General features: G+C 46.9%; 61 protein-coding genes and 1 riboswitch (1 of these 62 only partly in view). Of the genes, 41 read left to right on the forward strand and 20 right to left on the reverse strand.

Going from position 1 to position 57197, the window contains the following annotated elements:
• From KNO98_RS13130 to KNO98_RS13165, 8 genes are all read left to right on the forward strand, one after another.
• Positions 1-317, forward strand: partial view of a hypothetical protein gene (locus tag KNO98_RS13130; RefSeq protein ID WP_214701271.1) — the 3' portion only. 166 nt of this gene lie to the left of the window's left edge; 317 of the gene's 483 nt are visible here — the last part of the coding sequence; its start codon lies off the left edge, out of view; its stop codon occupies positions 315-317.
• 67 nt (positions 318-384) lie between these two features.
• Positions 385-1359: a DMT family transporter gene (locus KNO98_RS13135; protein WP_214701272.1), complete on the forward strand. Its 975-nt coding sequence runs from the start codon at positions 385-387 to the stop codon at positions 1357-1359.
• 12 nt (positions 1360-1371) lie between these two features.
• The gene (locus KNO98_RS13140) at positions 1372-1797 is read left to right on the forward strand and encodes a DMT family transporter (protein WP_214701273.1); all 426 of its coding nucleotides are present in this window, start codon (positions 1372-1374) and stop codon (positions 1795-1797) included.
• Positions 1798-1809: 12 nt separating this feature from the next.
• Positions 1810-2469, forward strand: coding sequence for a Crp/Fnr family transcriptional regulator (locus tag KNO98_RS13145; RefSeq protein ID WP_214701274.1), 660 nt, complete (start codon positions 1810-1812; stop codon positions 2467-2469).
• A 12-nt stretch (positions 2470-2481) separates the two neighbouring features.
• The gene (locus tag KNO98_RS13150; RefSeq protein WP_214701276.1) at positions 2482-2955 is read left to right on the forward strand and encodes a DMT family transporter; all 474 of its coding nucleotides are present in this window, start codon (positions 2482-2484) and stop codon (positions 2953-2955) included.
• A 316-nt stretch (positions 2956-3271) separates the two neighbouring features.
• On the forward strand, positions 3272-3742 hold the full coding sequence (locus KNO98_RS13155; RefSeq protein WP_214701278.1) for a hypothetical protein: 471 nt from the start codon (positions 3272-3274) through the stop codon (positions 3740-3742).
• A gap of 57 nt (positions 3743-3799) precedes the next feature.
• Positions 3800-4282: a hypothetical protein gene (locus tag KNO98_RS13160; RefSeq protein WP_214701280.1), complete on the forward strand. Its 483-nt coding sequence runs from the start codon at positions 3800-3802 to the stop codon at positions 4280-4282.
• Entirely contained in the window at positions 4282-4746 is a 465-nt protein-coding gene (locus tag KNO98_RS13165; RefSeq protein ID WP_214701282.1) for a hypothetical protein, read from the forward strand. Before KNO98_RS13160 ends, KNO98_RS13165 begins: the two co-directional genes overlap by 1 nt.
• Positions 4747-4866: 120 nt before the next feature.
• Here the strand turns inward: KNO98_RS13165 and KNO98_RS13170 are convergent, their stop codons facing one another.
• From KNO98_RS13170 to KNO98_RS13180, 3 genes are all read right to left on the reverse strand, one after another.
• Entirely contained in the window at positions 4867-5595 is a 729-nt protein-coding gene (locus tag KNO98_RS13170) for an ATP-binding cassette domain-containing protein (RefSeq protein WP_214701284.1), read from the reverse strand.
• 9 nt (positions 5596-5604) lie between these two features.
• Entirely contained in the window at positions 5605-6330 is a 726-nt protein-coding gene (locus KNO98_RS13175; protein ID WP_214701286.1) for a hypothetical protein, read from the reverse strand.
• Between the two features lie 113 nt (positions 6331-6443).
• Positions 6444-7940 carry a phytoene desaturase family protein gene (locus KNO98_RS13180; RefSeq protein WP_214701288.1) on the reverse strand — a complete coding sequence of 499 codons (1497 nt, stop codon included), beginning with the start codon at positions 7938-7940 and terminating at the stop codon, positions 6444-6446.
• A gap of 197 nt (positions 7941-8137) precedes the next feature.
• Between KNO98_RS13180 and KNO98_RS13185 the strand changes: the two genes are divergently transcribed.
• Entirely contained in the window at positions 8138-8521 is a 384-nt protein-coding gene (locus KNO98_RS13185; RefSeq protein WP_214701290.1) for a hypothetical protein, read from the forward strand.
• A gap of 31 nt (positions 8522-8552) precedes the next feature.
• On the opposite strand, the gene KNO98_RS13190 is transcribed toward KNO98_RS13185, so the two are convergent.
• Positions 8553-9161, reverse strand: a complete 609-nt coding sequence (locus KNO98_RS13190; protein ID WP_214701291.1) for a TetR/AcrR family transcriptional regulator — start codon at positions 9159-9161, stop codon at positions 8553-8555.
• 172 nt (positions 9162-9333) lie between these two features.
• Here KNO98_RS13190 and KNO98_RS13195 point away from each other — a divergent pair, with 172 nt between their 5' ends.
• Positions 9334-10062 carry an ABC transporter ATP-binding protein gene (locus KNO98_RS13195; RefSeq protein WP_214701292.1) on the forward strand — a complete coding sequence of 243 codons (729 nt, stop codon included), beginning with the start codon at positions 9334-9336 and terminating at the stop codon, positions 10060-10062.
• On the forward strand, positions 10055-11068 hold the full coding sequence (locus KNO98_RS13200) for an ABC transporter permease (RefSeq protein ID WP_214701293.1): 1014 nt from the start codon (positions 10055-10057) through the stop codon (positions 11066-11068). The genes KNO98_RS13195 and KNO98_RS13200 overlap by 8 nt, the downstream gene beginning before the upstream one ends.
• A gap of 198 nt (positions 11069-11266) precedes the next feature.
• On the opposite strand, the gene KNO98_RS13205 is transcribed toward KNO98_RS13200, so the two are convergent.
• Positions 11267-11893, reverse strand: a complete 627-nt coding sequence (locus KNO98_RS13205) for a glucosaminidase domain-containing protein (protein ID WP_214701294.1) — start codon at positions 11891-11893, stop codon at positions 11267-11269.
• Between the two features lie 145 nt (positions 11894-12038).
• On the opposite strand from KNO98_RS13205, the gene KNO98_RS13210 reads away from it, so the two are divergent.
• Both KNO98_RS13210 and KNO98_RS13215 read left to right on the forward strand, forming a co-directional pair.
• Positions 12039-12677: a plasmid pRiA4b ORF-3 family protein gene (locus KNO98_RS13210; RefSeq protein ID WP_214701295.1), complete on the forward strand. Its 639-nt coding sequence runs from the start codon at positions 12039-12041 to the stop codon at positions 12675-12677.
• Between the two features lie 188 nt (positions 12678-12865).
• The gene (locus tag KNO98_RS13215) at positions 12866-13393 is read left to right on the forward strand and encodes a CRISPR-associated endonuclease Cas3'' (protein ID WP_026824388.1); all 528 of its coding nucleotides are present in this window, start codon (positions 12866-12868) and stop codon (positions 13391-13393) included.
• 220 nt (positions 13394-13613) lie between these two features.
• On the opposite strand, the gene KNO98_RS13220 is transcribed toward KNO98_RS13215, so the two are convergent.
• The gene (locus tag KNO98_RS13220; protein ID WP_214701297.1) at positions 13614-15110 is read right to left on the reverse strand and encodes a DHA2 family efflux MFS transporter permease subunit; all 1497 of its coding nucleotides are present in this window, start codon (positions 15108-15110) and stop codon (positions 13614-13616) included.
• Between the two features lie 164 nt (positions 15111-15274).
• Here KNO98_RS13220 and KNO98_RS13225 point away from each other — a divergent pair, with 164 nt between their 5' ends.
• The 7 genes from KNO98_RS13225 to KNO98_RS13255 all read left to right on the forward strand — a co-directional run bounded on the left by KNO98_RS13225 (position 15275) and on the right by KNO98_RS13255 (position 22412).
• Positions 15275-16147: a TetR/AcrR family transcriptional regulator gene (locus KNO98_RS13225; RefSeq protein WP_214701298.1), complete on the forward strand. Its 873-nt coding sequence runs from the start codon at positions 15275-15277 to the stop codon at positions 16145-16147.
• A 146-nt stretch (positions 16148-16293) separates the two neighbouring features.
• Complete coding sequence (locus tag KNO98_RS13230) at positions 16294-17307, forward strand: LacI family DNA-binding transcriptional regulator (RefSeq protein WP_214701300.1); 1014 nt, start codon at positions 16294-16296, stop codon at positions 17305-17307.
• A 202-nt stretch (positions 17308-17509) separates the two neighbouring features.
• Entirely contained in the window at positions 17510-18811 is a 1302-nt protein-coding gene (locus KNO98_RS13235; protein ID WP_214701302.1) for an ABC transporter substrate-binding protein, read from the forward strand.
• 57 nt (positions 18812-18868) lie between these two features.
• Positions 18869-19771, forward strand: a complete 903-nt coding sequence (locus tag KNO98_RS13240; RefSeq protein ID WP_214701303.1) for a carbohydrate ABC transporter permease — start codon at positions 18869-18871, stop codon at positions 19769-19771.
• A gap of 3 nt (positions 19772-19774) precedes the next feature.
• A complete protein-coding gene (locus KNO98_RS13245; protein WP_200868269.1) occupies positions 19775-20704 on the forward strand; it encodes a carbohydrate ABC transporter permease in 930 nt (309 codons plus the stop codon).
• Positions 20705-20728: 24 nt separating this feature from the next.
• Positions 20729-22081 carry a GH1 family beta-glucosidase gene (locus KNO98_RS13250; RefSeq protein WP_214701304.1) on the forward strand — a complete coding sequence of 451 codons (1353 nt, stop codon included), beginning with the start codon at positions 20729-20731 and terminating at the stop codon, positions 22079-22081.
• A gap of 85 nt (positions 22082-22166) precedes the next feature.
• Complete coding sequence (locus KNO98_RS13255; protein WP_214701305.1) at positions 22167-22412, forward strand: hypothetical protein; 246 nt, start codon at positions 22167-22169, stop codon at positions 22410-22412.
• A 119-nt stretch (positions 22413-22531) separates the two neighbouring features.
• Here KNO98_RS13255 and KNO98_RS13260 read toward each other — a convergent pair whose 3' ends face one another.
• The 7 genes from KNO98_RS13260 to KNO98_RS13290 form a co-directional block, all read right to left on the reverse strand.
• Positions 22532-23110: a hypothetical protein gene (locus KNO98_RS13260; protein ID WP_214701306.1), complete on the reverse strand. Its 579-nt coding sequence runs from the start codon at positions 23108-23110 to the stop codon at positions 22532-22534.
• On the reverse strand, positions 23107-23433 hold the full coding sequence (locus KNO98_RS13265; RefSeq protein ID WP_214701307.1) for a hypothetical protein: 327 nt from the start codon (positions 23431-23433) through the stop codon (positions 23107-23109). Before KNO98_RS13265 ends, KNO98_RS13260 begins: the two co-directional genes overlap by 4 nt.
• Positions 23434-23507: 74 nt before the next feature.
• Positions 23508-24836 (reverse strand): PTS sugar transporter subunit IIC, encoded by a 1329-nt coding sequence (locus tag KNO98_RS13270; protein WP_214701308.1) that lies wholly within the window; start codon positions 24834-24836, stop codon positions 23508-23510.
• Between the two features lie 12 nt (positions 24837-24848).
• The gene (locus KNO98_RS13275; RefSeq protein WP_214701309.1) at positions 24849-26255 is read right to left on the reverse strand and encodes a GH1 family beta-glucosidase; all 1407 of its coding nucleotides are present in this window, start codon (positions 26253-26255) and stop codon (positions 24849-24851) included.
• Between the two features lie 15 nt (positions 26256-26270).
• On the reverse strand, positions 26271-26579 hold the full coding sequence (locus tag KNO98_RS13280) for a PTS sugar transporter subunit IIB (protein WP_015880671.1): 309 nt from the start codon (positions 26577-26579) through the stop codon (positions 26271-26273).
• Positions 26579-26923, reverse strand: coding sequence for a PTS lactose/cellobiose transporter subunit IIA (locus KNO98_RS13285; RefSeq protein WP_214701310.1), 345 nt, complete (start codon positions 26921-26923; stop codon positions 26579-26581). Before KNO98_RS13285 ends, KNO98_RS13280 begins: the two co-directional genes overlap by 1 nt.
• Positions 26924-27075: 152 nt before the next feature.
• Positions 27076-27786, reverse strand: coding sequence for a GntR family transcriptional regulator (locus tag KNO98_RS13290; RefSeq protein ID WP_015880673.1), 711 nt, complete (start codon positions 27784-27786; stop codon positions 27076-27078).
• A gap of 203 nt (positions 27787-27989) precedes the next feature.
• Between KNO98_RS13290 and KNO98_RS13295 the strand changes: the two genes are divergently transcribed.
• The 7 genes from KNO98_RS13295 to KNO98_RS13325 are packed head-to-tail and all read left to right on the forward strand — an operon-like array spanning position 27990 to position 31477.
• Entirely contained in the window at positions 27990-28424 is a 435-nt protein-coding gene (locus tag KNO98_RS13295; protein WP_214701311.1) for a hypothetical protein, read from the forward strand.
• The gene (locus KNO98_RS13300; RefSeq protein WP_214701312.1) at positions 28421-28849 is read left to right on the forward strand and encodes a hypothetical protein; all 429 of its coding nucleotides are present in this window, start codon (positions 28421-28423) and stop codon (positions 28847-28849) included. Before KNO98_RS13295 ends, KNO98_RS13300 begins: the two co-directional genes overlap by 4 nt.
• Complete coding sequence (locus KNO98_RS13305; protein ID WP_214701314.1) at positions 28850-29299, forward strand: hypothetical protein; 450 nt, start codon at positions 28850-28852, stop codon at positions 29297-29299.
• Positions 29283-29753, forward strand: a complete 471-nt coding sequence (locus KNO98_RS13310; protein ID WP_026824372.1) for a hypothetical protein — start codon at positions 29283-29285, stop codon at positions 29751-29753. The genes KNO98_RS13305 and KNO98_RS13310 overlap by 17 nt, the downstream gene beginning before the upstream one ends.
• Complete coding sequence (locus KNO98_RS13315; protein WP_214701315.1) at positions 29732-30250, forward strand: hypothetical protein; 519 nt, start codon at positions 29732-29734, stop codon at positions 30248-30250. Before KNO98_RS13310 ends, KNO98_RS13315 begins: the two co-directional genes overlap by 22 nt.
• On the forward strand, positions 30237-30707 hold the full coding sequence (locus KNO98_RS13320) for a hypothetical protein (protein ID WP_214701316.1): 471 nt from the start codon (positions 30237-30239) through the stop codon (positions 30705-30707). The genes KNO98_RS13315 and KNO98_RS13320 overlap by 14 nt, the downstream gene beginning before the upstream one ends.
• A 26-nt stretch (positions 30708-30733) precedes the next feature.
• Positions 30734-31477, forward strand: coding sequence for an endonuclease/exonuclease/phosphatase family protein (locus KNO98_RS13325; RefSeq protein ID WP_214701317.1), 744 nt, complete (start codon positions 30734-30736; stop codon positions 31475-31477).
• Positions 31478-31508: 31 nt separating this feature from the next.
• Here KNO98_RS13325 and KNO98_RS13330 read toward each other — a convergent pair whose 3' ends face one another.
• Complete coding sequence (locus tag KNO98_RS13330) at positions 31509-31844, reverse strand: hypothetical protein (RefSeq protein ID WP_214701318.1); 336 nt, start codon at positions 31842-31844, stop codon at positions 31509-31511.
• Between the two features lie 411 nt (positions 31845-32255).
• On the opposite strand from KNO98_RS13330, the gene glmS reads away from it, so the two are divergent.
• The 6 genes from glmS to KNO98_RS13360 all read left to right on the forward strand — a co-directional run bounded on the left by glmS (position 32256) and on the right by KNO98_RS13360 (position 39703).
• Entirely contained in the window at positions 32256-34052 is a 1797-nt protein-coding gene (gene glmS / locus KNO98_RS13335) for a glutamine--fructose-6-phosphate transaminase (isomerizing) (protein WP_214701319.1), read from the forward strand.
• Positions 34053-34196: 144 nt separating this feature from the next.
• On the forward strand, positions 34197-34466 hold the full coding sequence (locus KNO98_RS13340) for a PTS sugar transporter subunit IIB (protein WP_214701320.1): 270 nt from the start codon (positions 34197-34199) through the stop codon (positions 34464-34466).
• Complete coding sequence (locus KNO98_RS13345; RefSeq protein ID WP_214701322.1) at positions 34456-36486, forward strand: BglG family transcription antiterminator; 2031 nt, start codon at positions 34456-34458, stop codon at positions 36484-36486. Before KNO98_RS13340 ends, KNO98_RS13345 begins: the two co-directional genes overlap by 11 nt.
• A gap of 167 nt (positions 36487-36653) precedes the next feature.
• Positions 36654-38075 (forward strand): PTS mannitol transporter subunit IIBC, encoded by a 1422-nt coding sequence (locus tag KNO98_RS13350; RefSeq protein ID WP_214701323.1) that lies wholly within the window; start codon positions 36654-36656, stop codon positions 38073-38075.
• A gap of 47 nt (positions 38076-38122) precedes the next feature.
• Complete coding sequence (locus KNO98_RS13355; RefSeq protein WP_214701324.1) at positions 38123-38554, forward strand: PTS mannitol transporter subunit IIA; 432 nt, start codon at positions 38123-38125, stop codon at positions 38552-38554.
• A complete protein-coding gene (locus KNO98_RS13360) occupies positions 38555-39703 on the forward strand; it encodes a mannitol-1-phosphate 5-dehydrogenase (RefSeq protein WP_214701325.1) in 1149 nt (382 codons plus the stop codon). It begins immediately after the preceding gene.
• Between the two features lie 38 nt (positions 39704-39741).
• On the opposite strand, the gene KNO98_RS13365 is transcribed toward KNO98_RS13360, so the two are convergent.
• The gene (locus KNO98_RS13365) at positions 39742-42090 is read right to left on the reverse strand and encodes a bifunctional diguanylate cyclase/phosphodiesterase (RefSeq protein ID WP_214701326.1); all 2349 of its coding nucleotides are present in this window, start codon (positions 42088-42090) and stop codon (positions 39742-39744) included.
• 123 nt (positions 42091-42213) lie between these two features.
• Between KNO98_RS13365 and KNO98_RS13370 the strand changes: the two genes are divergently transcribed.
• On the forward strand, positions 42214-43041 hold the full coding sequence (locus KNO98_RS13370; protein ID WP_214701327.1) for a type II CAAX endopeptidase family protein: 828 nt from the start codon (positions 42214-42216) through the stop codon (positions 43039-43041).
• Between the two features lie 19 nt (positions 43042-43060).
• On the forward strand, positions 43061-43591 hold the full coding sequence (locus KNO98_RS13375) for a GNAT family N-acetyltransferase (protein WP_371742818.1): 531 nt from the start codon (positions 43061-43063) through the stop codon (positions 43589-43591).
• A gap of 21 nt (positions 43592-43612) precedes the next feature.
• On the opposite strand, the gene KNO98_RS13380 is transcribed toward KNO98_RS13375, so the two are convergent.
• The 3 genes from KNO98_RS13380 to KNO98_RS13390 form a co-directional block, all read right to left on the reverse strand.
• Positions 43613-45115, reverse strand: coding sequence for an N-acetylmuramoyl-L-alanine amidase family protein (locus tag KNO98_RS13380; RefSeq protein ID WP_214701330.1), 1503 nt, complete (start codon positions 45113-45115; stop codon positions 43613-43615).
• A 172-nt stretch (positions 45116-45287) separates the two neighbouring features.
• Positions 45288-45488, reverse strand: coding sequence for a hypothetical protein (locus KNO98_RS13385; protein WP_026824359.1), 201 nt, complete (start codon positions 45486-45488; stop codon positions 45288-45290).
• A 66-nt stretch (positions 45489-45554) separates the two neighbouring features.
• The gene (locus tag KNO98_RS13390; RefSeq protein WP_214701332.1) at positions 45555-46238 is read right to left on the reverse strand and encodes a hypothetical protein; all 684 of its coding nucleotides are present in this window, start codon (positions 46236-46238) and stop codon (positions 45555-45557) included.
• A 250-nt stretch (positions 46239-46488) separates the two neighbouring features.
• Between KNO98_RS13390 and KNO98_RS13395 the strand changes: the two genes are divergently transcribed.
• Entirely contained in the window at positions 46489-47751 is a 1263-nt protein-coding gene (locus KNO98_RS13395; protein WP_026824357.1) for a tetratricopeptide repeat protein, read from the forward strand.
• Between the two features lie 54 nt (positions 47752-47805).
• On the opposite strand, the gene KNO98_RS13400 is transcribed toward KNO98_RS13395, so the two are convergent.
• Both KNO98_RS13400 and KNO98_RS13405 read right to left on the reverse strand, forming a co-directional pair.
• Entirely contained in the window at positions 47806-48123 is a 318-nt protein-coding gene (locus KNO98_RS13400; protein WP_214701334.1) for a hypothetical protein, read from the reverse strand.
• 197 nt (positions 48124-48320) lie between these two features.
• Positions 48321-50162, reverse strand: coding sequence for an ATP-binding protein (locus KNO98_RS13405; protein ID WP_214701336.1), 1842 nt, complete (start codon positions 50160-50162; stop codon positions 48321-48323).
• A 249-nt stretch (positions 50163-50411) separates the two neighbouring features.
• Here KNO98_RS13405 and KNO98_RS13410 point away from each other — a divergent pair, with 249 nt between their 5' ends.
• The 5 genes from KNO98_RS13410 to guaA all read left to right on the forward strand — a co-directional run bounded on the left by KNO98_RS13410 (position 50412) and on the right by guaA (position 57080).
• Entirely contained in the window at positions 50412-51017 is a 606-nt protein-coding gene (locus KNO98_RS13410; RefSeq protein WP_214701338.1) for a flavin reductase family protein, read from the forward strand.
• A gap of 173 nt (positions 51018-51190) precedes the next feature.
• A complete protein-coding gene (locus KNO98_RS13415; RefSeq protein ID WP_026824353.1) occupies positions 51191-52141 on the forward strand; it encodes an AAA family ATPase in 951 nt (316 codons plus the stop codon).
• Positions 52138-53208 carry a DUF58 domain-containing protein gene (locus KNO98_RS13420; RefSeq protein ID WP_214701340.1) on the forward strand — a complete coding sequence of 357 codons (1071 nt, stop codon included), beginning with the start codon at positions 52138-52140 and terminating at the stop codon, positions 53206-53208. Before KNO98_RS13415 ends, KNO98_RS13420 begins: the two co-directional genes overlap by 4 nt.
• Complete coding sequence (locus KNO98_RS13425) at positions 53205-55304, forward strand: transglutaminase domain-containing protein (protein WP_214701342.1); 2100 nt, start codon at positions 53205-53207, stop codon at positions 55302-55304. The genes KNO98_RS13420 and KNO98_RS13425 overlap by 4 nt, the downstream gene beginning before the upstream one ends.
• Positions 55305-55345: 41 nt before the next feature.
• A riboswitch (purine riboswitch) is annotated at positions 55346-55446 on the forward strand.
• Positions 55447-55556: 110 nt separating this feature from the next.
• On the forward strand, positions 55557-57080 hold the full coding sequence (gene guaA / locus KNO98_RS13430; RefSeq protein ID WP_251129415.1) for a glutamine-hydrolyzing GMP synthase: 1524 nt from the start codon (positions 55557-55559) through the stop codon (positions 57078-57080).
• The last annotated feature ends 117 nt before the right edge of the window (positions 57081-57197 follow it).

The raw sequence follows: 57197 nt of genomic DNA on the forward strand, positions 1-57197 counted from the left end.
TCTGTTTCGAGTGGCGGAAGACAAAACTGCTCCTGACCTTTAACGAGGATGCGCGTTATCAACGTCTAGTGTATACAGACTTTGGGATCCAGTGGCTCTGCTTCGTGTTAACCATCTGCTTGTTGGCTGCCTATTATGCCGACTCGTTGTCGCCCGTCGTCGCGATTGCTGGGTTGTTTGGGATCGGTGTGATGTCGATTCTGGCACCGTATGTCATCAATCGACACTTGCATACGCTCGATGCGCATCATGTACGTGGGAAAGAATTGCGCGAAGCGCGCGATCGACGCTTCCATGAGTCCAAAACGAACAACTGAGAAGGGTTCGTTTTTTGTTTGAGGACATCGGTCCTTTTCTTCTTCGGCACGGAGGCGTAAGCTGACAATGTATACAGAACTAGAAGAATCGAGGAAGACATTCATGTTAGCTATTTTGATTGGATTGACGATTGGGATTTTATTGCCGATGCAGACGAGTGTCAACTCACGTTTGCGTCAGGTGGTCGGCTCCCCGTTCGTTGCATCCTTTTTATCGTTTACGGTCGGGACGATCTTTTTGTCCCTATTGCTCTTATTGACCGGACAGTCATTCGGATTTGACGGCTCGGTGATTCAGGAAGGTCCGGGTTGGATGTGGATTGGTGGACTGTTAGGTGTTTTATTTCTAACGGGGAATATCTTGTTGTTCCCGAGGCTCGGAAGTGTCCAAACGGTCATCATGCCGATCTTTGGGCAGATTTTGATGGGGTTGTTGATTGACCACTTTGGTTGGTTCAACTCCGTTGAGCATCCAATCACGGCGTTACGCTTGTTCGGGGTCGTGCTCGTTTTACTTGGTGTCATCGGAACGGTCGCTTTATCCGACTGGCTCAAGCGCCGAAGAGGCAAGCTGGTCGTCTCGATGGAAACAGACACGGGGAATCTGAACCTTTGGAGATTGTTCGGGATTTTTACCGGAATGATGAGTGCTACGCAAACGGCCATTAACGGCTATTTGGGAACAGTGCTCGAATCGTCACTGAAAGGAGCATTGGTCTCTTTCGTTGTCGGAACGATGGCGCTCTTGCTCATTCTACTCGTCTCACGCCAACCCGTTCCGCTTGGTCAACTGAAAGGTCAACCGTGGTGGATTTGGCTCGGTGGAATCATTGGGGCGCTCTTCATCGGAGGAAACGTCCTCATCGTACCGATTGTCGGGACAGGGATCGCTGTCATCATCGTCATTGTCGGACTGTTATGCGGTAGCTTGCTTATCGACCGCTTCGGTTGGTTCGGCGCGAAGAAAAATCCGGTCACCGGGGTGCAACTCGTCAGTCTGGTTGTCATGGTCATTGGAATTGTATTGATTCGTTTATCTTAAGGGGGGAGAACGATGCGAGGAGTGCTGTTCGCCATGAGTGGGGGATTCTTTCTCACGTTGCAAAGTGTCGCTAATGCTCGAATTAGTTCGCAAATTGGGACGTGGCAAGCGGCGACGTTGACACAGTTCACTGGATTTATCGTCGCGCTCCTCGTCATGTTGGCGTTACGCGACCGTACGTATATCGAGATGCGGCACGTGAAGCCGCTCTATTTATCGGGTGGGGCGTTCGCGGCACTTATCTTGTTCAGTAATATGACGGCCGTTCATAAACTCGGGGTTACGATGACAATCTCGTTGTTTCTCATCGCGCAGTTGGCGCTCGCACTCGTCATCGACTGGCGCGGCTGGTTCGGGATGGTGCGTCGGAACTTGAACGGGATGCAGTTATTCGGTGTGTTCATGATGATTGCGGGTGTCATGTTATTAAAATGGTAGGAGGAAACGTGCATGGTTGATGCGTATGTGAAGCAATTTGAATTGACTGTCTTACCAGAAGCAGCGCAAAACGAATTGCAGCTCGTCCGATACGAGCCTGGAGACGTCATCTGTACGCAGGGTGATGAAGCGGAACATCTCCGTTTCTTAGTGAAGGGGAAGATTCGCGTCTCCCTTACTTCGGCTACCGGCAAGCGCCTCGTCCTCTCCTTCAAATATCCGCTCGACTTGATCGGGGACATCGAATATATTCAACGGACCCCGTTTTTGAATACGGTCGAGGCCGTCACAGAAGTCGAAATGCTCGTCATTCGATTTGAGGATTTAATGCATCACGCGTATGAAGAAGTCGCCTGGTTATATTATTTGTTAGAAGAAATCACACGAAAATTTGAACGGAAATCACAATCACTTAGCTTCAACTTGTTTTACCCTGTCGAAGTGCGCCTGGCGAGTTATCTGTTATCGATGACGCCAAATGACCAAACACTCGGCTCGACCGTCGACCAATTGACGGATATCGCTGATTTGATTGGTACGAGTTATCGTCATGTGAACCGGACGCTTCGGCGTTTCGTCGAAGCAGGCTTGATCGAACGAAATCGTCGGTTGATCACGCTCGTTGATCGGGAGGGCTTGTTGGAGATTGTCGGGGAGAGTATTTATGAATAGGAGGGGAGAATCATGGCGATTGGAATGATGCTTGCTGTCATCGGTGGGATGCTCGTATGTGTTCAAAACACCTTTAACGCCAACGTCAAGAAGCGTGTCGGCGCATGGGCGACGACGACCCTCGTTCTCGGGCTCGGATTTTTGGCATCGCTACTCATCGGTCTATTCCAAGAAGGTGGTGCCTTGTTCCGAGTAGAGGAGATGGAGGCGTGGTTTTGGTTCAGCGGAATCCTCGGCGTCGGGGTCGTCATGAGTGTGACGCAAGGTGTCGAGCGACTCGGACCGAGTTACGCCATCTCGATTGTCATGGTGTCTCAAATCTTATTCGCCCTCCTCTGGGATACGTTAGGTTGGTTCGGATTGACGGCCGTCCCGTTCACATGGAAGACAGTCGTCGGGATTGTGTTGATCGTCGGTGGGGTACTCGTGTTTCAGTTGAGCGGAAAGGTACAACAAACTCGCAAGTCGATTAACCGTGCGAGTTAAATCTTAAAAAGAAGTTCCACATTATGAACGAATCTTTTTTAATAAAGACACGTATAATTTAGAAGAACAGGATGGAAGGGGTAATCATATGCTACAAGTGATGGACATGGCATGGGCAATCTTGAATCTAGGATTGTTGACAATGATTGGAGTCTTTTTAATCCGACTCCTTCGCCGAGACTTAAATTAATCAGCATCTGACAATCGTCAGGTGTTTTTTCCTTTTTAATGGGAAAACCTCGAAAGTTTGCTTGTAGATTGTTAAGATACAGATATAAAGATAACTGGATGAATTTTACTTTTGGGGGTGTAGTGGATGTTGCGTGAAGAACGAATAGAATACTTGTACGACAAAGCATGGACTAAAAAGGGTCCGCTATTAGTAATCATCATCGGTGTAGTGACAGCGCTTTGGTTATTGTTCAACGATTCAAGGATGAGCCTGTCCCTGTTCATCTTTTGTGCGGCGATGCTCATGCCGCTTCTGGTAGCGACGTGGCATAAAATCCAGTTGTTTTTACAATTCAATGACTCATCCACGTACCAGCGCTTTATTTATCTGAAGGGTATGATTCAATTTATTCTCTTGATTGGTGTCATGTCGATGTTGGCGCTCTATGCACTGAAGTACATATCGCTAGATACGTTAAGCCTCGGCTGTGCGACGCTGATTGCGAGTTGTCTCATTCTCGAGTCATGGGTCGACTGGAATATTCTAAAGGTTGATGACGAGCATGTCGTGGAGAGTTTGTTGGGATTGATGAATCGGGAGAAGCGTAAGGGATGAAACTGATCGAGAATAGGTTTCGTAAATCAAAATAACTACAACACATAGGGGGATTCGATGGTAGACCATGAAGTCAGACTAGAACAGATGTTGAAGGATGATGAGAAACGAAAGAGACAAATGGTGATTCCCTTAGTTGGCGTCATGTTACTCTTCTTTTTATATTTTTGGAAGACAGACATCCTCTTGTTATTACCGATGATAATCGTTGGACAAGTTCCGCTCCTGTATCACGCTTGGCATCGCAAAAAGTTACTCCTTTCATTTAATGAGAACACACGTTACCAACAACTCGTGCGTTCCGAGTTTGCATCTAAATTTACTCAGCCGCTCCTGCTTCTCATACTGATTGCTAGTGTAGAGCTTGAATGGATTACATTACTTACGTTCATCATCGCAGCTTTTATCGGAATCCTAAGCTTGTTGATTTTAAGTGTTCGCTTCGACCGCAAGTTAAAAGAAATCGATCCGTTACACGTGACGGGTGTCGAACTCGGTCATGTCCAGTTGCAACGGAAAAAACGAAAAAGTGAAGCGTGATGAATAAACAAGAGCGTCTCCCAAAAATGGTCGAACAGGATCTCGACGCGCAAGGGGTCAGCGCGATGTTTGGCATAAGCGGCCTGTTTTTATTTCTAGTCGTTTCAGTCATAAAAGGTGTCACGGTGACGACGGTTGCCTTCTCTTTCCTCGTGACCCAACTGCCGATGCTCTATCAAGCGTGGCGACGGATGAAGTTGCTACGTACGTTTAACGAAGACGAGGAATACCAACGCCTCGTTCGTCGAGAATTTCGAATCATCGTCGCCATGTTTGGATCACTTGGTGTATTCACCTTCCTCACGTGGTTCGTGTTGGATTCGATGCAGGAACTACTCGGTGTCGTATTGATTGGCATCATTCCGCTTCTCATCTTGTACGTGTCGATGGACCGTAAACTGCGTGAAGCGGATCCGGAGCATGTGACGAATCGAGAGTTACGACGCGCACATCGTGAACAATAAAAATCAGCCCTGACACACGTCAGAGCTGATTTTTTTTTGAGTTCATGGAAATGAGAATGCCGCAGACGACCATACCGATTGTATAGAATATAAACCGGTGTCGTTCCCAAAACGAGTCATTCATCGTGTCGCCGCCACATCGTCAAACGGCGTGTCGACCATGCGAACGAACGCTTCATCCGGGTCGGTCGTTCCAGATTCTTTAAGCCAGTCTTGGAAGTCCCCTTCATATAAAATGCATCCGCCATGCAGGAAGATGACATGGGCATCGAGTTGAGCCAAGTCGTGTAACTGATGTGTCGAGATGAGACATATCTTGCCCTCGTCGACGAGTCGCTGTAGGCGACGCATGATTTGAATGCGGGACGCCGGATCGACCCCACTCGTCGGCTCGTCAAATAAATAGAGGGAACGCTTGATGGAAGACAATAGCGTCACGAAGAGCCATTTCTTCTCCCCGACCGACATCTTCCCGAGTTTCATCTTCCATAGATGTTCGAACAGTTCTTGTTCTCGGGACGTTGAGAGGTTGTTCACATAAGACTCGAGTTTCTTGAAGTCGGGGCGCTGCGACAGACGTCCGATGAAATAGGCGAAGTCTTTGCCTGTCAATTCGTGATGGTTATACATGAGTTGCGTTAAATAGAGCATATCCGTCGTCGGAACGAGTTCGAGTGATGCTTTGTCGACCGGAAGTGCCCCGGTCATACAATCAAACAGTGTCGTCTTTCCGGCACCGTTTTGTCCGATCAAAACGTTCAGCTTATTCGGCTGTAGTGTGAACGAGACGCCGTCGAGAACAGGACGTGTCGCTTTCGGGTAGCGATAAGTGAGCTGATGTACGTGCATAAGAACCTCCTAGCGTGTGATGAGTGAGACGAGACTGAAGCGTTTCAACGCAATCGCACCGATGATGAAGTAACCGAGTACAGAAAGGAATGTCGCCCACACTCCGAACGAGAGGTCGACTTGAGTCGTCAGGTGCAGCAACCCGAGCGCGAATTCATGGAGCGCATAGAACGGGTTGAGAAAGCTGAACCATTGATCAGGTGAGTTGATTGCCAATAAAAAGAGCGGAAACATCAGAATGTTCGCGAACGTCCCGAGACTCGACACTTTCACCGGCAGTGCCGTGATGGCGACACTGGCAACCGCGAACGGGATACTCCCGATTAATACGAGTAGAGACGTTGCAATCAACTTGAACGAGAAAAAGCCATGAACGAGCGTGACGACCGTTGTGAATAAGAGTAAGCTGATCGAGGCGAATAAGAATTGCGCCAAGATGACGGCGATGACATATGTCAGTTTGTTTCCTGAAATCATCACGTACGTTTTCATCAGTCCGTATTCACGCATGCGAGCGAGTTCGATGCCGACACCGTTCACATATGTAGCAAGAATGATATACACCCAGAAATAAGAGAGCCCTGGGTAGTATTCCGCTGTCGTTGCTTGGTGAATATCTGAAAACGACTGCGTCAAGGCGATTATGAGTGGGATCCCGAGCGTCCAGATGAATGGAACCTTATCGGTGACGACAACTTTGGCATACATAAAGAAATAGCTTGTGATTTGATGCATCCTGTTCCTCCGCTTGTATGTTTGATTGTTTGTATCGTAGCACAATATACGGAAGTTGATTGGAAAAAGTTTCAAAAAATAATCCCTCATAGCGAATGAGGGATAGAAGAAAATCATTTCACTTTGTCGCGTTTCGCAATCTTGTCGCTCACTTGCTGGCCGCTCAACGTGACCATCGGCATGCCACCGCCCGGGTTGACGGTCCCGCCGACGAAATAGAGGTTGTGATAGAGTTCGCTCTGTTTTTTATGCTTGAAGCCACCGTTTCGATTCTTGTCGGCGACCGTTCCGTAAATGGCTCCGCGGTCCGATCCATACGTCCGCTCGATATCGTGAGGCGTCCACACGTCGCGTGTCACGGTATGTTCACGCAGACCATCGAGACCCATTCGTTCCAACTTATCGAGCACACGCTCTTCAAAAGCGGCGTACTCTTCTTCGGTGAACGGCACATCTTGGATATACGGGATGTGTGGCAAGATTTTGATATTCTCATGTCCTGGCGGTGCCTGGGTCGGGTCGGTCTTGTTGACGTTCACGAGGTAAATCGTTGGGTCATCCGGCAATTCATGCTTCTCGAACACCTTATCCATCTGTTCACGTAAGTTTTCAGAGAAGAAGAAGTTATGATGGGCCAGCTGGGGATAGGCTTTCTTCACCCCGAGATGAAGGACAAATCCAGAGCTCGCCGGTTCGTATTTAGAAATGAGTTTGTCGACGTACTGTTCATCCGCGTCGACCATCTTCTGATAGAACGGGATGACTTCCATATTCGAGACGAAATAATCAGCGGAGCGAAGTCGTCCGTCTTCAAGTTCGATGGCGGTCATTTTCTGGTTCACCGTATGGGCACGAACGACGCCCTGACCGGTATGTAGCTTCACACCGATCTCTTCGGCGAGCTTCGTCAAGCCTTCCGCAAGCTTGTGGGTCCCGCCTTCGACATACCAACAGCCTTGGGCGTACTGCATGTAAATCATCATATTCAAGACGGCGGGTGCGTTATACGGAGATGACCCGACATATTTGACGTAATACGACAGCATGTCGCGGAGATGTGGATTGCTGATGCGCTTCTTGATTGCGCTATACATCGTTGACGTCAAATCGAATCCGAACAGGGTCGGGAAGATGCCTGTCTTCAGGACCGCTTCTAAAGGTGATTCGAACCCTTCGGCCAGGTAACCCTTCTCGGTCGTCTTGTAGATGCGGGCTGCATAATTCAATAGTTCACGATATTCTTGTATGTCTATTCGAGAAAGGGAAGGGTTTGCCCGCTGCATCTGTTCGAGGTCATGATAGAGGTCGAGGACGGTATCGTCTGGGAAGAACGAGCGCCATTCGAGCTCAAGTCGTTTGATGGAGACGTAGTCTTCCATCCGTTTCCCGCTTCCGCGGAACAATTTGTCGAAGATGTGGGGCATCGTTAAAATCGAGGGTCCGAGGTCGAAACCGAATCCGTCTTGTTCGAGACGATTCACTTTTCCTCCGATGTGGTCGTTCTTTTCATAAAGGGAAACATCATATCCTTTTTGAGCAAGTGAGATGGCCGCTGACAATCCGCCGAGCCCTCCGCCGATCACGATGACCGACTTGTCCACTGATGGCATATATTCGCCGCCTTTCCAAAGTGTTATTTTCAAAAAACAGAATGAGTGCTATCTCTTCTATTCCCGTTTCTAAATGAAACGAACATGCTTTTACGGTTTTGCCACATCCACAAAGATGTCATCCCTGAACAGACAAAAGTTTTGTATAGTTAGGCTAGAAGCATAGGACGGAGTCTAGATGAAGGTAGGAATGTACGATGATCGTAAAAACAATCACAATTCACTTTGCGAACGGAGATGAAATCACCATCCCGTTTGATGATATCGAATCGTGTCGGATGCATGATATTCAAGACGGGATGCGTATTACGGCGGATGGTCAGTTGATCAAAGAAAAAGTGATGCATGGACTCGATCTTAGGTTAAAGGACTCAGCAAACCAACTGAAATGGGATGGTCCAGATAGACCGTTTGACCGTATCCTAGGTATGTCGGATTTACAACATCTCGCCTTCGAGTTTGAAGGGATGCGAGGCAAGTCATACCGCATTGCGTGGCATGATCTAGAAGCAGTACAAAATGCTTACCAGACGACAACTGAAGAACATGGGAACGTGCACGTGCATGTTCGCGTCTCATAAACAAAGCCTCTCGCAAAAATAGCGAGAGGCTTCATTCGTGTGACTTCACACCGCCGGCGACGAGCGGTCCTTCAAACGTGATCGTATAGATGATGCGGGCGATATCTTCCGCTGTCTCTTCTGCGGACGGATTGTTCAACCACTCGTAGATGACGCCCATGTGTGCCGAAGAGAGGTAGGCGACGAGATATGGGGGCGGGACCATCATCTTGTCGGGATCAAACAAGGTTACCGAGGAGCGCTGAAACAAGGCCGCCTGCATAAATTTTCGAAGCTTCGCCTGAAACGTCGGGTCTCCATTTGGTCCAAGCAGCGGCTTCATGATGACTTGATTGTCTTCGATGAAGCGGATGAACGGGACAAGGTAATGGTACGAGTTGTCGGTCCGCTCGTCTCCAAAGATGTGGGGGAGATGATGAATCAACTTCTGTTCGGCCTCTTCAAAGATTTCGTTGATGCATTTCTCCATCAACTCGAACTTGTCCACATAATGGCTATAAAACGTCCCTCGATTGATGCCGGCTCGTTCGGTCAATTGTTTGACGGTGACGGCTTCGAAACCCTGTTCTTCAATGAGACTGAAAAAGGCATCTTTAATAAGTTTCTTCGTCCGGATAACGCGTAAATCAGTCTGCTCCATACATTTTCCCTCTTTTCTTCAACATATCGTGTTCATCTGTTGGAAAACCGACACGATGACCGATATTGACGATTGTTGCCACCGTGAACGGGGACTATACTGAACATACAAACCAACACGGTGTCGATTATCTTGAGTATACACGATGAGGCGCCGAAAAGGAGTGACAGAAATGAACATTCAACTGCAACACGTCGACAAGTCGTTCGGCGACCAACTCGCCATCGACAATATCGACTTCACCATCCCATCTGGAGAAATTTGCTGCTTGCTCGGACCCTCTGGATCTGGGAAGACGACCCTCATCCGACTCATGATCGGTGCCCTCGCACCGGACAAAGGAAGTGTCCATATCGGTGAAACGAAAATGCCGAATATGGACATGCTTCGACAAATCGGATTTATGCCACAAAACGATGGATTGTACGAAGATTTGTCGGCAGAGGCGAACCTCGCTTTCTTCGGATCAATTTATAAGCTCGGAAAAAAAGAACTCCAGACACGCATCACAGAAGTGCTCGACCTTGTCGACCTGTCGAACGATCGACAGAAGCTCGTCCGCAATTTTTCAGGTGGGATGAAAAAGCGTTTGTCACTCGCCATCGCTATCCTGCATAAGCCGGACGTATTGTTCCTCGATGAACCGACGGTCGGAATCGATCCGATTTTACGTCGTCAAATCTGGGATCAGTTCCAAGTGATTCGGAGGGAAGGCACGACGCTTATCGTTTCGACACATGTTATGGATGAAGTGCTCGAGTGTGACCGGGCCGCGCTCGTCTACAATGGACGGTTGATCGCATATGACCATGTGCAAGATTTGCTTGACCAGACCGAGAACGGTCGCGTCGAAGAACTGTTCTTGATTGCCGGGAAAGAGGAGGTGGGTGACCATGCGTAACTTAGCGAAGCGTGTCATCTTTCAGACGTTAAATGATAAACGAAGTGTCGCCTTGATTTTGATTGCCCCACTTCTCATTTTGACACTCGTCTACTTCTTACTCGGTGACTCCGATTACGTGCCGACGGTCGTCCTTGATGACAACGCACCAGAACAGCTCGTCAATGCGTTTGAAGAGGAGACGCTCGTGGTGGAACTGGCGACGTTCGAGGACCCGAAAATATATATTGAAGACAATGAAGAAGTGGATGCCGTCTTTGAAATGAATCAAGATGGAACGACCATCACGTTACGCGAGCCGTCGACGAAGTCGTCGAAGGCCGTCCGTGAGATTCAAGATGCGTTGACGACGCTCAACCCCGCAGCCGAGATGGACACGTCATTCGTCTTTGGGGAAGAGGACCAATCTACGTTCGATTCGTTCGGATTTGTCTTTCTATCACTCTTCTCATTCTTTTTCGTATTCATCCTATCTGCGATGGCACTCGTCAAAGAACGGAGTGGAGGTACACTCGAACGACTCTTGATGACCCCAATCAAACGAGGACAGGTCATTTTAGGATATACGCTCGGCTACGGCGTGTTTGCAGTCGTCCAGTCGATTTTCATCGTGCTCTATTCGATTTATGTGCTTGGACTGTCTTCGCTTGGAAATATGGCGTGGGTCATGTTGACGATGCTACTCATGGCGGGTACGGCGGTACTCTTCGGGGCAACCATCTCGGTATTTGCCCGATCGGAACTGCAGGTCGTACAGATGATCCCGTTCACGATCATCCCGCAAGTATTTTTCTCGGGCCTCATCCCACTCGATTTGATTCCATACGGTCTCGGGAACTTGAGTTACGTGATGCCAATCTTCTACGGGGCGACAGCGATCAAGGAAGTCATGATTTACGGGAGTGGTTTCTCAGGGATTTGGATGTATTTACTCGGGCTGATTTTATATGCAGGTGTCTTGTATCTCTTAAACATGCGAGCGCTCGGGAAGTATCGGGGGCATTGAGTTAAATAAACGTTAGCGAAAGCTGTGGTACTTATAGAGTGCCATGGCTTTTGGTTTATCCACAAAAAAAGCACTCGGACGATTGTCCGAAATGCTCATTAGCGCTTGAGTAACAACATCACGCCGGTCACGAATAGTGCGATTCCGCTAGCGAGTCTGACTTGTTTGCACGTCACGTTCTTTCACCCCTACATTTCTTCATCGTTTTGCTTTAGCGACACGTTTTGGTGTTTTCGACATTTCTTGATAAATCGAAAGAATCTCGGTCCCGTAATTTCCTTTTGGCTGCATGGCCCACTTTTGGTGAAGAGATGGCCACGTTTTCGCAGAGCCTCGCTTGACGAGATGGAAGCGCGGGTCGACTTGTTTTGTATTCAATGCATCGTTAGAGGCGTATGCTTTTAGATGCTGAATTTGAGCGGTTACGCCTTGGTGTGGTGAACGGAAAAAGTGTCCTTTCACGCCGTTCCCGGTCGTCCCAATCCCTGAGTAGTTATGCTGCTTTGGAAGGACATCACCGCCATAACGGAAATAACCGGTCTCTTTCAATGCTTGTGCGAATGCGACATCCCCACGAACACCTTCCTTAGCGCCGATGATGACGAAGAGTTTCGCCAAGTCTTCGACAGACGTTTTCGCGAGCCGGACATCACGAGGATTCTTCTTTTTTACGTAATCCGCCATTTGTTGCGGAGTCAAAGCCGATACTCCCATAATAGCACGATTCTGCTTCTTCGGGGCCGCCTCAACGATTGATCCGGTCGAGAAGAAAGATGAAGTGATTATAAGGAAAGCGACGATGAAACCAAACACTTTTTTCAACATATGTACCCTCCTAAACGAGATGTATCTATTGAGAAATAATACCATTAAAAAGTAATATTGACCTATTGTTATAATAGTGATTCAGTTACCAAATATATTTGAATTTGTTTATACTGAGTATATAAATAAATGGGAGGAAAAGGATTTGTATAAAGCCTATCAGTTTAAATTGAGTTTGATGGATGGAGATGAGCCGGTATGGCGTCGATTTATCATTCCGGCCGAAACGAATTTCAAGCGACTCCATGATGCGATACAACTTGTGATGTGGTGGGATGATGAACATTTAGCAAAATTTGAAGATGATCTTCACAAGCCGACGTTTCGCTTCGTTCTCTTCCCTGATGAGGTCTATGATCACAAAGAACATCTTGCCTATCTAAAAAGCAAGTCAGAATTGAGCGATTTTGAACGTCTCATGTTGAACCGTCTACAGCAAGTAAAAGTAAGGCACATGAAAAACGTTAAACTTCCAACAATTATCGAGAAGCATTCGGTTCTATATTACACGTACGATTACGGAGAAGACTGGACGCATGAGCTAGCGTTTGAGGGAGTGATTGAAGACTATCCTAATCCATACCCGACTGTGACGGAGTGGATTGGAGAGACACCTCACGAAGGTGTTGGAGGTTGGGAAGGAAATCAAATGATTCGGGACATTCTGGCCGATCCGACGCATCCAGAGCATGAAGAGTATAAAGAAGCGTCAAAAGGTGTTCAGGCGTTTGATGTCGATAAAATCAATCACATGCTGGAAGTGTATGTGACGGTGAAAAAATAAATGGAGCGTGAAGAGACCGAGTTGCGATGCGATTCGGTTTTTTTAATTTTAGTAGATTTTCATAGGCTAGCAACTCGGGACCTAAAAAAGAAAAAGTACCCACCTTAAGTAAAATAATGTAATAAAATAAGGAGGTGTTAAGCATTAACGTGTTGAAAAAATAATAGGTCTAAAGAAAGGGTGAGAGAGTGGATTACATTGCACATGTTCGATCATCTGACCATGCGATTCAAACTGTCAAAGAACACCTGTTAGATGCCCAAGAACTTGCCGAAAAGTGGGGGATTGCTTTAAACATTTCTAAGGTGTGTGGTCTGGCTGCTTTACTGCATGACCTAGGAAAGTATAGCGATGCTTTTCAGGACTATATACGTAGAGCTACCTCAGGAGAAAAAGCGACTCGTGGGGAAGTCGATCACGCAACTGCCGGAGGCCGTTTGCTTTTTGACATGCTGAAAGGTACGAGTGAAACGAAGCAATTACTGGCAGAGATAGTTAGCAATGCAATTATCTCACATCATGGGAATCTCCATGACTATGTATCAGGAGAAGAGTCTCCGTTTTTAAAACGAGTCGAAATGAGAGCGCTTGAAGAATATGAACTCTGTAAATATCGCTTCTTTGATGAAGTGATGTCTGAGTCTGATTTAAATCGATATGTTGAATCAGCTCATTTAGAAATGTTGGAATACTTTAAAAAAGTAGGACAGACTTGAATCGCACCTCATGCAGGTGCGTGGATTGAAATTATGAAAGTAAAGAACGAGAGTCAAGCTTATGTATCGCACCTCGCATAGGTGCGTGGATTGAAATTAGACTTATGTATTTGTAGAACAGAAGAAAACAAGGTTTGCGCCTAACGTTGGTGAATGATCTGAAATTTCAATTTGAAAAAAGCCGTTCTGAATCCATCGTTCAGAACGGCTTTTCCTATTATTAATTCGCTTGTTTCAATTCTTCAACAGCTTCTGCGTTGTCATCGAACTTCCGTACATCCACGCGCTGCACGAAAAATGCCAATAGGAGTGCCAATAGGTTCATCCCGAGTGCGACGTAAAATGAATATTGAATCCCAGATAAGAGGGCTTGCTGAGTGATAGCACCCATCGAACTTTCTGTGAGTGTCGCAGGATCGACTCCTGTCATCAATGATTCGGCTTCTGTGCGTGTCACCGAGTTCATGATCGTGACGAGTACTGCCGTACCGATCGCACCGGATACTTGTTGTGCCGTGTTGTTGATGGCCGTTCCGTGCGGATTGAGGCGAGTCGGCAATTGGTTCAATCCATTAGTCATGATTGGCATCATGACCATCGACATCCCAAACATACGCAACGTGTATGTTAAGACGATGTATGTGTAGGTCGAGTCAAGTTGGACGTTAGCGAGCATGTACGTCGATACGGCGGTGATTGTCAATCCGGTAAGTGCCAAAAATTTTGGCCCGAATCGGTCAAACAGTTTACCTGTGATCGGCGACATGATTCCCATGATGATCGCACCAGGAAGAAGCATGAGCCCTGAATCGAGTGGTGAGATACCACGAACGCTTTGTACGTAAGCCGGTGTCAAAATCATACCGGAGAACATCGCGACCGCGTTGACCATCGCAATGACTGACGCGAGAGCAAACATCGGATGTTTGTAAGCACGCAAGTCGAGCAATGGTTTTTCCATATGGAGCTGACGATAGATGAAGGCGATCAACGAGATGGCACCGACAATCATCGTCGCCAAGACGATTGGGTTATCCCAGCCGTCCGAGCTTGCCGAGCTGACACCGTATAAAATCCCGCCAAATCCGAGTGTCGATAAGACGAGTGACAAGTAATCGAGAGATTGGTCTTTGTTTTGGACCATGACGTTCTCCGCTTTCCAAAAAGCGAGCGCGAGACCGATGATGGCGAGCGGTAAAATCATTTCGAATAAGACGCGCCAATCATAGTACTCGACGATATAACCTGAGAGTGTCGGGCCGATCGCAGGTGCCGAGATCATGACGAGCCCGAAGATTCCCATCGCCATTCCACGCTTTTCACGTGGGAAGCTGACGAGCATGACGTTCATGAGGAGTGGACCCATTGTCGAGGCTCCGACGGCTTGAATCATCCGACCGCTCAACAACCAGCCAAAGTTTGGCGAGAAGGCCGCGATAGCCGTACCGATGGCGAAGATACTCATCGAGGTGATGAACAAGCTTCGGTTAGAAAAACGAGTGATCAAATAGGCGGATGCCGGGACGAGTACACCTGTCACGAGCATAAAGCCTGTCGCGAGCCATTGAACGGTCGAGTAGTCTGCAATCTCGAGATCGACCATGATCGATGGGAGCGCGACGTTGAGTAATGAGTTGTTTAAAAATGCGATAAACGCACCCGCAAAGAGGACCGCCAGCATAACGTAAGGCGGTTTCTTTTGGAATTCTGGTTTCATATGGATGGCTCCTTTATTTTCTAAATAGTTATGTGTTGGTAAGTGTCGATGAAATGATTTTATACCCGTTGTATAAATAAAGCAACCATTTTGTACTATTAGTCTAAAATGGTTTTCGGTGCTATAGTAAAGGTACAAACCAGACAGAACGGAGCCATGTAAGAATGAAAGAGAAAAAAAGAAAAGTCGCCGATATTGCCATGTCTCTCTTCATCGAAAATGGAGTGCAACACACATCGGTGCAAGAGATTATTGACCGTGCCAACATCTCCAAAGGGACGTTTTATAACTACTTCTCATCGAAGACGGATTGCGTGGCTAGTATCCTCGAGAACTTACGATATGATGCAGGACAGCGCCGGATTGAGATGCAGATGGGACGGGACAAACGAGATCGTGACGTCTTCATCGAGCAAATCTCGATATTGATTCAATTGAACGAAGAACGGAACTTGCACGCGCTATTTGAATCGATCATGTCGTCAAATGAGAATGAACTGAAGAAACTCGTACTTCAACATCGCATTTATGAAATTGAATGGATTGCGATGCGTTTGACGGAAATCATCGGAGAATCCGTGAGACCATATTCGATGGAATTGACGGTGCTCTTCAACGGAATGTTGCAACATATCTTGTTTACGAACCGAATCACGAATGCCGCTTACTCTCCTCAAAAGGTCGTGCGCAGTTTATATACGTATGTCGAATTGATTGCCGCACGAATGATGGAGACAGGGGAGCATGTCTTAAATCCGGTCACGGTCGAGCAAATGCGTGGGACGACAGATAAACATCTTGTCACAATCGAAGAATTGAACGAGATGGCTGCTCGCATCGAAGAGCATGTCGAGATGACGGAAGAACAGCGTGATTTGTTTGATGCGATCTCACATGAGTTGAAACAAGCTCGTCTTCGAAAAATCGTGTTAGAGCAGTTGTTGAAGCCATTCCAACGGCTATTTAAAGGCGTGACGGGCGAGACAGAAGTCCAAAAGTTCACGAATCTCGTGTGGTTGTATACGCGGACACATTAAGGACAAAAATTTCCCGATACAGTAATATAGAAGAAACAAGGAATGGAAAAAAGAATCAAAAAGTTTCCTCGAAAAAGAATTGATTCCTACAAATCCATACGCTACAATCAAATTACCGAAAGCGCTTTCGGGAAGAGGAGAATGACATGGGTACGATTTATGATTTAGCCAAAAAAACAGGATTCTCAATCACGACAGTGTCCAAAGCGTTGAACAATTATAAAGACGTGAGTGACAAGACGAGAGCGAAGATTCTTCAAGCCGCTGCTGAGATGGACTACTTGCCGAACGCACATGCCCAGTCGTTATCGACGAAAAAATCATGGGCGATCGGGGTCATGTTCTCAGAGGCGAACGAAGTCGGGATGAAACACCCGTTCTTCAACGGAATCATCGAAAGTTTTCGTCACGCGACAGAGGAGCAAGGATACGATTTGATCTTCGCCTCGCGGAATCTGCGCAATCGTGACATGAGTTACCTCGAACACTTCAAACACCGTGCGGTCGACGGCATCGTCGTCATCTGCTCGGACCGAATGGATGAGCAAGTTCAGGAGCTCATGCAAAGCGACATCCCAATCGTCGTCGTCGATATGGACAGCGCCAATTGTAGCGTCGTCTATTCCGATAACATCGAAGGGGCGCGCCTCGCTGTGAATTACCTCCATGAACTCGGTCACCAAAAAATTGCCCACATCGCTGGGGATGAAACAATTGACGCCGGAGCGGCGCGAATCAAAGGATATGAACTTGCGATGCAAGAGCTGAACCTTCCGATTCGATCAGGCTACCTCGTCAACGCCGGTTTCTTCTCAGTCGAGGAAGGGAAGCAAGCGATGGAACGATTGCTTGAACTAGACAATCGACCGACTGCAGTCTTTGTGGCCGGGGATCAAATGGCGATCGGTGTCATCGATGCGATTCACGAACATGGTCTTCACGTTCCGAATGACATCTCGGTCATCGGATACGACGATATTGAAATGATCCAATACATCACGCCGAAACTGACCACGATTCGCCAAGATACGGACGAAATCGGGGAAGCGGCAGCAGAACTCTTACTTGAACAGATGACCGTGAAAGAGCGACTTACAGAACGTCGCATCATTCCGGTACGCTTAGTCGAACGGGCGTCTTGTGCGCCAGTTAAACAGTAACCTATAGTGAATGATATTTCGAAGTCGCTCTCTTTTCTTCAGCGGATGGAGAGAGGAGCGCGATTTCGAAAGTCATTTTGAAAGAAATCGAAACCGCTTTCGATATTTTATTTTGGCTAAACCGAAAGCGCTTTCGATAATTTTAAAACTCTTATTGAAAGCGCTTTCTAACATTACTTATAAAAAAGGATGGGAACAACACATGCGTAAATTAGTCAGCTTACTTACACTCGGAGCACTTTCAGTTGGCGTCTTGAGCGGCTGCTCAGACAGTGAAGGCGGAGCTTCAGAATCAAAAGATGACGTTTTAAAAGTTTGGTCATTTACGGACGAGTTAAAAGAACCAATTAAAACATATGAAGAGAAAAACGGTGTCAAAGTTGAATTGACAATCGTTCCAATCGCAGACTATCCAACAAAGTTGAAGCCAGCTCTTGAAAGCGGCGTCGGCGCACCAGACGTCTTCACAGGGGAAATCGCCTTCCTCAAACAATGGGTCGACGCTGGATATTGGGAAAACCTTTCAGACGAGCCGTACAGTGTCGATGAGATCGCAGACAACTATGTCCCTTACGTCTTTGACCTCGGGAAAGACAAAGACGGAAACGTTCGCGCTCTCTCATGGCAAACGACACCAGGTGGCGTTTACTACAAACGTAGCCTAGCAAAAGAAGTGCTCGGTACAGATGACCCGACTGAAATCGGTGACATGATGAGCTCGATGGACGGCGTCTTCGAAGTTGCTGAAAAAATGAAACAAAAAGGATACAAGATGTTCCCGGATGAAGGTTCAATTCGTTGGTTCTCACAAGGGGCAAACCCAGAAGCGTGGGTTAACGATCAAAACGAACTCGTCTTGACGGAAGATAAAATCAACTACATGGATTATGCGAAGGAACTACGTGAGAAGCAATACACGGCTCTCGCACCGGAATGGTCACCATCTTGGTTCGAAGGAATGGATAAGCCGATCAAAGTGAAAGAGAACGGAAAAGAGACAGAAACACAAGTCTTCTCGTATGTCCTACCAACTTGGGGTCTCCACTCTGTATTAAAAGAGAACGCGAAGGATACTGCAGGTGACTGGGCTGTAACTAGCGGACCAAGCCCATACTTCTGGGGCGGCACGTGGCTTGGCGTTTACAAAGATTCTAAAAACAAAGAAGCAGCTTACGACTTCGTTAAACTCATGACGCAAGATGAAGAGTTCTTGACAGAGTGGGCACAAGAAACAGGCGACGTACTTGCCTTCAACCCGGTTACAGACAAAATCAAAGACGATTTCAGTGATGAGTTCCTCGGCGGACAGAACAACTATGAGTTCTTCCTCGACGAAGCAGATGAAATTACTCCAGGAATCGTCACGAAATACGACCAACAGCTCGACACGCTTTATGGCGCATCGGTCCTTCAATATGTAGAAGGTAAGAAGTCGAAAGAAGAAGCGATTGAGGAGTTCAAGAAACAAGCGAAAAACGCTTACCCAGACATCGTTGTAGACTGACGATGACCAACACGAGGGGGGGATCCCCCCTCGGTTCTTATGGAAGGAGAAATACACGTGAAAAAACTAGATCGTTACGGTTATCTGTTCATCGCCCCGTTCTGGGTCGTCTTCTTGACGTTCAGCATCTATCCGGTCCTCTTAACGCTTTACTATAGCTTTACGAACTATACGGGAAGCCCGGGTGAAGAGGTCGTCGGGTTTGCGAACTATGCACGGTTGTTGACGGATACGTACTTTATCGAGGCGTTTTTCAACACCATCAAGATTTGGGGAATCAACTTCGTCTTGCAGATCGGGGTAGCACTTCTATTAGCACTCATCTTCTCGGATCTCCGTTTGAAGTTAAAAGGGCTCTCGTTCTTCCGTTCGTTCTTCTATCTTCCTAACTTGATCACGATCAGCTCGGTCGCGCTCTTGTTCGGTATTTTGCTCGACTGGCAGCACGGTTCACTCAACATGGTGTTGATGAAAATCGGCTTGATTTCAGATCCAATCAACTGGTTGGCAGAACCGGTGACGGCACAGTTATCCGTTTCACTCATCTTGACATGGATGTGGTTCGGTCACTCCTTCATCATCGTCATGGCTGGAGTATCGGGCATTTCGACAGATTACTTTGAAGCCGCTCACATCGACGGTGCGAACCGCTGGCAGATGTTCACGAAAGTGACGTTGCCACTCTTAAAGCCGATTCTTCTCTACATCATGATTACGTCACTCATCGGTGGACTTCAGTTGTTCGACCTTCCGATGTTGATTACCGATGGAATTGGTTCACCAGACGGTTCATTGAACACGATGGTACTTTATTTGTACAACCAAGCCTTCAAGTACAACAACTACGGCTACGCATCTGCGGTCGCTTACGGTCTATTCTTGATTACGCTCATCCTCTCGGCGATCGTCTTCAAAGGTATGTTCCGCAATGAACGAACAGCACAGAAGAAGGGGGCGTAAGCGATGGAACAAAATGCAGAAACACGGCGTATGCTTCCTGATAGCGAAGCGCAGCCGAAACGTAAAGAAGACCGTCCACTCAAAATGGCGCCACCTTCGAAGAAAAAAACAAACAAACGCTTTGCGCGAGGGTTGATCTATACAGCACTGATCCTCCTCGCCATCGTCTGCTTCATCCCGTTCCTCATGATGATCGTCAACGCGACACGGACGAACGGAGAAATCATGGCTGGTTTCTCACTTCTCCCGGGGACGGCGCTCGCAGAGAACTATGCGACGCTCAGCGAATACATTAACATCTGGAACGGTTTCAAGAACAGTTTGATCATCTCGGTATCGGTGACGGTGCTGTCTGGTTACTTCTCAGCCCTCACAGCGTACGGCTTCTCGTTCTACAATTTCAAAGGGAAGAATGCGATGTTCATCTTCATGCTCGTCATGATGATGGTGCCGGCACAACTTGGACTCATCGGATTTTACGAGATCTCGAAGACGCTCGGCATTCTCGATACGTTCATCCCGTTGATCGTCCCGGCGATTGCGACACCATTCACCGTCTTCTTCATCCGTCAGTACACGCAAGCGACGCTTCACATCAGCTTGATTGAAGCAGCACGGATTGACGGTGCGAGCGAGCTGCGTATTTTCCACACCATCGCACTTCCGATGATGATGCCGGCGATTGCAACGATGTCGATCTTTACGTTCATCGGCTCGTGGAACAACTACTTGATGCCACTTGTCCTCTTGTTCTCTCCTGAGAAATACACGTTGCCTGTCTTGATGGGCTTCTTGAAAGGATCACAAGTCGCAGAGAACCTCGGCTCGCTTTACTTAGGCATCGCGATCTCGGTCGTCCCAATCATGATTGCCTTCTTGTTCCTCTCGAAGTACATCGTCAGCAGTATTTCGGCAGGTGCTGTCAAAGAATAAATATAGAGAAAAGAGGAAAACACTATGCATTTTAAGAAAGACTTCGTATTCGGGACAGCCACGTCCTCGTATCAAATTGAAGGCGCACACAACGAAGGAGGCCGTACTCCTTCCATTTGGGACATGTTCTGTGACATCGACGGGCGCGTGTTTGAAAAGCATAACGGCGATGTCGCATGTGACCACTACCATCGTTACGAGGAAGACATTCAGCACATCAAAAAGCTAGGCGTCGACACGTATCGATTCTCCATCGCGTGGCCACGCATCTTCCCTGCCAAGGGAGAGTACAATCCAGAAGGCATGGCGTTCTACAAAACGTTGGCGCTGCGTCTCCGTGAAGAAGGAATCAAACCAGCCGTCACCATTTATCATTGGGACCTTCCGATGTGGGCTCACGAAGAAGGTGGTTGGGTCAACCGTGAATCGGTCGACTGGTTCCTCGATTATGCGAAAGTCTGTTTTGAAGAGCTCGATGACATCGTCGACTCTTGGATCACTCACAATGAGCCTTGGTGTGCCGGCTTCCTTGGCTACCACGTCGGTGTTCACGCACCGGGTCATCGTGACATGAATGAAGCGGTACGCGCCGTGCACCACATGTTGTTGTCGCACGGAAAAGCGGTCGAGTTGTTGAAGCAGGAGATGACGTCCACGACTCCGATCGGTATCACGCTCAACTTGGCACCGATGTACGCGAAGACGGATTCGGCGAATGACCGCCTTGCGATGAACAATGCCGACGGGTATTCGAATCGCTGGTTCCTCGACCCGGTCTTCAAAGGTGAGTATCCGGTCGACATGATGAACTTGTTCTCTAAATATGTGCATAACTTCGATTTCATCCAACCGGGTGATATGGAGACCATCTCGACAGCTTGCGATTTCTTCGGCATCAACTTCTACAGCCGTGGCATTGTCGAGTTCAACGCAGCAAATGATTTCTTGAAGGCAGACGCTTACTCGGACTACGAGAAGACGGGCATGGGCTGGGATATCGCCCCGAACGAATTCAAAGACCTGATCCGTCGTTTACGCGCCGAGTATACTGACCTTCCCATCTACATTACAGAGAACGGCGCCGCATTTGACGACGTGCTAGAAAATGGCGAAGTCCATGACGATAACCGGATCGACTACGTCCGCCAGCACCTCGAAGCCGTCTCTGACTTGAACGATGAAGGCATGAACATTCAAGGCTACTACCTCTGGTCGCTCATGGATAATTTCGAATGGAGCTTCGGATACGAGAAGCGCTTCGGCATCCTCTATATCGACTTTGAGACGCAAGAGCGCATCTGGAAAGACAGCGCGAAGTGGTATGCCGGTGTCATCGCCGACCATAAGGCCAAACACGCGGATAGCGTCGAGGCGTAACATGCATCCATCCCTGCCGCTACGGGGATGGATTTTTGTGTGGAATGCTTCTGATTTGGGAACTGGGATAGGGGAGGGATATTCTATGAAACGTGAGTTCGAAACGTACGAAGTGACGGGCTATGACGACCAAGGGAAAATCAAGTTCGTTCATTTGAGAGAAGGGGAATTCGTCTTGCCTGTCGAGATCAAAGGAGACGACTTACGAAAAATCAAGAAGATGATGGAGCTCAATCCGGGTGTGACCGTGATTATTCATGCGGCGATTGACCAGAGACGGATGCGGTTGCTCGAAGTAGATGGGTACTCGCTTCGAAAAGAAGACACATAAAACGCCAGCACCGAAAAACGGGCTGGCGTTTGTTTATGTAATTTGTATCATGTTCCCCTAGTTAGACTTTGGAATACATAGCATACGGCTCACGATTCGTTCGTGATGACGCACAAAAGTCACCGACCATGAAACGGTTCGGTGACTTTGTTGGATTGACTGATGCGTTTGACTCGTTTCAATACGTCCCGTTTCGGTAAATCCGGGTAATCATGCTGAATGCGTTCGACGCAGGACACGATCGTTTCCGTGCGTAACAAGTGGATAATCTGCTGATCGATTGAGTCGAGTTGAAGAGGTACGTCTTCTTTCGAACTCTCCCGCTTCAGCCAAATTGATGCACCAAATAAGTGTACGAATACAATCGCCATGACGGTGAGCGTCGATAAATCGTTAGACGGAAAGAAGATAAGTACGACGTATAGACTGATTCCGCTCACTGTTCCGTGAAGAATGATGTCGAGTAGACGCGGTATGTTCGCATGAACAAACGAACGTAATGCTCCTGTTAACGCATCAACGAACAAACTGAGGACTGTCGACAATAGATAGAAACAACCGAGCATCGCGAGAGTCGATAAGATTCGGAACGATGTGTCTTCAAGTAAATAGATGAGAATCAAATCGACGGCAAGTAGTGGGGTGAGGGCGAGCGCTAGAATGGACGCGCCCCATCCAAGACCTGTCACAACCTTCATGAGATGTGAGCCCGATACCGTCCGAGCGCGATGAATGCAGCAATCAGACAGACCATATGTAGCACAACCCCGATGAGCATGGCGTACGGGATGATGGACTGGAAGCCAAGACCGAGTGCGAGGGAAGCACTCGATAAGATCATAAAGCTTGCTGTATAATTTCGTACGGTTGTTTTCTGCTTCTTCGCATGTACCACAGAGTATCCCGCAATGAGTAAAAAGACGGGAAACAACATGATTGGGTAGACCGATTGAAAGACCAATCCGATCACTCCGGAAAGACCAGCGATGAAAGCAAATATAGAAGGGTAGTGGGCTTTCAAATTTCCAACTCCTTAACTCTTTTCCCTAAATATAACAGCCCTCCTCATTGCTGAGAAGGACTGTCATTTTTGTTTCAGGCTGACGCTTTATCTGCTTCTTCTTGTGCTTTCAATTCTTCACCATACGAAACGCGGTCTTGAATGCGAACGAACGGAAGGTAAACCGCAACGGCCATGGCAATCGTTGCAATCTGTAAGAGCGCAGCACGCCATCCGCCAATCAAGAATCCAGAGATGACCGGAGGTGTCGTCCATGGTACTTGAAGCGCGTTGAACGGCTCCACCCAACCCCAAAGGATGGCGAAGTACACCATGAATGAAGCGATGGCCGGCACGATAACGAATGGGACGAACATAATCGGGTTGAAGACGATCGGCATCCCGAAGATGACCGGCTCATTGATGTTGAAGATACTTGGTGCAAGTGACAACTTCCCGAGCTGCTTCAAGTGTGCCGAGCGTGCAACGATTAAGACGGCAATGATGAAGCCGATTGTGATTCCTGAACCACCGAGTTTCGTGAACACGTCGAGGAACTGGATTGTAACGATTTTTGCGTTTTCGCCAGCGACGAGCGTACCACCTGCATCGAGGATGGCTTGGTTTTGAAGCGCGTTCGCTGTGAGAAGCGGTCCCATAATTCCAATGAGGATCGCGGCACCGTGAATCCCACACCACCACATGACGGACATGAGCACCATGATGATGACGGCTCCAGCAAGTGTATCTGTCAAGTTTTGAAGTGGTGCTTGAAGCACATCATAGATGACTTCTGTGAACGTACGCTCTGCAACCGCTTGGAAAATCGCGAACGTCGCAACGGCGAGCGAGATGATCGCCAAACCAGGAACAAGTGCAGAGAATGAGTTCGATACGCCTGGTGGGACACCGTCCGGCATTTTAATACTGATCCCGCGTTTGATGAACTGCGAGTAAATAAATCCGACTGCTAGTCCGACGATGATAGCAGCGAGGACACCTTGTCCACCTGTCCATACTTTTGGAATGACGCCACCGACGAATTCGCCAGACTCAGACAAGACAGAAGCTTGCGTGATGATGAGGAACGAGATGATCCCGAGAATACCGGCAGGCACTCCTTCGATCTTTTCGTTTTTGACGTATGAGTAAGCGATTCCAAAAACACCAATCAAAGCAAGAATGTCAAACGTCGCGCCGACGACTTGCGTGAGCGGGAGTGACCAGTCTGCTCCGAATAGACCTGACATGAAGTCGGCCCAACCTGGAATCGGTAACGCCAGGATGAGAAGGAACAGCGATCCGATGATGGTCATCGGCATCGTGAGGATGAACCCGTCCTTAATCGCAAGGACGGGCTTGGCATTCGCGAAGCGAACAAAAGCAGGGGTGAACTTTTCAAATACTCTTTCTAAGCGGCTCATAGGGGAACCTCCTTATAGGTCTTCAGCGCGCGTGGCGATGATCTCTTTATACCAGTGGAACGACTGTTTCTTCTTCCGTGCGAGACCGTTGTTGTGGTCGACGTAGATGAAGCCGTATTGTTTCTTATAACCGTTCAACCAACTGAGCAGGTCGATTGCGGACCAAGCATAGTAACCGGCAACGTTGATGCCTTGTTGAACAGCGTGTTTGACTGCACGAAGGTGTCCTTCGATAAATTCGATACGTGGCGTGTCCATGATCTCACCATCGACGATCGGGTCGACATCACCGAGACCGTTCTCTGTGATATAGATCTTGACGTCGCCGTAACGATCTTTCAGCATATGCATCCCAGCGAGGAACGCTTCCGGTGAGATTTCCCAATCCCACTTCGTATACACTTTGTCATCCATCTTGACCGTCTTGTAGACGCCATCGAATGACGGATTACCCGGGCGACCTGTCGAGTTCTCACGTCCACCAGCCATGACGAGCGCCGAGTCATTTTTCATGACGCGCTGCGGGCTGTAGTAGTTGAGACCGATAAAGTCGTTCATCGGAGCGGTCCGTTTCAAGACGTCGAGTTCTTCCTCCGTCATGTCAGGGAGAAGACCTTGTTCATGTAAACCGTTCACGACGTACTCTGGGTATTCACCTTTCAAGATCGGGTCATAGAACCAATGTGTCGCATAAGCGTTTGCGTGCATTTCAGCAAACTTGTTCTCTTCTGCGTCATCGATACTGAACGCTGGGTTGAACACGTGTGTGATTCCGATTTCGCCAGTGTGACCGTTTTGTTTGAAGAGCTCGACGGCACGGGCGTGAGCGACGAAGACGTTATGTGTCGTTTGGAAATAGCCTTTGACGTCACCTTCGATACCTGGTGGATGCGCGCCTGTTAAGTATCCAAGTGAGCAGAAGATGACCGCTTCGTTGAACGTGATCCAGTGGTTGACACGGTCACCGAACGATTGGAAGCAAGTATCCGCGAACCGGACGAATGCGTCAACCGTCTCTTTGTTCTTCCAGCCGCCTTTTTCTTCAAGTGCTTGTGGGAGGTCCCAATGGTAGAGCGTGACGAATGGGACGATGTCATGTTTCAAACATTCATCGATCAAGTTGTTGTAAAACTCGAGTCCTTTTTCGTTCACTTCACCCGTACCGTTCGGGAATACGCGTGGCCATGAGATCGAGAAGCGATATGATTCGAGTCCCATCTCCGCCATGAGCGCGATGTCTTCTTTATAACGATGGTAATGGTCGACTGCGACGTCGCCGTTTGTGTTTTCAAATGTCTTACCAGGAATTTTCGAGAAGACGTCCCAGTTCGAGAGGCCTTTCCCGTCCTCGTTCCATGCGCCTTCGACCTGATAAGAGGCCGAAGCAGCGCCGAACAAGAAATCTTTAGGCATTTTCAAAGTCATCACCTCGGTTTATTTATTTACAAGTTTCAATGAGTGGTCTAATACTTTCGCGCCGTTCATCATGCCGTAGTCGACTGTGTTGATGACGTCGATTGGAACACCTTTTGGTTCGCAGATTTGCTTCCCTTTTGAAAGGAGGTACTTCACTTGTGGTCCGAGAAGTGCAACGTCGATGTTGTCAACGTATGTTTCCATCTCTGATTCTGGGTAAGCTGCGATTTCAGCTTCGATGCCACGTTCAGAGGCAACCGCTTTCATTTTTTCTACTAACATACTTGTTGACATACCTGCCGCACAGAAGAGTCCGATTTTAATCATTATTGATCCATTCCTTTCATTTCGTTGATTTCGTTTTGCATGTTCATCATATATCCAAGCATTTCTTTGACGAGAATCGTGTTCATCAAGTGATCTTGCGCGTGCACCATGAGGACACCGACCGATGCCGATTTACCTTGTGCTTCGAGCGTGACGAATTTCGTTTGAATCGCATGTGCTTCTTTTAATGTCGCGTCACCAGCAACGACTGCTGCCTCTGCTTCTTCTTTTTTTCCTTCTTGCATGAGGAGCATCGCTTGATGATAGCTCGCTTTGGCGTCACCCGAGAGGGCGATGAGACCGAAAATATCTTCCGGTGAGATGTCAATTGTTTCCGAAACCATAATATCTCTCCTTTTGTATGGATAACTTAAATTCATAGGTACAAATATTTTCTACAAGATGATAGTAGCACGAAAGCGTTTTCGTGTAAACCCTTACTTTTAAAAAAATGCATGAAAAAACACGCGCGAGAAAAAGCATCTCTCGGGCGCGTTTAGGACTTGATGTTCGAGACTTTTAGCATTTTGACATGTTTAAAATGGTGGATGGAACGAGAAACGTCGAAGATTTGTCCGTTCGTCAAATAGACGGTATTATCGACGATCAAGGCCGGGTCGTTCTCGTTCAGGTCAAGCAGGTCGGCAGATTCTGAATCTAAAAAATCTGCATAAATGACACGGTCGGCAAATCCGATGGCGAGTTTTTGATCGCTTCGTAAATACGTATAAATCGACTTTTGGACGATATTCTCATCCAAGTAGATGACGAGCTCTTTTCGGAAGTATGAATCCTCTACCGAGAACGGGTGGTCATCAACGAGACGTAGGCGCTTCACGAAGTAGACAGGTGTGCCGATTGGGCACTTCATCCGTTCGGCGACTTCATCGTTCGCCACTGTCTGTTCGAAGTGTAAGACGCGTGTCTCGACTTTTCGACCGCTGAAGTCACTTGTGAGACCTTGGAGCTTTTCTAAATTGATGTAATCGCTATTGTAATGGTCACGGACGAAGACGCCGCTCCCTTGAACTTGATAGACGTATCCTTTGTTGACGAGGATCTCGATTGCTTTTCGGACCGTGTTACGGCTGACGCCATATTTATTGGCATACTCATCCTCGGTCAATAATTTATTCGTATGTTGGTAGACGTGATTGACGATGTCCGCTTCAATCTGACTTGCAACTTGCTTGTACTTCGGAGACATACAGTTCTACACCTTTCAAAAAATTTGTGGGAATGAATTTGGTAACAGTATAGCAGATAACCTTTGTAAGCGGATACGTTTCGTTCGTCAATTGTTGAAAAAAGTCGAACGATTCAATGCTAGAATATTCGGAAAATGTGAAACAATATAAGAAATTATACGTATAAGAGAGATAGATGCTTTATAGAAAGGGTGTTTATTAAGTGAACAATCAAAGTCGATTTGTACAAGAGGATACATGGTGGAAGTCACCACTTCGAATAAAATATACCTCGTTTGCGTTCATACTCATGGCGCTTGCTGTGTCGTACTTCGAAGGAAATGTATGGCTGACAGTTCCACTCATTGTTGGCGGAATCGCAATGATTGGGCTAGACGTTAGCAAGTATCAGAAACACCGTACGCATGTAAGCGAAAAAATCAAAGTGAAATCTCTTAAATGGGAGCTCATATATGATTTAGTGGATTCTGCAATTCTTATTGTAATAACCGTGACGCTCCTTTTTATGAAAATTGACGCGTTGACAATTTTTGTTGTTCTCACCTTGTGGATGGTGTTCGGTCAAACTTTCCAAAGACAATTTGGAGAACGCATGCCTTCGGTGGATCAATCCGAGAAACAACGGTTGAAGAGATGAATGAACGCATAACGAAAGAAAAAGCATGGAAACGTTTATTCGACCAATGGATCTTCGGGCTTTTTGGAACATTTGCAGTACTGATGTTACCCATCAGTTTATGGACGGATGATTTTACGTGGGGCGTCCTGTATATCGCCTGTACACTCATTCCACTGAACATCTTATACGTGAAGCGATATCAGATGCGCCTAGGATTTCAACCAGAGTTGAAAGGATTATATCGTCGTCAACTTGCTCGGGACGGGATCAACAGTGTTGCCTTTTCCCTTGCGTTGAATCATCAATTCTTATTTACCTCAAATGTGGCGTATGTGTGTGTCACGGTGTTCATCGGTGGTGCGATGCTATGGACGTTGAACGTTAATAAACAAACGAAACAACAAGATGTAGAGAATATCATCCTAAACAAGGAGGCGATATAGGTGGCGCAAGACGTAAAGTGGATTCAACGGATGCGAGATTATGCCGTACCTGTCTTGATTCTGTATGTCACGGCCGTCATTGTCGCTCTCTTATTAGAGAAAATGTGGTTGATTCCCATTATCGGGTCGGTCTCTATACTGATCGTTGTAATGGGCTATAAAGAAATGCGTATCATGTGGCGAATGACTGAGCATCCGAAAGTGCAACGAATTCTCATTTTTCAATACGTATTCGAATGGGTGGATGCCGTTTTGTTAACGACACTCATGGTGACGCTGTTGACAGCAGAAGATTTTGGACTCAAGATTGGCCTCTTTTTTGGGATATGGGGAGTATTAAGCCCGTTCCGCCAGAAGTGGTTCACAAAGCAACTTAAACAAATCGATCCGGAATTACCGACGTATGAGGAAGTGATTGAAGGGAGGGTCTCACATGAATCATCAAGTTGAACTTACAGTAGCGCATGCCAAACAATTTGATCGGTTCTTTGGCTGGCCGGTACTCGTCATATTCCTGATCTCGTTCATCGTGATGTTACGGACACAGGCGACATGGGTCATTCCCGTCATGTTGATCATATCCATGGGTCTTGCTTATAAAGGATTCATGGAATATCGAGTCATTCGCCATTTTGCCGAACATCAAAACGTCGTACGGGTGTTACGATATCGACTCGTTGATTGTTGGATTAGTGCCGTCTCTTTATTTGTGCTGTTCATCCCGATGTATGTAAACGAAGATGCCTTCATCCTGACCGGTGGGATCGTCGCCCTTTGGGGGTTGACGAAATCGTATCGAGAGAAGAAGTGGGAAGAGCGAATCCATGCGCATCAGTCAGGATTACCAACGTATGAAGCGATACTAGAAAGCGAGGGAGCCATATGGAACCATCACCAAAAGTAAAAGCGCAAATCGACACGATTCTAAAAGTAGACCGTTTGACTAAATGGGGTGTCGGCATCATCGGGATCGGACTCGTCGTCAGTTTTTTGATTTATGCCTCGTATTGGACACTCTCAGATGGCATCGTTACAGGGACATTATATGCGGTGCTCGCTGCAATCTTATCGGGTATTTTTATTCAATATCGGATGTGGCTACGTTTCGTGACGAATCAAACAGCGCGTAACCTCTTATCATTCAAAATGATGGCACACACGCTCGCTTTGACGGGTGTCGGGATTTATGGACTCTTCTATTTCACGAGTGAAGCGACGAGCACACAATCGTTCCGTATGTTCCTCCTTTCGCAACTGACGTTTTTCGGGATTGAATACTTGGCGAAGCGGTTCGACCGCGTCATTCAATCTTATGACGAGAACTATTTGACGGATCAAGATTTAAAAGAAATTCGTGACGTCCGCGAATACGAGAAGGAGCAACGTCGTGAACAAGCGTGATCAGATGAGAGAGTTGACGGCATTTGATGAATCGGGGAAATGGACTGTGAGTATGATGAGCGGTGCTCTCGCACTCATGCTTTTCTTCGCTGTGGAGAAGGGCTGGATTTCGTTAGCGGGTGTATTGTTGATTTCGGAAATCGCAGCGTTACCTGCATGGAAAAGCGCGTGGGACCGAGAATCGATTAAGAAGCGTTATTTGAAGTCGAGAGAGGCGAAACGACTCGCGCATTGGAACTCAGTCACCGGTTTGATTGGGTATCCGTTTGTCATTGTCTTTTTATATTTCACAGTTTCAGGGCAGATTTCGACGCTTGCTTTTTTTGTAACGATTGCAGTGCTCATCCCGAGTTCTATGATGTTGCATCGATTGTATGAATGTCATATGGTTCGACTTGATGAGAACTATGTCACGGAACGTGAATTAAGAGAAGAACAAAAATGGGGGAGCGCGTGACTCACTCGAGAAAGTAGGAACATGAAGTGAGGATTGCGACATATAATATTTGGAACCATGACACGCTATGGCAAAAACGAATCGATGCGATTTGCCAAGAAGTAAAACGAATCAACGCGGACGTGATTGCCTTTCAAGAAGTCCGTTCTTACGAAGAAGGTAGTGTGGCTCATGACATTGCGAAAGCGACGGGTTATCCGTTCTGCGTCTTTTATCCTTACCCCGACTCACCGGACGATGGACTCGCTTTTTTGAGTAAAGTCCCTTTTTCTTCAGTTGAAGCGATTTGGGAAGAAGATGTGGAAGAGTCAAGCTTTTGTGCGACTCGAGTGACGCTTACGTTCGGCGGTCAGGAATGGGGCATCACGAATGTGCATCTGAACTGGTGCTCTTCTTCGATTCGAGAACGCCAGATGTTAGCGGTGCGAGGCTGGTTAAGTAAAGGACGCCAAAAATCGGTCGAGGTGTTATGTGGGGATTTCAATGACAATTCTCAATCCTCTATCTATCATGATTTATCGGATGCGGGATGGCTGGACGTGACGACGTTTGTTGGCGAAGAGGCACGCCCGACATTAGACGTAAAGCACAATCCATATTTGCAATCTTCCCATCTCGAGCAGCCTGAACGATATGATTGGATTCTGTTACGTTCGGAATGTAGTGGACTCGAGGTTCGGCATATCGATATATTCGGCGACACGCGGACGAGTAGGGATGTTGTACCGAGTGATCACTACGGTGTGATGGTCGACTTTACCGTGAAATAATGAGGAGGATGTGCTGTTGCGCATCCTCCTTTTACTTGAACAATCGAGCAATGAACGTTGCACATGCAACAAAGGGAAGGACGAGAAGAAGTCCGAGCCATTGATCTCGCCAAACGACGAACCAGAAAGCGGCTTGTAGACAAAGGATGCCGACTGCCGCAAACATCACGAATAAAAGTGCTTTCTTGCGGGTGGAGCGGTCTTCCCACCATTCTTTGAAGTAAGGGAAACTGCAGAGAAAAGCCATAGCCATAAAGAAAATCGCAGGAAACAACATGACATCCCCTAACGTGCTATTGCCTTCAAATTCGAGCCACCTGGATAAGACGGATAAAAATATGCCAATCAATAGGAAGATTCCACCCATGTGTTTCACCTCATTTCTGTTCTCGTTACTTGTATCATGCCCGTTCTCTCCCTACTCAAAAACCTGATGGATTGATGGCTTTTTAGTGAAAGTGGTGACTTTTACGTGAACGATAAAAAAAACTAAGTGACAACTTTCAAGAATACTCTATCCAACAGGCCCTCTACTCGATAACATGAAAGCGTATCTGGAGAAACGGCTGGATATGAGATAGAAGCGCCAGAACTCTACGGAGTTGACGAGGACGAAGGTAATCGAGATTTCGGCGGATGCCTTCCAGTCGCGTGTCACGACTGAGAGAGTCTTGTTAAAATGTTCGGGTGACCGGACGGACAAAGCGAGACTTGATGACATCACTCTAAAAAGCCCGTTTCCTTTTTCGAGAAATCGAAGAATAGAGGAGATTTTTGTATGTGTGGAATCGTAGGGATGATTGGACAAGTTGGAACGAAAGAGATTTTATTGAAAGGTCTCGAAAAGCTCGAGTATCGCGGCTATGACTCGGCAGGGATTGCCTTAGTCGGTGAGGGCGTTCGTACGTTCAGAGAAGTGGGGCGAATCCAGGCACTGCGTGACATCGTACCGGCTGACGCCGAAGGAACAATCGGAATCGGCCATACGCGTTGGGCGACACACGGGGTACCGAGCGTACCGAACGCCCACCCGCACCAGAGTACGACAGGGCGCTTCACGCTCGTCCATAACGGTGTGATTGAGAACGATGAACAATTGAAAGAGACGCTCGATGCCCCGTTCCTCTCAGAAACGGACACGGAAGTCATCGTCTTGCTCATGGAGAAGCACTTCGTCGAGCTCGGCGACGTCGAGGCGGCGTTCCGCAAGACGCTCGCTGACCTCCACGGCTCGTACGCGATCGCGATGATCGACTCAGAGGACCAGAATCGCCTCTATATCGGCAAGAACAAATCGCCGCTCCTCGTCGGACTCGGGGACGGCACGTTCAACGTCGTCGCATCGGACGCGATGGCGATGCTCCAGGTGACGGACCAGTATCTCGAGCTCCACGACGGTGAGATCGTCATCCTCACACGTGAATCGGCGACGATCAAGACGCTCGACGGCGACGTGCTCGAACGCAAACCTTACACGGCCGAGATCGACACATCAGACATCGAGAAGGGCACGTACGCGCACTACATGTTGAAGGAGATGGACGAGCAACCGGCCGTCATCCGCAACATCATCCAGCACTACCAGAACGAGAACGGTGACATCGAACTCACGGAAGGCGTGCGTGAACTCGTCTCAGAAGCGGACCGGATCTATATCGTCGCATGTGGGACGAGCTATAACGCCGGACTCGTCGGGAAAGACATTTTGGAACGCATCGCCGGCATTCCGACAGAAGTGCACGTTTCTTCTGAATTCGGCTACAATATGCCGCTCTTAAGTGAACGTCCGTTATTCGTCTTCTTATCACAATCCGGTGAGACAGCGGACAGCCGTGCCGTCCTCGTCGAAGTGAAGAAACGCGGATACAAAGCACTTACCATGACGAATGTACCGGGATCGACGCTCTCACGCGAAGCGAACGAGACGATGCTCCTTCATGCCGGACCGGAGATTGCCGTCGCGTCGACAAAAGCATACACGGCACAGATTGCAGTCCTCGCGATTCTCGCGTACGACATCGCCCGTGCAACAGGTAAAGAGTTACCGTTTGACCTGATGCCAGAGCTCGCCCGTGTCGCGACCATTATGGACTCGGTCATGGCACAAAAAGAATTGTTCGAAGACCTCGCGGAACGTTATTTGAAAACGACACCGAACACGTTCTTCATCGGGCGTGGGCTCGATGCGTCCGTCTGTCTCGAAGGGGCGCTCAAAGTAAAAGAAATCTCGTATATCCAAGCGGAGGGGTACCCGGGTGGGGAACTGAAGCACGGATCAATCGCCTTGATTGAAGACGGGACACCGGTCATCGCGCTCATCTCGCAACCGAAGACGAACTTGAATATTCGTGGGAACGTCAAAGAAGTCGTCGCCCGTGGTGCGAACGCCTGTATCATTTCTATGCAAGGTGTTGAACATGAAAACGATGACTTCATCTTGCCACACGTCGAGCCACTCTTAGCACCACTCATCAACGTTTTACCGGTTCAGTTGATGGCATATTATGCTGCACTCGCCCGCGGGTGTGACGTCGATAAGCCACGTAACTTGGCGAAGTCGGTGACGGTGGAATAAACTGATTATAGCGTAAGGCACCTTTCCTTGTGAAAGGTGCTTTTTACTGCTTGCCGATATCTTTGCCAATGAGCAAAATAGTAGAATAAGTAAGCGGTTCCAACTTATGATTAGATTAAGATAAGCGACGAAAGAAGGGCTGACATGAACGTATACATTGCTTGCCATAGCGGATTTGTGACGAGTGCGATGGCAGCGAAGTTATTTGCGCAGGCGAGCGAGGGACGCTTGCCTTGTACGATTACGCACGGAACGATTCAAAACATCCCGAACGAGGTGGATTTGATTCTCTATCAGGAAGGGGCGATCCCGGTCACTCATCCAACTGCCTGTGTCCGGTCAGTCCAACAACTCTTGTCGCTCGAGGAATACCGACTACTTGTCGAAGAATGGATGGATGAGCATGAAACATGAGTGGAGCGCACGAGAACGCTCGATCTTGTTACACTTATTGGCAACCGAGACATCGACACCACTCGCCGAAATCGCGCAGGCGGTGAATTTGTCTGAGCGCACGGTTCAACGGGAACGACAATTACTTGAAGGCATCTTAAAAGAATTCGAACTCGAACTCGCTTGGCAACGTGGTCATGGACTGAGCCTTGTCGGCAAGCCGTCTGCGAAACAACAATTACGAGAAGACTTGATTTTATCTGCAGAAGCGATCCCCACGAGTGAGGACCGCTTATTTGAACTGGCGTGGCGTCTCTTGTTCGAGAACGATACGCTCAAATTACAGGCAGTCGCCAAGCAGATGCACGTCTCTCCGAGCACGTTGACGCAAGACTTAGAGAAATTGGACAGATGGTTCGAAGAGTATCATTTAGAAGTCGAACGGAAAAAAGGAGTCGGGGCTAGAGTGCTCGGCTATGAGTCAGAGAAACGTAAGCTACTCATCAACGCTCTGCTTGCCCACTGGGATACACTCGCCTTTTATCGCTTCGTCCGCGGGGAAGACGACTATGTTCCAGCCTTTTTGAAGACGGTGCCATGTGAGGCAATGCTCGAGGGACTTCGGGACGGCTATGATTATTTGAAGTCCCGCTCGTTTGAACGGATGGATGACCGCACCATCATGCGGGTCACGTTCGCTTATGGGGTACAACAGGCGCGATTAGATTCCGAGTTCTTTTTAGAGATGTACACGAAAGGGCGGTCCGAGGACTATTTGAAAGTCGCCACCGATATGGAAGAAGCGCTCGGGATGACATTCTCGATGGCGGAACGTGTCTGGTTCGCAGAGGAAGCAAACCGTCTACGCTCGATTAAAGATCAAATGAAAGAAGATGAAGAGGAACGATGGATCATGCAGATTCGGGTGCATAAATTGATTCATCACGTTTCACTCATCTATGGGTTCACATTTACGGATGACGCGGCTCTCGAACGAGGACTGCTCTCGCATATCTTGTCGAGTATGAATACGCAAGCGCTACCGGAGACGGGTACGGTCAAGCCTCATATCGACCGCGACTATCCGGGACTTCGTTCGGCGATTCAACAGGCTGCCGACATCGTCTTTGGGACGAATGCGTTCTCCGAAGAAGAGACGGTCTTTTGGGCGATGCATTTCGCGGCAGCACTGGTCAAACCGGTGCGTCGTCGCGAATATCGGGCACTCGTCGTCTGTTCGGCTGGACTCGGTTCGTCGAAGATGCTCGTCAACCGCGTGCGTCAAGAGTTTCCAGAGATGCAAGACGTCGCCAACTCGTCTCTTTTTGGTTTAGAACAACATCGACTTGAAGAATATGATGTCATCTTGTCGACAGTTCCGTTACCGCCACTATCGGTACCGACGCTAATCGTCAATCCGCTTTTGACGAGTGAAGAAGTGCAACGCGTCCGTCGTCTCTTACTGTCATTACCGCAATCCTTTCAGACGCTCGCGACGAAGCCGAGGTCAACGATGCTTGATTTTACCGAGCTCGGCGAACTTGTCGAAACGTTCGAGCGGATGGATCATCAGTTTGATTTGGTCACACTCAACAATACGGACCGTTTAGAAGATATCTTGCTTGATATCGGTACGCACTTAGAAGAACGTGTCCTCGTACAAAGTGGGATTCAGCTGTCCGCGCAGCTCCTGCGTCGTCACGAAGTCGCGGGTCTTGGAGTGCCGGGTACGAAACTGGCGTTGTTCCACGGACGACATGCCTCGATTGAGAAGGCGAGTGTGTTTGCGTTTGATTTAACGACATCCATCCCGCTCCTTATGATGGATCAGTCGACCGAACCCGTGACACGTCTTCTTGTATTGCTTGCACCGGAAGAAGCACGTGACGTCGAGCTTCAGTTCTTAAGTGCGATCAGTGGGTCACTCATTGAGAGTGAGGAACATATGCGCCTCTATAGCACGGGAACGAAAGAAGATGTTCGTTTGCTCCTGCACGAATGCATGAAAAAAATGATTCATGAGACATTGTACGAAAAATGACCGAACCATGGTCATTTTTTTGTTTGGCACAAAATGTTGCCAAAGTGTGAACTGGATTGAATTGAGAAAGCGCTTACCAAAGGCATACAATATGGGTGTAGAGCACAAACCGGTTAGCTACACTACACATTCAACCTTTCACATTTAAACGACTGGAGGTTTTATACATGGCGAATACGCAAGCGAGCTCGGGCGGGGTCCGAGTCAAAGTTCAACGATTCGGTAGTTTCCTCAGTGGGATGGTCATGCCGAACATCGGTGCCTTCATTGCCTGGGGGATTATCACAGCACTCTTTATTCCAACAGGATGGTGGCCAAACGAAAACTTAGCAGAACTTGTTGGTCCAACGATCACCTATCTCTTACCATTACTCATCGGTTTCACAGGTGGTAAATTACTTCACGACGTACGAGGTGGTGTCGTCGGGGCACTCGCCACAATGGGGGTCATCGTCGGGACAGACATTCCGATGTTCCTCGGTGCGATGATCATGGGTCCACTCGGTGGTTATGTCATCCGCCAAGTCGACCGTGCCCTTGAAGGCAAAGTCAAAGCAGGATTTGAAATGCTCGTCAACAACTTCTCGGTTGGGATCATCGGTGGACTCCTCATGCTTGGAGGATTTGAAATCTTCGGTCCGATTATGAGCGCCCTTGATAAAGTGATGGCGGCAGGTGTTGACTGGATCGTCGGAGCGAAATTGCTTCCGGTCGCGAGTCTGTTCATCGAACCAGCAAAAGTGCTCTTCTTGAACAACGCTATCAACCATGGAATCTTGAGCCCGCTCGGTGTCGATCAAGTCGCAGACGCAGGAAAGTCAGTTCTCTTCTTACTTGAAGCTAACCCAGGACCAGGTCTTGGATTACTTCTCGCCTATATGTTCTTCGCCAAAGGTGCAGCGAAACGTACGGCACCAGGTGCAGCGATCATTCACTTCCTCGGTGGGATTCACGAGATTTACTTCCCATATGTGTTGATGAAGCCAGTCTTGATTCTTGCGATGATCGCAGGGGGCGCAACAGGGATCTTCACGTTCGTACTCTTTGATGTCGGTCTCGTCGCACCGGCTTCACCAGGTAGTATCTTCGCGATTCTCGCGATGGCGTCACGCGGTTCGTACGTCGGACTCGTGGCAGGGGTTCTCTTATCGGCAGCGGTCACATTCGCGGTGGCGAGTGTCATCTTGAAATCAAGTGCAGCAGAGGAAGTATCACTCGAAGAAGCGACACAAAACGTGAGTACGATGAAAGGCAAACAGTCTTACGCATCTGCTCTCGTGACAGATCGCCTTGATAAAGTCGATCACATCATCTTCGCATGTGACGCTGGGATGGGATCAAGTGCCATGGGGGCCTCGGTTCTCCGGAACAAGGTAAACAAAGCGAACCTGCCGATCAAAGTGACGAACACATCGATCAGCAACTTGCCGAAAGATGCTCAGTTTGTCATCACACATGAAGATTTAACGGAGCGTGCGGAAGCGCAGGCACCGAATGCAATTCATCGTTCGGTCACAAACTTCTTAAATGCCGATTACTATGATCAATTGGTAGAAGAAATTAAAGAAGAACGTAGTAAAATTTCTTGAAATCAGAACAGATAGAGACACGGTTTAGCCATTAGGAGGAAATAAAAATGCCATTCATTCAAACAGAGATGATTCGACTTAACCAAACATTCGCAACGACAGAGGAAGCGATCACAGCAGCCGGAGCCGTCTTACAAGACGCCGGTTGCGTGACGCCGGAGTATGTAGAAGCGATGCATGAACGTCAAGCGATCGCAAACGTCTATATCGGAAATCATGTCGCCATTCCACACGGTACAGAAGCAGCGAAATCAGCGGTTCAGAAGACGGGAATTTCGTTCCTGCAAGTGCCGGACGGTGTCGACTTTGGTGGTCAAACGGCCAAACTCGTCATCGGGATTGCAGGCGTGAATGATGAACATTTAGAGCTCCTTTCGCAAATCGCGATTCTCTGCTCGGACGAAAGAAATGTGGAGCGCCTTGTTCAGGCAAAAACAAAAGAAGAAATCTTGGCTCTCTTTATGGAAGAGGTGGCGTAAATGAAAGCTGTTCATTTTGGAGCAGGGAATATCGGACGAGGTTTTATCGGATTGTTGCTCAATCAAAGTGGTTACGACGTAACGTTTGTCGACATTAATGATACGGTCATCGAAGCGCTTGAAGCAAAACGTCACTATGAGGTCGGATTCGCAGAAGATGGCGTCGAGCGTATCGTCGTCGATCGGGTTCGCGGTGTCAACAGTTTGAAAGAACCGGCTCGTGTCGCGGCTTTGATCGCAGAAGCGGATCTCGTGACGACGGCTGTCGGACCGTCACTCCTCTCAAAAGTGGCACCCTTGATCAGTGAAGGACTTCGTGCTCGTGAAGTCGAGGATGCACCGGTTTATGTCATCGCATGTGAGAACATGATTGGCGGTAGCGCCATTCTCCGTCAAGAAGTAGAGACATGTGGCGGTGTCGGGGAAGCGAATGTCTTCTTCCCGAACGCGGCTGTCGACCGCATCGTTCCCCTTCAACAACATAAGGACCCGCTTTACGTGGAAGTGGAAACATTCCACGAATGGGTCATCGAGACACAAGGGCTCAATGAAAAATTACCAATTAACGGAGTGACATGGGTCGAGGAAATCGGACCGTATATCGAACGGAAGCTCTTCACGGTCAATACGGGACACGCCATCGCCTCTTATATCGGCTCGTTGTTCGGGAAGGCGACGATTGACGAGGCGCTACAAGATCGTCGCGTCCGTCAAGTCGTTCAAGGTGCTTTGTATGAGACAGGCTGGTTATTGCTTGAGAAATACGGGTTCGAGGCCAAAGAGCATAGCCAATATATTCAAAAGATTATCAAGCGTTTTGAAAACCCGAAATTGAAGGATGAAGTGTCACGGGTGGCCCGTTCGCCGATTCGTAAACTTGGACCGAGCGACCGCCTCGTCAAGCCAGCGCGTGAGTTGATGGATAACGGAATTGAACCGAACGAACTCGCTTATGGGATTGCAGCGGCCCTTCATTACTATAACCCGGAGGATTCGGAATCGTCTGAGCTGAATTTGTCGATCGAGGAGCACGGTATCTCCTCAACGATTGAAAAATACCTTCAACTCAATGAAGGAGATACACTGACACAATTGATTCTCGATCAATACCATTTGATTCGGGAAGAAGAAAAAGAACGCGTTTCGTAACCAAAAACTGCTCCTGTCGATTTGACAGGAGCAGTTTATTAGCGTTTCCCGAACTCGAGATATGTGGTCGTTTCTTTTACGTGAAACGGAACGTCTGTCTCAGACAACGGACGACTGAAATAGTACCCTTGCACATAATCGCATGATTCCTTCAGTAACCATTCGAGTTGAGCGGATGTTTCAACGCCCTCCATCAAAACCTTCATTCCAAGATTATGACCGAGTTGAATCATCGAGCGCACGATAGCCTCTTGGTTCCGGTCGGTAAACAGATTCACGATGAACGCCCGATCAATTTTCAGCACTTGCACGGGCAGTTCTCGAAGTTGACTGAACGAGGAATGGCCAGTACCAAAATCGTCAAGTGAAATGAGAATTCCGAGTTGATGTAACTGTGTCAATTTCTCACGGGTCGAGGCCTCGTATGAGAGCATCGACGACTCTGTCACTTCCAACTCGAGAAACATCGGGTCCATCCCCGTTTCTAACAAAATAGACTGAAGTGTATCGACAAAGTCTTCACGCGCAAATTGAAGCGGTGAGACGTTGAGGGATAACGTAAATGGACGAATTCCGGTTCGTTGCCAGCGCACCCAGGTGCGACATCCTTCTCGAATCACCCAGTGACCAATCGAATGAATCAACCCCGTGTTTTCTGCAATCGGGATGAAGTCAGATGGCGCAATCGTCCCGATTTGTGGATGTTGCCATCGGAGTAACGCTTCCACACCTTCTAGTCGATTCTGTTTTAAATCGATTTTTGGTTGATAAACGAGTGTGAGTTCATCTTGATTTAATGCGGTGACAAGCGCTTTTTCAATCTCGATATTGTATAAGATTTGAGGTCGCGAGGACTCTTCAAACGACTTGATATTGTTCTCTCCGTCCCGTCTTGATTCGTCAGCGGCAAGACGAGCAAATTGAATTAATTCTTCTGGAGAAGAGCTATCCTTAGGGAAATGACTGATTCCTGCACTCATCGTCAATTCAAGTGTCGTTCCATCTACGTCAAAAGTAGATGAGATCGCCTTTAAACACTTTTCTGCTTTTTGATGAGCGAGTGAGCTTCGTTGCGCGAATAGCAATATGATAAATTCGGATGGCCCGATTCGCGTCAGTACATCATCCGGGTGAATCGTATGTTTCAGACGATTGGCGACTTGAAGGATTAATTCTTCAGCTCCATGATGACCGAGAATGTCACTCAAAAAACGCCAGCGGTTGACGTCGATGTATAAGCAGGAGACCGAACGCTCTTGTAAGATGCTCTCCTGAAGGAGCGAGTCGAGTTTGTAGCGATTCGGTAAATCGGTCAACGCATCATGGAACGCCATATGTTCAATCATGCGCTGTGAAGCGACCGTTTTGGTCACATCGCGTATAAACCAAAGTACTTGATTGTTCGTACCATCTTGAAGTGGGTAAGACGTCACTTCTAACGTGCGGTGATTCGTCTCAATTTGTACCGGCTGATAAAAATGTTGTTGAGCCGATATTAGAGGGTGGTAATCCTGAAAAAAGGGTTCAGGGGCGCATCCTTCGAATAAGTGAGCGAACGCTTGATTTTGATAGCGGATTTCACCGTCACTCGTCGTCGTTACTACGGCATCCGTCGTCGACTCTAAAATCGTTTTTTGAAAAAGGTCACGCTTTTGAATTTGTCGGTCTAACGTATAAGCAATAAAATATGTCCCGAATAAGAGAAACACGATGCTTGTGACGAGCCACGCTAGCAAAGTGGGGTCAATCGGGATCCGACTCACAGGTGAAGCATCGGGGGTAATGATTGTTGCCCTCATCCTGGCGATATGCATACTGAAAATGGCTGTTCCCATCATGAGTGAGAACATTAGCTTCACAGGAAAGGTCGTGCGCTTTGTGGAGTATGAAGAAAAGAAACCTACCCACAGGGAGAGGTAGGAAGCGCTCCATGCAATTCCGATGGATAATAAAACCCATGAGGGGTCGAGATCCAATTGAACGCCTTGTATGGCAGCCATTCCGATGTAATGCATGCTGACAATCCCGAATCCCATCAGACCGGATGACTGCAGTAGTGTCATCCATGTCTTGTTGCGGGAAACCAAGCCGAACGACAGAATGCACCCGGCAATCGCCGGAACCATCGACCCGATAATGACCCAGGTGGAATACGTGCTATCGTGTAGAGAAGCATGCCCAAGCATGGCCACAAAATGCATGGACCAGATACCGAGACCTAAGGTAGTGCCGCCAAATAAAAGCCAAACGCGATGGGACGAGGTAGATTCTCCTGTGACTCGTTTCGCCAATTCGAGTGCCATAAAGGCAGAAACACTGGCAATAATGAAGGCGAGAAACATCAAAAAACCATTATGACTCATTGTCTGAGTGCTGATTTGTTCCATAATATCGATACCTCGTAGGATTATTTATTGTATGTTCACTTCATTATATGCGGAACAACACAGATTACATATAAAATTATTTAAATTAAATAACGGGTATTAAGTTGCTGAAGGGGGCCGACTATGTATAAAAATAAATATATCAACTTTTTCTTGTTCATCGCATTCGGCTATTCATGGGTTATATGGACGACACTGTATTGGTGGACGGATTTATCGATTACGTTCATCGTCATCTTAGGAGCATTCGGGCCGAGTATTTCAGGCTTTCTCACGATGTATCGACTTCGTGGTGGGGCGGGGGTGAAGCATCTCCTTCGAAATAGTATCCAGTTCAAGATGAGTTGGAAAACGTATATGATTCCACTTTTATTAGTACCGTTTTTATTTCTCGTTGCCTATTGGTGGACGGACCGGAGCGGTGCGTTAATCGTTCGCAAACCGTGGTGGATTGTCCCTTATTTTCTATATATGTTGTTTCTAGGTGGGACACTGCAGGAAGAGTATGGATGGCGCGGCTATTTGCTTGACGCGTTGCAGTCAAGGCTGTCTCCGCTTTTGGCCAGTCTGACACTAGGAGTCATTTGGACGCTTTGGCACACCCCTCTTTTCTTCATGGCTGGAACTGGGCAGATGAACTTGTCATTTTGGGCATATGGATTAGCCGTGATCGCCTACACGATTCTCATCACGTGGGTATACAATGGTTCGTCACGCAATCTGTGGTCTGCCTTTCTTATGCATACGATGTTTAACGTTATGCTCGTCATGGTCGGGTTCGATGTGGAAGATGGCTATCCAATTGGATTTATTCATTTGACGATTACATTATGGACCGTTGTGATTTTAGTCATTTGGAAAACGTACGGAAAATTGAATTATGAACCGCTCGAAGAAATGATTCCAACTTACCCGAGTGTTACGCATCGGATTCGCGAGGGTAAAGAGTAGAACAAAAATAGAAAAGGAAGTGGACGTCTTGAAACTCCGCGCACTCGAACAATCAGACGTAAAGCCCTTGCAACGCTTATTGATGGATAGTTTGAGTGATTTGATGCGACGAGAGCGTTTTGAAGATGCCGATTTGCTTGATGAAGAAGTGGCGCGTCTGAATACGACCATTCAAGATCACTTTGATGACGATTTCGTGCAACTGTATGTTGTCGATCAAGATGGTGTGATTGTGGGCGTAGGAGCATTATTGCCACCCAACGATATCATTTCGGGACATCTCGAGGTCGAGCGCGATGCCATTGAACTAGGGAGTGTCTATATATCACCGCATATGCAGCGACTTGGCGTCGGGCAATTTTTGCTAGAAGCGATGAAACTAGAGATCTTCGCTAGAAAGCAACACGTCTTTTATTTAGATGCGGGTTTTCCGAGCGCGCAAGCGTATTGGCAAAAACGATTAGGCGCACCCTCTCTCATTCTCGAACATTATTGGGGACCGGACGCATCACATATGATTTGGCGAGTGGACATCAAAAAGAGAACTTAGCTCTCGGGCTAAGTTCTCTTTTTAGTAGTACGAACGCATAAATTGATGAATGCCGGATGCGGTCGCTTCGGCCATTCGTTGACGATACGTCGTATTCGTCAAATAAGAACGGTCGCTTGAGTTACTGATAAATCCGTATTCCACAAGGGTAGAAGGCGAAACATTTCGTCCGACCACGTAAACGTTCTGATACTTGACTCCGCGGTTTTGGATTGTGGAGATACGCGATGCAATCTCTTTGTTGATAGAGGACCCTAGGCTACGACTCGCTGAGATGTAAGGATTGGTCGTATAACTGTCTGACGTCGGTACGAGTACTTCGTGTCCGTGGGCCGTGTTGTAAACAGAAGAATTCGCATGAAGACTGACAAAGATGTCCCCTTTATAGGACTTATTTAGTGACACACGTTGCTCCAGTGAGAGATACGTATCAGTTGAACGTGTGAATTTGACGTTGTAGTCATATGTGCTCGACAAGACGCCCGCAAGGCGTTTTGCGATATCAAGTGCAATCACTTTTTCATAAACGGATCCGTAAACGGCTCCGGGGTCATTTCCACCATGTCCTGCATCGATGACAACGGTTTTTCCGGTTCCATCTGTATCGGTTGGTGTCGTGACAGTCGTTGGTTTTAGATACTCGGATGCCACATAGCCCGTTTTACCGTTATACGTCACTTTATACCACGAGTCGTATCGACTCACATATTTGACGACCGATCCGGCAGGAATTACGGTCAAGACATCGCTCCAAGAAGCTGCGCTAAGTCGCATATTCAAATTCACTGTTGTTTCGTAATATGAAGAGGGTGTCACCGGAGTTGTTGTCGTCGTTAAATAGTCAGAGGCAACGTATCCGGTTTTGCCATTGAACGTCACTTTATACCAAGAACCATAGCGGCTGACGTATTTGACGGTTGCGCCAGACGGGATCGTGGTAACGACGTCACTCCAAGAAGCGGCGGTGAGGCGCATGTTCAAATTAGCTGTCGTTTTATAGTAGTCCGACGGCGGAATAGGAGCACTTGTAGGTGTTAAGTAGGCAGAGGCGACGTAACCGATTTTGCCATTAAACGTTACTTTATACCACGAACCGTAGCGACTGACATATTTAACGGTTGCGTCAGCCGGGATCAAGGTGACGACATCGCTCCAAGAGGCAGCGGTGAGGCGCATGTTTAATCGATCTGTCGTCTTATAATAAGAAGCAGTATTGGATACCGTAACGTATTGAGAAGAAACATAACCTGTTTTGCCTCCATAACTGACTTTATACCACGAACCGTATGTACTGATGTAAGTGACACTCGAACCGGACGGGATTGTTAAAAGAACAGGGCTCCACGTTGCAGCACTTAAACGAAGATTTAAGTTGGCAGTTGTGGTGTAAGTCGAGGCGGCCTCAGCGACAGTCGACTTGATTCCAAAAGAATCGAGTTGGAATGGGGCGATGATTGCCCCGGTTAGTGCAAGTGAAGAACTTAATAATAGCTTTAAGCTCCATGATGATTTTAATCCATTCAATGTTCAAACTCCTCTATTCAATAAACTAGCGACAATGACGGCATATGAGAGTATATCTGAGTTGTCTTTGTTTATTATATAAGTAAAAAGTAAAAAATGGAGAGAAATATATAATTCATTTACCTTTTTCTTAAAATAAAAAAGACGCACGAGGCGTCTTTGAAAAATATGATTATACGATGCGTGGCATGCTCTCATTATTGATTTTTTCTGGAATTTCAACTTGAACAATGCGTGGTCTTTCCTCAGCATTAATAATAATCGGTTCTTCGATTTTAACAATGCGTGGTCTTTCTTCTGCAAATGGTTTAAAAGAACTTCCGAGTAAAATGACTGCAGTTGCGATAAAGAAAAATCCAGCTAACTTTTTCATGTTTAATTCCTCCGTTGTATAATGATTTATATAGAAAACTCTTAATACCAACGAAAATAAAATGAGTTACAAGTCATCTGTGGATTTCAAAAGCTTATAGATATCCTCAGACTGTTCTTTAACTGAATTGAATAAGTCTCCTGAATAGGTTTCAGGTAAACTTGGCTCATAGATGGTGACTTTATTAGAGTCATTCTTCGCTAAAGTAGCCAAGATCGGTACTTTCATAGTTTGACTTAATAAAGTACTACAAAGTGGAGTACAAACTTTCTGCAGTTGCTCTAATGAATTAGGTTGCCAGCACACGGATGCCTCAGGAAGAATGTACAAAATGTGACCTTCGCTCAATAGCGTTTCACATTGTTTAGATAATGAAGTTGAGTCCTGTTCAATGTTGATAAACTCGTAATCTTGAAGTTGTGCTTCATAAGCAGTCTTAGTGCTTCTTTTCAAAATTGATAAGGATAATTCTGGACCCAAAATATAAAGTTTTTTAAAAGAGCGATTTATTTTCAACGTCTTTGAAATTAATTTGGGGAGACGCTGGTAGTAATCGATTTGAAATGCACTTACAATGAAACCCTTATTAGAAGATAATAACTCTGTCAAATTCTCTAATCCTTCGAAATGATTTAAATCTTCTTTCGAATATGAATGGTCTACGATTGTAGACGGTGTAGAAAATTTCGATTTAAAGTAGATTTTTGGTTTAATATAATCTTCAGCAAGTAAAAAGCTAAGCTTCCCCATCTGCACCATCTACCTCCTACGAAATGTTCATTGTTTTCTAAATAATAGAACTAAAGCCCAAATCATTGCTTGTTGACTAGTTAAATCTTATCATGTTTTTTTATGGTAATGGACATGTTTAAGTTGGGAAAATTTCTTGTAAAAAGATGAATTAAAATAAGAATTATAGGCTAAATTTCCTGAAAGTATATAATTATGAAGAAATATTAAAAGAAGTTCAGAAAATAGGGCAAAGGGGCTACTACTAATAATGGAATACAATTATGGGAATTTAATTAGAGTAGAGCGCTTGCGGCAAAATATGAAACAATCAGTCTTAGCCAGGGGGATTTGTTCGATTTCGTACTTAAGTAAAATTGAAAACAATCAAACATCTGCTAGTGAGGAAGTTCTTGAACTGTTGTTTGAGCGACTTGAAATTGAAGTACCCCTGTATCATGACTTTAGGTATCAAGCAGAGAAAGTGATTAAAGAAATTAGAGAGATTTTGAAAGAAGCGATTTTGACGCGAAAAAATGGTGATGAGCAGGAGAAAGTTAGAAAATATATGAACCATCCAGCGGTCAAACAGTCAAAATCAGTTTACACTACGCTCATGATTACATTGGCTCGTCTTGGCGTGATGCCAGGAGGTGACCCAAAGTACCTCACAGAAGTAGGCTGGATTGAAGATCAACTATCCACTGACGATCGCATTCGGTATAACATGTTGAAAGCACTTCAGTACTTTCAGGAGAATGAAAAAGAACTATCCTATAAATTAATAGAAGAAGTGACTGAAAAGTTACCTCATTCAGGAATTCCTGATTGGGAGACAGCGGATATTCGTTATGTCACGGGTGCTTTATATTACCGTTTCACAGACAATATACAAGCGCTTGAAAATCTTCAGTCTTCGTTAAGGTATTTTCAAGAGAATTTTTGTTTAGAAAGAATGATTGAGTGTCACATGATAATTGGATTGACTTATAAACGTCGAAAACGATATGCAGATGCACTTTCCTACAATCAAAAGGCACTAAAGGTTGCGAATGCGACTGATTTAAGAAATTATTACGGCATGCTTTATAACAACATAGGAGAAATCTATTCGTTGTTAGGTGAACAAGATAAGGCACTTACGTACTTTATGGAAAGCTTTGAATATAAAGTGGATATTAGAAGCAAATTATTCAGTGTTTTATCATTGGTAGAGGTAAATGCAAAACAGAAAAATGAAAAGGGTGTCCTTGATTGGTTAGAGACTGGACACGAATTGATGCAACAACACGAGTCGATTGAAGAGTTTAATCAGCACTTTGATATCTACTGGAACCATTTCAAAGAAAAGAATCGTCAAAGCGTGATGAACAGTCTAAAAAGCGCAGTTATTTATTTTGAAGAGCATGATGAGTATATGTATGCTAAAAAATATGCTTTATGGTTAGCTCAAGAATTAAAAGCTTCAGGAAAATACAAACTAGCAACAGACTACTATGAAAAAGTGATTTCAATCATGTCACAAGCAGAATGACGCCCTTTTGGAGCGTCATTTTTTATGACCTTTAAGCTTCTTTAGTCAGACGTCTTATGGTGTCGTAAAATAGTGCACCGTCCACACCTGTTCCTGAGCGAGGCGTTCGTCTTCGATATGACCGTTAAGGACTTGCTGTAATAAATGAATCAAGTGCTTCTGGAGATTTCCGTCATGTGAGCCACTATGCAAAATTTGCTCTTCGCTCGCAATGATATAAAATCCACCAATCCGCAAAGGAATATGCTTTCGAACCAAAGCCGTAGCGATTTGATACTTCGCTTGTTCGCCTGTATGAGGCACTTCGACTTCAAAACGTCCCCATTGTTTCAAATCTCCAATTTCTGAAAAAGGTGGGTCACGATGATTCAATGGCAGGACCTCCGATCCTAGCAATTTCTTTATAATCAGTATATCTTGTTTTCGGCTTAAAACGTGTAAAAATAAATGGATAGGGTATTCCACATCCACGTAAATGAATCGGTTTCTTTCCTTTCTATATTTTGTAAAAGGAATCCTTTCGAATTAGGCAAAAATGAGTCAAAAATAACACGGTTAAGAAGACCGTGTTATTGCATGATATGTTCTTTCGATGCGGGAAGTTCACAGATGAAAGTACTTCCTTCCCCATAAACTGATTCGACATGGAGTTGTCCGTCATGAGCTTTAGCAATCTCTTTACAGATAGCGAGCCCGAGCCCGGTCCCCCCGATTTTGCGTCGATCCGAGTTGTCAACGCGATAAAATTTTCCGAAGAGATGAGGAAGAGAGGCGGTCGGTATGCCCATTCCATGGTCTTTTACTTTGATCACAACCTCTTCATCTATGCGCTCGAGTGATACAAGAATATTCCCGCCATCCGGTGAATATTTGATGGCGTTACTTAACAGGTTGCCGAACAGCTGTCGCATCCCTTCTAAGTCGGCATCGATGACGAAATTTTGTTCGATATCAACGTCGATGAATAGCTCATGAAGGTCCGTTGTTTCTTGATAAAATGCGACGCTATTTGACACGAGTTCATATAGGTCGACCGGCTCCCATTCAAACGTCTGTTTTCCGGATTCCATCTTCTGCAAGTCTAAGAAATCGCTGACGAGATATGAGAGTCGCTTCGCCTCATCATGGATCGTATGCAAATACAGTTCTCGACGGCTTTCATTCAAGTCGCGCGACAACATGAGTTCGGTAAACCCATAAATCGATGAAAGGGGCGTTCTTAATTCGTGCGACACAGTCGTTACGAGTTCAGATTTCATCCGGTCAACCTCAGTCTCGGCGGTAACGTCACGTAGGACGAGCATTGTCCCACGGAGTCGACGATCACGATAAATACTTTCGGCATAGAGTTGGATAAAGCAATCACCTTGATCAATCGAAATCGTGAGCCCGTCTTCAGGTGGGTCTTGGGAGAAGACTCGCTCGAAGTACCGAACGAATTGCTCGTGTTGGTCGACGCGTTTTGCTAATTGCTCGATATCGATGTTGATGGCGGACAACTCTTCGTACCCTTTATAGTCAAAGTGAAGATCATCAAACATGCGGATGAAGGCACGATTTCCGACGACAGTGTCATCTTCATAGTTTACATATAGAATAGCTTCACGCACCGAATTAATCAGTTGGGCCGTTTCTTTCCGATCCTGTTGCATCTGAAGATAGAGTTGCATCCGAAGAAGTGAGATGGCGAGCTGGCTTGCGAACGCGTTTAGTTCGGACTTTTCACTTGCATCATACTGTTCATCATACCGTGCCAAATAGAGGCAACCAATCAGACTATTCTCGGACGGGTCCATGATCGGGATAACTGATTCATAAATATAATACGGATACGTGTGTAACGCATCAACGACCCGTTTCGACGTTGCGGCGGGTAACTTTGAAATCATGACGCGTTTGAGTAAAAGTGAATCTTTTTTGAGACTTTCTTGTTGTTCTTCGGTCATTTCTTTTGGTACGACAGACGTAATTTCTCCGTCTTTGGCGAGTAGGAGCGCACCAAACTCGGATTTTGTGAGTAACACGATTTTTTCGATGACAGATGAATAATCAAATAGCGATTCTTTTGAGGCCAATACTCCGATTAATTCATTACGATATTGAAGGTTCATTTGATTTATCTTGGATTCGTTTAGTACACTCTCGAGCTTTGCTTTCTTGGTCTTCAATCTATGGTTTTGTTCAGTCATCCGTTTGATGAGCGGACGCCCGATGAGTAAGATGGCACTAATGAACATAACTAACCCGATCATCCAAATCCATCGAAGGGCTGTGAGTTCGAGAGTAGAGACATCCCCATCTCGCACAAACCAAGCGCCAATCGCGGTCAAAATGATACTAAATCCACATACGCTATATAAAATACTGAGTATTCGACGACTGTTGAGTTGTTCAATCCACTTGCTGATCATTCGTTTTACTTCCTTTCTTGAACATAAAAACGGGGGTCATCCTTTCCTTGCCCTGCATTCTACGAAACGGGAAAAGGAAAATGAAACTAATTTGCTTATGCGATGTGTCTATTGTCTATGTTGCTTTCACATACACGAATTTACCCAAAATGATTAAAAGATACACATGTCCACTTTCTCACCATTGACATCATTCACATAAACTATTATCTTGAATTTAAGATAAAAAAGAATGAGGAGTGTGAGTGAATGTTATCGATTGAACCGTCTGCTTTGACTGAAATCGACACGTATAAGTTTTTGATTGGCAGCATTGTGCCGAGACCGATTGCCTTTGTCACAACACGACATGAGGATGTGATCAACGCAGCTCCATTTAGTTATTTCAACGTGGTTTCTTCCGTTCCTCCGCTCGTGTCGGTCTCTGTCCAACGAAAGGATGGAGTGATGAAGGATACAGCACGAAACGCGCTGCGCACGAATGAATTGGTGATTCATATCGTAGATGAAACGAATGTCACCCATGTGAATGAGACGGCTGCAAACCTTACAGCCGATGAGAGTGAACTGTCTCGCACGAACTTCACGATTCAACCAAGCGAAGTTGTTTCGACACCTGGGATCAAGGAAGCAAAAATCCGATTTGAGTGCGTATTACATCACCACCTCCCGATTGAATATGACGGAAAGACGACTGCGGATTTGTTGATTGCACGAATTGTCCGTTTTCATATCGACCGTAATTTATATAAACACGGACGTATCGATGCAAAACAACTGGCTCCGGTCAGTCGAATGGCGGGGAATGGTTATGCGACACTCGGTGAAATTTTCGATTTGAAACGTCCGGAATAATTGATAAACGTGTCCGTTTTTTCTAAAGAACGGACACGTTTTTTGGGTAAAGAAGTTAGGAAGCATATTTGCGTACGGTATTTCTTTCATTCCGAACCTTGCTTATGTCACAATAAAGTCAGAACATTCTAACTTTCAGTCATCCTAGATTAGAGAAAAAAGGGGAGTCCGTCATGTACCGTCCAACTGTCCAATCGATTATTACTGCCATTGAAACCGTGATTGTCGGAAAAGAAGAAGTCATCGCTAAAAGCTTAACTGCTTTGCTAGCAGGGGGGCATGTCCTTTTAGAAGATGTACCAGGTGTCGGAAAGACGATGCTCGTTCGTACGTTTAGCCGAGCGATCGACCTAGAGTTTAAGCGCATTCAATTCACACCTGACATGTTGCCATCCGATTTGACCGGTATTTCGATGTATAACCAAAAAACGAGAGAATTCGAATATCGTCCTGGTCCGCTCATGGGGAATATTATATTGGCGGATGAAATCAACCGGACTTCACCGAAGACGCAGTCGGCTCTTCTTGAGGCGATGGCGGAGCGAAGTGTGACAGTGGATGGGGAATTAAAAGTACTACCTTCACCATTTTTCGTCATGGCGACACAAAATCCGATTGAACATGAGGGGACGTATCCATTACCTGAAGCGCAATTGGATCGTTTCTTGCTCAAAATTGAAATGGGCTACCCGACATTCAATGAAGAAATTGCACTGTTATCACGTTTTGAAAAAGACGAGCCGCTCGAAACCCTTCATAGCGTAATTACGAAGCAAGAAGTCGAACGTATGCAGCGTGAAGTGAGAGATGTCCACGTATCGAGTGCGGTTAAACAATACATCGTGCGATTGGTACATGAGTCTCGGAAAGATCCGCATACGTACTTAGGCGGAAGTCCGCGGTCCACCCTTGCCTTGATGAAAGCATCACAAGCGTGGGCATATATTCATAATCGTGATTTCGTGTTGCCAGATGATGTCAAAGCACTGGCGACGAGTGTTCTCGGACATCGTGTCTTGTTGACGGCGGAAGCGCGTTATAAGGGTAAAACGTCGAATCAGTTGATTCAAGACTGGCTCGATACGTTACCTGTCCCGATGGATCGTGAGGTCAACGAGGTATGAAAAACTGGATGAAGCTGTTCGTTGTATGGGCGGCGGCATTCGGATTGTATTCATTTGCCCGCATCGAAGGAAGTATTGTCGCTTCGACGTTATGGTGGTCGTTCGCGGTGTTGACCGTCTATTGGACGCTTTTCATGATCTATCCAGTCACTGCGGCGAACGTCTCGCGACGTGTGACGACGAAACGTCTCGTCTCCGGTCAGGTGATGGATGTCGAACTGAAAATCGAACGGAAGTATCCTTTCTTGATTGGGATGGTGACGTTAGAAGAGCGAATGCCACAACGCTTAATTGATGAGGATAAGACTATTATCGTGCCGGTAGACCGTTTCTTCCGGCGTGCTGAAGTTGTCGAGTATAAAATCGATGCAATCAAACGAGGAATTCATGTCTTTGATCGAACGATTCTCCATGTTCGTGACGTGTTTGGGTTATTCGACCGTAGACGGACGATACGAATCGAGACAGTCGTTGAAGTATCCCCTGCTGAGCTGCCGTTTGATTTGCCACGAGATGAGCACGTCGGAGGACGTGGTGAGCAATATCGCCAAACGCGTACGTATACAGAAGTGGCCAATACGACAAGCGGAGTGCGTGAATATGCGGCAGGAGACCGAATCGGACGGATTGATTGGAAGGCATCTGCACGTCGAGGCAACTTGATGACTAAAACGTTTGACCAGGAACAAGAAAAGAAGCTCTCGCTCGTGTTTGTCCCTTCGGTCTCTGCTGGTTACGAGGAAGCGTTTGAACGCTCTTTGTCGCTACTCGTTGGTGCGATTCGCCAGTTAGAACGTAAAAATTTGCCGTTTGAACTATATGTGATTGAAGACCAGGTGAGGTTGTTTCATCTTCCGGACCAAAGCGCTGAGGTCGGTCATTACTTGCTGACTGCGACTCCGGAAGCGGAGGGGCGTCTCGTCGAGAGGGTGAAGCAGAATCTGCCCCAACAAACGGGGGATCTGATTTTAATCAGCCCGTTCGAGACCACGTCAATCCGGGAGCTCATGCATGAAACACAAGGAAGCTATCATCTATACACTGCGGTAAGTGAGGTGATGACATGAGAACTTGGGTGACCCGCATTGTTTATACGATACTTGCCGCCTATTTGTTGTCGTTCTGGATTGAACCGATTGTTGGAAGTACAACGTTTGATGTGAATTGGCCGTTTTATTTGCTTCTCATCGTGCCGATGTTCGCAAGTCTTCTCCCGTGGACTGCTTTTCTTAGTATTTCATTTCTCAATTTTCTAGTCGTCCTATACGTTTATCACGGAAGTATTTTCGACTGGTTCGGGATTTGGATGGAAGACTTCACAGGTGTCATAAGCGGAGAGTTACCAAACGAGGCCATCTTCTTCTCTGCGATGGCGCTCATCGGGCTTCTGTTCGCCGTTCTTGTCGGACGAACGTATCCAAGTTACGGATTTGTGCTTGGGATGATTGTATCCACACTTGGTGTCATGGCTTACTTCGACACGTGGACACTATATGACGGTGAAGGTGACATCCTTTATGCTATCATCACATCGCTGCTCCTGTTATTCGTCACGGATTTGGCGAAAAGACCGAGTCAATCACTCGTTCGGTTTGTCAGTATCGCTTTGTTGCTCAGTGTCGTTGTGGCCCTTGCGAGTGCGTCGCCGACGCTCGAGGGGGATTGGTCCGATCGAATCACCACGAGTTTCCGAAATGCGACAACAGAAGGCGATGGGAACGGACCGGGGCGTGTCGGATATGGTGTTAACGATGAGGCGTTAGGTGGCCCGTTCGAACAAGATGACGGAATCGTCTTTATTGCACGCGGTGCACCGGCTCGCTATTGGCGTATTGAATCAAAAGCGATTTATACAGGGAAAGGTTGGATTGCGGCACCGGTACTCGATTCCAACTACAATCGTGGACAGTTAGTGGACGCGGAAGTGGATACGACACCGGAACAGGCGATTCTGCGTTTTGATCGTCGACAATCGTTCGTTCCATACGGTGGTGAATATCCACAAGCGGCGGAAACGGAATCTGGTACAGAGTTTTTGGTCGGTGATATAGAGCGGGATTTCCCGAACGAGACAATCAACATTCAACCTTCCGGGAAAATTGTATTTAAGAACGAGGGACAAGCGACGCCACGAACGATTCAACTCCGCTACAGTGTCCCCGCTTTCTCTGAAGAACAGCTCGATTTAAACGAAGACGTAACTTCGCTTACTGAAGAAGAAACGCAGGTCTATTTACAACTTCCAACCTCGTTACCGGATCGGGTGAGAGATTTAGCTGCTGAAATCACGGTGGAGAGTGAAACTCCGAACGAAAAAGCAGAGGCGGTTGAAGCTTACTTCCGGAATGGAGAATTTCAATATGATACGGAAAACGTGGCCCAACCGCAAGGCGACACGGATTACGTCGACCAGTTCTTATTTGATACACAAATCGGCTATTGTGATAACTTCTCGACATCAGCAGCCGTCTTGTTGCGAGCAAATGGCATTCCGACACGTTGGGTAAAAGGATTTACGATGGGAGATACGCGGGGGGTCATTCAAGGGGAAGAAGAACATACGATTCGTAATCGTCATGCTCATTCATGGGTTGAGTATTTCATTGAAGGTGCGGGCTGGGTTCCGCTAGAGGCGACAATCAGTTTCTCGGACGCTAACTTACTACAAATGGAGCAAGAGACGGATACGAATGATTCGACCCCGGCTACGAACGATCCACAAGCGTCTCAAGACAACAATCCGCAAAATCGTCCACAAGAAGATTTATTAATCGATGATGTGACGACAGGTGACGTTCAAGAAGAGGGGCGCAGTATTCCGATATGGGGATGGGTGATCATTCTCTTCGTCGTGGCCGTCCTCATTTGGAACCGGAAGATCATCGAGCGACAAATTATGTACGTCTGGTGGATGAGTCGTCCGCTCACAGACGGAAGTCTTGTTTCGATGCATCGTTATTTGATGAAGCGGCTTCGGGCAAACGGATTTAAAGTCGAAGGTCGTACGCCTTCAGAGCTCGCGAGAGAAGTCGACGCCTACTACGAAACGAACGACATGACCCGTTTGACGGCCTTATTTGAACAAGCGGTCTATGCCGAACAAGAACCGAATTCGAAATATAAAGAATATTGGAAAATCATGATTCGTCGAATTATGAGTTGAAGTGACGGGATGCATCAAGTAAGATAGACGCATTAGTTAGATAATTGAACATGGCATTCCTTCGTATATACTCGTGAATTGGCGCGAGAGTCTCTACCGGACCACCGTAAATGGACCGACTATGAAGGAGCACGTTTCGTATACAAAGAAAAGGACGTGCTTCTTCTTCGGTTTGGATAATCTGGGGGAGAGGCGCGTCTTTTTTTGAGGAGAAGGCAGAAAGGTGGAGATTTCGTGAAAGTAGAACAAGAAATGATTTTGGTGCTCGACTTTGGTGGGCAGTATAACCAGTTGATCACGCGTCGTGTCCGTGACCTTGGCGTATACAGCGAGTTGCATTCGCATAAGATGACGGCAACCGAGATTCGCGAATTGAACCCAGTCGGCATCATCTTCTCAGGTGGACCGAACAGCGTATACGCGGAAGGCGCATATCGTTGCGACCCGGAAATCTTCGAACTCGGCATTCCGATCTTCGGAATCTGTTACGGCATGCAACTCATGACGCATCATTTTGGTGGTCGTGTCGAACGTGCTGCACACCGTGAATACGGGAAAGCGACATTATTCTCAACGCCGGAAGCCTCAGCGATTTACAACGGCCTTCCAGTCGAACATACGGTATGGATGAGCCACGGTGACCTCGTCATGGAAGCACCGGAAGGATTTATCGTCGATGGAACGAACCCGTCTTGCCCGGTCGCTTCAATCAAAAACGATGAGTTGAAAATGTATGGCGTACAATACCATCCAGAAGTTCGTCATTCTGAGTATGGGAATGACATCTTGAAAAACTTTATCTATGAAGTGTGCGGCGCGAAAGGCGAATGGTCGATGGAAAACTTCATTGATATTGAAGTGGAGAAAATCCGTGAAATCGTCGGGCACAAACAAGTGCTCTGTGCACTTTCAGGTGGGGTCGACTCGTCTGTCGTTGCGGCGCTTGTTCACCGCGCAATCGGTGATCAGTTGACATGTATGTTCGTTGACCACGGTCTTCTTCGTAAAGGGGAAGCAGATAGTGTCATGAAGACGTTCGCGGACGGCTTCAACATGAAAGTCATTAAAATCGATGCGCAAGAACGTTTCTTGACGAAATTGGCTGGTGTGTCAGACCCTGAGCAAAAACGTAAGATCATCGGAAACGAGTTCATCTATGTGTTTGATGAAGAAGCTTCGAAACTTGTCGATATGGACTTCCTCGCACAAGGGACGCTCTATACAGACATCATCGAGAGCGGAACAGATACAGCGCAAACGATTAAATCACACCATAACGTCGGTGGGTTGCCTGAAGACATGAACTTCACGTTGATCGAACCGCTCAACACGCTCTTTAAAGACGAAGTCCGTGCGCTCGGTACCGAGCTCGGTCTTCCTGACTATATCGTTTGGCGTCAACCGTTCCCGGGTCCGGGCCTCGGAATCCGTGTCCTCGGTGAGATCACGGAAGAGAAGTTAGAAATCGTCCGTGAATCGGATGCTATTTTGCGTGACGAAGTGAAGAAAGCAGGTCTTGAACGAGACATCTGGCAATACTTCACGGTGCTCACACCAATCCGCTCGGTCGGAGTCATGGGTGACGAGCGTACGTACGACTATGCTGTCGGTGTTCGTGCGGTCACTTCAATCGATGGGATGACGTCAGATTGGGCACGTATTCCATGGGATGTACTTGAGAAAATCTCTGTCCGGATTGTCAACGAAGTCAGCCACGTCAACCGTGTGCTGTATGACATTACGTCTAAGCCACCTGCAACAATCGAATGGGAATAAGCGGAACAGAGGGGATTCCCCTCTGTTTTGTCTTAAAACCGAACATTAACGTTCTTTTCAGATATAAAATCCGTGAATTTAGTTGACATTCTATTTTCACGCTGATACGATAAGGAC

This window comes from Exiguobacterium sp. s57, from assembly GCF_018617685.1.
Lineage (GTDB): Bacteria > Bacillota > Bacilli > Exiguobacteriales > Exiguobacteriaceae > Exiguobacterium > Exiguobacterium marinum.

Excerpts from the sequence above, each read along its gene's own strand:
- KNO98_RS13345 (WP_214701322.1), top strand. The coding sequence starts at position 34,456 with ATGAAACATGAGTGGAGCGCACGAGAACGCTCGATCTTGTTACACTTA.
- KNO98_RS13365 (WP_214701326.1), bottom strand. The coding sequence starts at position 42,090 with ATGGAACAAATCAGCACTCAGACAATGAGTCATAATGGTTTTTTGATG.
- KNO98_RS13225 (WP_214701298.1), top strand. The coding sequence starts at position 15,275 with ATGAAAGAGAAAAAAAGAAAAGTCGCCGATATTGCCATGTCTCTCTTC.
- KNO98_RS13385 (WP_026824359.1), bottom strand. The coding sequence starts at position 45,488 with ATGAAAAAGTTAGCTGGATTTTTCTTTATCGCAACTGCAGTCATTTTA.
- KNO98_RS13350 (WP_214701323.1), top strand. The coding sequence starts at position 36,654 with ATGGCGAATACGCAAGCGAGCTCGGGCGGGGTCCGAGTCAAAGTTCAA.
- KNO98_RS13330 (WP_214701318.1), bottom strand. The coding sequence starts at position 31,844 with ATGGGTGGAATCTTCCTATTGATTGGCATATTTTTATCCGTCTTATCC.
- KNO98_RS13170 (WP_214701284.1), bottom strand. The coding sequence starts at position 5,595 with ATGCACGTACATCAGCTCACTTATCGCTACCCGAAAGCGACACGTCCT.
- KNO98_RS13180 (WP_214701288.1), bottom strand. The coding sequence starts at position 7,940 with ATGCCATCAGTGGACAAGTCGGTCATCGTGATCGGCGGAGGGCTCGGC.
- KNO98_RS13155 (WP_214701278.1), top strand. The coding sequence starts at position 3,272 with ATGTTGCGTGAAGAACGAATAGAATACTTGTACGACAAAGCATGGACT.
- KNO98_RS13270 (WP_214701308.1), bottom strand. The coding sequence starts at position 24,836 with ATGAGCCGCTTAGAAAGAGTATTTGAAAAGTTCACCCCTGCTTTTGTT.
- KNO98_RS13390 (WP_214701332.1), bottom strand. The coding sequence starts at position 46,238 with ATGGGGAAGCTTAGCTTTTTACTTGCTGAAGATTATATTAAACCAAAA.
- KNO98_RS13315 (WP_214701315.1), top strand. The coding sequence starts at position 29,732 with ATGGAACCATCACCAAAAGTAAAAGCGCAAATCGACACGATTCTAAAA.
- KNO98_RS13260 (WP_214701306.1), bottom strand. The coding sequence starts at position 23,110 with ATGAAGGTTGTGACAGGTCTTGGATGGGGCGCGTCCATTCTAGCGCTC.
- KNO98_RS13355 (WP_214701324.1), top strand. The coding sequence starts at position 38,123 with ATGCCATTCATTCAAACAGAGATGATTCGACTTAACCAAACATTCGCA.
- KNO98_RS13410 (WP_214701338.1), top strand. The coding sequence starts at position 50,412 with ATGTTATCGATTGAACCGTCTGCTTTGACTGAAATCGACACGTATAAG.
- KNO98_RS13220 (WP_214701297.1), bottom strand. The coding sequence starts at position 15,110 with ATGAAACCAGAATTCCAAAAGAAACCGCCTTACGTTATGCTGGCGGTC.
- KNO98_RS13135 (WP_214701272.1), top strand. The coding sequence starts at position 385 with ATGTATACAGAACTAGAAGAATCGAGGAAGACATTCATGTTAGCTATT.
- KNO98_RS13245 (WP_200868269.1), top strand. The coding sequence starts at position 19,775 with ATGGAACAAAATGCAGAAACACGGCGTATGCTTCCTGATAGCGAAGCG.
- KNO98_RS13195 (WP_214701292.1), top strand. The coding sequence starts at position 9,334 with ATGAACATTCAACTGCAACACGTCGACAAGTCGTTCGGCGACCAACTC.
- KNO98_RS13145 (WP_214701274.1), top strand. The coding sequence starts at position 1,810 with ATGGTTGATGCGTATGTGAAGCAATTTGAATTGACTGTCTTACCAGAA.
- KNO98_RS13235 (WP_214701302.1), top strand. The coding sequence starts at position 17,510 with ATGCGTAAATTAGTCAGCTTACTTACACTCGGAGCACTTTCAGTTGGC.
- KNO98_RS13280 (WP_015880671.1), bottom strand. The coding sequence starts at position 26,579 with ATGATTAAAATCGGACTCTTCTGTGCGGCAGGTATGTCAACAAGTATG.
- KNO98_RS13165 (WP_214701282.1), top strand. The coding sequence starts at position 4,282 with ATGAATAAACAAGAGCGTCTCCCAAAAATGGTCGAACAGGATCTCGAC.
- KNO98_RS13415 (WP_026824353.1), top strand. The coding sequence starts at position 51,191 with ATGTACCGTCCAACTGTCCAATCGATTATTACTGCCATTGAAACCGTG.
- KNO98_RS13300 (WP_214701312.1), top strand. The coding sequence starts at position 28,421 with ATGAATGAACGCATAACGAAAGAAAAAGCATGGAAACGTTTATTCGAC.
- glmS (WP_214701319.1), top strand. The coding sequence starts at position 32,256 with ATGTGTGGAATCGTAGGGATGATTGGACAAGTTGGAACGAAAGAGATT.
- KNO98_RS13395 (WP_026824357.1), top strand. The coding sequence starts at position 46,489 with ATGGAATACAATTATGGGAATTTAATTAGAGTAGAGCGCTTGCGGCAA.
- KNO98_RS13310 (WP_026824372.1), top strand. The coding sequence starts at position 29,283 with ATGAATCATCAAGTTGAACTTACAGTAGCGCATGCCAAACAATTTGAT.
- KNO98_RS13290 (WP_015880673.1), bottom strand. The coding sequence starts at position 27,786 with ATGTCTCCGAAGTACAAGCAAGTTGCAAGTCAGATTGAAGCGGACATC.
- KNO98_RS13370 (WP_214701327.1), top strand. The coding sequence starts at position 42,214 with ATGTATAAAAATAAATATATCAACTTTTTCTTGTTCATCGCATTCGGC.
- KNO98_RS13160 (WP_214701280.1), top strand. The coding sequence starts at position 3,800 with ATGGTAGACCATGAAGTCAGACTAGAACAGATGTTGAAGGATGATGAG.
- KNO98_RS13175 (WP_214701286.1), bottom strand. The coding sequence starts at position 6,330 with ATGCATCAAATCACAAGCTATTTCTTTATGTATGCCAAAGTTGTCGTC.
- guaA (WP_251129415.1), top strand. The coding sequence starts at position 55,557 with ATGATTTTGGTGCTCGACTTTGGTGGGCAGTATAACCAGTTGATCACG.
- KNO98_RS13340 (WP_214701320.1), top strand. The coding sequence starts at position 34,197 with ATGAACGTATACATTGCTTGCCATAGCGGATTTGTGACGAGTGCGATG.
- KNO98_RS13285 (WP_214701310.1), bottom strand. The coding sequence starts at position 26,923 with ATGGTTTCGGAAACAATTGACATCTCACCGGAAGATATTTTCGGTCTC.
- KNO98_RS13360 (WP_214701325.1), top strand. The coding sequence starts at position 38,555 with ATGAAAGCTGTTCATTTTGGAGCAGGGAATATCGGACGAGGTTTTATC.
- KNO98_RS13255 (WP_214701305.1), top strand. The coding sequence starts at position 22,167 with ATGAAACGTGAGTTCGAAACGTACGAAGTGACGGGCTATGACGACCAA.
- KNO98_RS13205 (WP_214701294.1), bottom strand. The coding sequence starts at position 11,893 with ATGTTGAAAAAAGTGTTTGGTTTCATCGTCGCTTTCCTTATAATCACT.
- KNO98_RS13230 (WP_214701300.1), top strand. The coding sequence starts at position 16,294 with ATGGGTACGATTTATGATTTAGCCAAAAAAACAGGATTCTCAATCACG.
- KNO98_RS13405 (WP_214701336.1), bottom strand. The coding sequence starts at position 50,162 with ATGATCAGCAAGTGGATTGAACAACTCAACAGTCGTCGAATACTCAGT.
- KNO98_RS13425 (WP_214701342.1), top strand. The coding sequence starts at position 53,205 with ATGAGAACTTGGGTGACCCGCATTGTTTATACGATACTTGCCGCCTAT.
- KNO98_RS13420 (WP_214701340.1), top strand. The coding sequence starts at position 52,138 with ATGAAAAACTGGATGAAGCTGTTCGTTGTATGGGCGGCGGCATTCGGA.
- KNO98_RS13250 (WP_214701304.1), top strand. The coding sequence starts at position 20,729 with ATGCATTTTAAGAAAGACTTCGTATTCGGGACAGCCACGTCCTCGTAT.
- KNO98_RS13200 (WP_214701293.1), top strand. The coding sequence starts at position 10,055 with ATGCGTAACTTAGCGAAGCGTGTCATCTTTCAGACGTTAAATGATAAA.
- KNO98_RS13140 (WP_214701273.1), top strand. The coding sequence starts at position 1,372 with ATGCGAGGAGTGCTGTTCGCCATGAGTGGGGGATTCTTTCTCACGTTG.
- KNO98_RS13185 (WP_214701290.1), top strand. The coding sequence starts at position 8,138 with ATGATCGTAAAAACAATCACAATTCACTTTGCGAACGGAGATGAAATC.
- KNO98_RS13150 (WP_214701276.1), top strand. The coding sequence starts at position 2,482 with ATGGCGATTGGAATGATGCTTGCTGTCATCGGTGGGATGCTCGTATGT.
- KNO98_RS13190 (WP_214701291.1), bottom strand. The coding sequence starts at position 9,161 with ATGGAGCAGACTGATTTACGCGTTATCCGGACGAAGAAACTTATTAAA.